The organism is Variovorax sp. 10N420 (assembly GCF_056394705.1).
Genome location: NZ_JBFTIJ010000005.1, coordinates 170394 through 228064, shown reverse-complemented (window position 1 = coordinate 228064; position 57671 = coordinate 170394). Strand labels below are relative to the sequence as shown.

Annotated in this window: 40 protein-coding genes (2 of these 40 cut by a window edge); 27 read left to right on the top strand and 13 right to left on the bottom strand. The window is 65.0% G+C overall.

What is annotated here, in order from left to right; all coding sequences use genetic code 11:
• From AC1DEK_RS14980 to AC1DEK_RS14955, 6 genes are all read left to right on the top strand, one after another.
• Nucleotides 1–530, top strand: partial view of a histidine phosphatase family protein gene (locus AC1DEK_RS14980; RefSeq protein ID WP_478126040.1) — the 3' portion only. 112 nt of this gene lie to the left of the window's left edge; 530 of the gene's 642 nt are visible here — the last part of the coding sequence; its start codon lies off the left edge, out of view; it ends in the stop codon at nt 528–530.
• Nucleotides 531–872: 342 nt separating this feature from the next.
• On the top strand, nt 873–8261 hold the full coding sequence (locus AC1DEK_RS14975; RefSeq protein WP_478126039.1) for an amino acid adenylation domain-containing protein: 7389 nt from the start codon (nt 873–875) through the stop codon (nt 8259–8261).
• Nucleotides 8258–13273, top strand: coding sequence for an amino acid adenylation domain-containing protein (locus AC1DEK_RS14970; RefSeq protein WP_478126038.1), 5016 nt, complete (start codon nt 8258–8260; stop codon nt 13271–13273). Before AC1DEK_RS14975 ends, AC1DEK_RS14970 begins: the two co-directional genes overlap by 4 nt.
• Before the next feature lie 21 nt (nt 13274–13294).
• Nucleotides 13295–14002, top strand: coding sequence for a 4'-phosphopantetheinyl transferase family protein (locus AC1DEK_RS14965; protein ID WP_478126037.1), 708 nt, complete (start codon nt 13295–13297; stop codon nt 14000–14002).
• A complete protein-coding gene (locus AC1DEK_RS14960) occupies nt 14002–14808 on the top strand; it encodes an alpha/beta hydrolase family protein (protein WP_478126036.1) in 807 nt (268 codons plus the stop codon). Before AC1DEK_RS14965 ends, AC1DEK_RS14960 begins: the two co-directional genes overlap by 1 nt.
• Nucleotides 14805–15713, top strand: a complete 909-nt coding sequence (locus tag AC1DEK_RS14955) for an alpha/beta fold hydrolase (RefSeq protein ID WP_478126035.1) — start codon at nt 14805–14807, stop codon at nt 15711–15713. Before AC1DEK_RS14960 ends, AC1DEK_RS14955 begins: the two co-directional genes overlap by 4 nt.
• A gap of 31 nt (nt 15714–15744) precedes the next feature.
• Here the strand turns inward: AC1DEK_RS14955 and AC1DEK_RS14950 are convergent, their stop codons facing one another.
• Entirely contained in the window at nt 15745–18915 is a 3171-nt protein-coding gene (locus AC1DEK_RS14950) for an efflux RND transporter permease subunit (RefSeq protein ID WP_478126034.1), read from the bottom strand.
• On the bottom strand, nt 18912–20171 hold the full coding sequence (locus AC1DEK_RS14945; RefSeq protein ID WP_478126033.1) for an efflux RND transporter periplasmic adaptor subunit: 1260 nt from the start codon (nt 20169–20171) through the stop codon (nt 18912–18914). Before AC1DEK_RS14945 ends, AC1DEK_RS14950 begins: the two co-directional genes overlap by 4 nt.
• A gap of 236 nt (nt 20172–20407) precedes the next feature.
• Here AC1DEK_RS14945 and AC1DEK_RS14940 point away from each other — a divergent pair, with 236 nt between their 5' ends.
• The 6 genes from AC1DEK_RS14940 (at nt 20408) to mdoH (ending at nt 28379) form a co-directional block, all read left to right on the top strand.
• A complete protein-coding gene (locus tag AC1DEK_RS14940) occupies nt 20408–20902 on the top strand; it encodes a hypothetical protein (protein WP_478126032.1) in 495 nt (164 codons plus the stop codon).
• Between the two features lie 147 nt (nt 20903–21049).
• Nucleotides 21050–22420 (top strand): tRNA (N6-isopentenyl adenosine(37)-C2)-methylthiotransferase MiaB, encoded by a 1371-nt coding sequence (miaB, locus tag AC1DEK_RS14935; RefSeq protein ID WP_478126031.1) that lies wholly within the window; start codon nt 21050–21052, stop codon nt 22418–22420.
• Complete coding sequence (locus AC1DEK_RS14930; RefSeq protein ID WP_478126030.1) at nt 22420–23847, top strand: sensor histidine kinase; 1428 nt, start codon at nt 22420–22422, stop codon at nt 23845–23847. The genes miaB and AC1DEK_RS14930 overlap by 1 nt, the downstream gene beginning before the upstream one ends.
• Nucleotides 23848–23914: 67 nt before the next feature.
• Nucleotides 23915–24526: a hypothetical protein gene (locus AC1DEK_RS14925; RefSeq protein ID WP_478126029.1), complete on the top strand. Its 612-nt coding sequence runs from the start codon at nt 23915–23917 to the stop codon at nt 24524–24526.
• A 71-nt stretch (nt 24527–24597) separates the two neighbouring features.
• On the top strand, nt 24598–25962 hold the full coding sequence (locus AC1DEK_RS14920; protein ID WP_478126317.1) for a sigma 54-interacting transcriptional regulator: 1365 nt from the start codon (nt 24598–24600) through the stop codon (nt 25960–25962).
• Nucleotides 25963–26366: 404 nt separating this feature from the next.
• Complete coding sequence (gene mdoH / locus AC1DEK_RS14915) at nt 26367–28379, top strand: glucans biosynthesis glucosyltransferase MdoH (RefSeq protein WP_478126028.1); 2013 nt, start codon at nt 26367–26369, stop codon at nt 28377–28379.
• 166 nt (nt 28380–28545) lie between these two features.
• Here mdoH and ffh read toward each other — a convergent pair whose 3' ends face one another.
• A complete protein-coding gene (gene ffh / locus AC1DEK_RS14910; protein WP_478126027.1) occupies nt 28546–29904 on the bottom strand; it encodes a signal recognition particle protein in 1359 nt (452 codons plus the stop codon).
• Between the two features lie 157 nt (nt 29905–30061).
• Here ffh and AC1DEK_RS14905 point away from each other — a divergent pair, with 157 nt between their 5' ends.
• The 8 genes from AC1DEK_RS14905 to AC1DEK_RS14870 all read left to right on the top strand — a co-directional run bounded on the left by AC1DEK_RS14905 (nt 30062) and on the right by AC1DEK_RS14870 (nt 40276).
• Nucleotides 30062–30874 carry a cytochrome C assembly family protein gene (locus AC1DEK_RS14905; protein WP_478126026.1) on the top strand — a complete coding sequence of 271 codons (813 nt, stop codon included), beginning with the start codon at nt 30062–30064 and terminating at the stop codon, nt 30872–30874.
• Nucleotides 30871–31113, top strand: coding sequence for a PP0621 family protein (locus AC1DEK_RS14900; protein ID WP_478126025.1), 243 nt, complete (start codon nt 30871–30873; stop codon nt 31111–31113). Before AC1DEK_RS14905 ends, AC1DEK_RS14900 begins: the two co-directional genes overlap by 4 nt.
• Entirely contained in the window at nt 31110–32795 is a 1686-nt protein-coding gene (locus tag AC1DEK_RS14895) for a sensor histidine kinase (RefSeq protein WP_478126024.1), read from the top strand. Before AC1DEK_RS14900 ends, AC1DEK_RS14895 begins: the two co-directional genes overlap by 4 nt.
• A gap of 25 nt (nt 32796–32820) precedes the next feature.
• Nucleotides 32821–34335: a sigma-54-dependent transcriptional regulator gene (locus tag AC1DEK_RS14890; RefSeq protein WP_478126316.1), complete on the top strand. Its 1515-nt coding sequence runs from the start codon at nt 32821–32823 to the stop codon at nt 34333–34335.
• Nucleotides 34328–34918, top strand: coding sequence for a 1,6-anhydro-N-acetylmuramyl-L-alanine amidase AmpD (gene ampD, locus AC1DEK_RS14885; RefSeq protein ID WP_478126023.1), 591 nt, complete (start codon nt 34328–34330; stop codon nt 34916–34918). Before AC1DEK_RS14890 ends, ampD begins: the two co-directional genes overlap by 8 nt.
• Nucleotides 34919–35267: 349 nt before the next feature.
• Nucleotides 35268–38183 (top strand): ribonucleoside-diphosphate reductase subunit alpha, encoded by a 2916-nt coding sequence (locus AC1DEK_RS14880; RefSeq protein ID WP_478126022.1) that lies wholly within the window; start codon nt 35268–35270, stop codon nt 38181–38183.
• Between the two features lie 150 nt (nt 38184–38333).
• Nucleotides 38334–39578, top strand: a complete 1245-nt coding sequence (locus tag AC1DEK_RS14875) for a ribonucleotide-diphosphate reductase subunit beta (RefSeq protein ID WP_478126021.1) — start codon at nt 38334–38336, stop codon at nt 39576–39578.
• A 197-nt stretch (nt 39579–39775) separates the two neighbouring features.
• Nucleotides 39776–40276: a histone H1-like DNA-binding protein gene (locus AC1DEK_RS14870; RefSeq protein WP_478126020.1), complete on the top strand. Its 501-nt coding sequence runs from the start codon at nt 39776–39778 to the stop codon at nt 40274–40276.
• A gap of 91 nt (nt 40277–40367) precedes the next feature.
• On the opposite strand, the gene AC1DEK_RS14865 is transcribed toward AC1DEK_RS14870, so the two are convergent.
• From AC1DEK_RS14865 to AC1DEK_RS14835, 7 genes are all read right to left on the bottom strand, one after another.
• Entirely contained in the window at nt 40368–41270 is a 903-nt protein-coding gene (locus AC1DEK_RS14865) for a carbohydrate kinase family protein (protein WP_478126019.1), read from the bottom strand.
• Between the two features lie 54 nt (nt 41271–41324).
• A complete protein-coding gene (locus AC1DEK_RS14860; protein WP_478126018.1) occupies nt 41325–42626 on the bottom strand; it encodes a zinc-ribbon and DUF3426 domain-containing protein in 1302 nt (433 codons plus the stop codon).
• Nucleotides 42627–42694: 68 nt separating this feature from the next.
• A complete protein-coding gene (gene prmA, locus AC1DEK_RS14855) occupies nt 42695–43576 on the bottom strand; it encodes a 50S ribosomal protein L11 methyltransferase (protein ID WP_478126017.1) in 882 nt (293 codons plus the stop codon).
• 130 nt (nt 43577–43706) lie between these two features.
• Entirely contained in the window at nt 43707–45056 is a 1350-nt protein-coding gene (gene accC, locus AC1DEK_RS14850; protein ID WP_478126016.1) for an acetyl-CoA carboxylase biotin carboxylase subunit, read from the bottom strand.
• 2 nt (nt 45057–45058) lie between these two features.
• A complete protein-coding gene (gene accB, locus AC1DEK_RS14845) occupies nt 45059–45523 on the bottom strand; it encodes an acetyl-CoA carboxylase biotin carboxyl carrier protein (protein WP_478126015.1) in 465 nt (154 codons plus the stop codon).
• A 113-nt stretch (nt 45524–45636) separates the two neighbouring features.
• A complete protein-coding gene (locus AC1DEK_RS14840) occupies nt 45637–46170 on the bottom strand; it encodes a TlpA family protein disulfide reductase (RefSeq protein WP_478126014.1) in 534 nt (177 codons plus the stop codon).
• A complete protein-coding gene (locus tag AC1DEK_RS14835) occupies nt 46167–46766 on the bottom strand; it encodes a hypothetical protein (protein WP_478126013.1) in 600 nt (199 codons plus the stop codon). Before AC1DEK_RS14835 ends, AC1DEK_RS14840 begins: the two co-directional genes overlap by 4 nt.
• Before the next feature lie 67 nt (nt 46767–46833).
• On the opposite strand from AC1DEK_RS14835, the gene mpl reads away from it, so the two are divergent.
• Nucleotides 46834–48237, top strand: coding sequence for a UDP-N-acetylmuramate:L-alanyl-gamma-D-glutamyl-meso-diaminopimelate ligase (gene mpl / locus AC1DEK_RS14830; protein WP_478126012.1), 1404 nt, complete (start codon nt 46834–46836; stop codon nt 48235–48237).
• Nucleotides 48238–48255: 18 nt separating this feature from the next.
• Nucleotides 48256–48765: a cupin domain-containing protein gene (locus AC1DEK_RS14825; RefSeq protein WP_478126011.1), complete on the top strand. Its 510-nt coding sequence runs from the start codon at nt 48256–48258 to the stop codon at nt 48763–48765.
• A 30-nt stretch (nt 48766–48795) separates the two neighbouring features.
• Here the strand turns inward: AC1DEK_RS14825 and AC1DEK_RS14820 are convergent, their stop codons facing one another.
• The 3 genes from AC1DEK_RS14820 to rodA all read right to left on the bottom strand — a co-directional run bounded on the left by AC1DEK_RS14820 (nt 48796) and on the right by rodA (nt 52785).
• Entirely contained in the window at nt 48796–49914 is a 1119-nt protein-coding gene (locus AC1DEK_RS14820; protein ID WP_478126010.1) for a 3-deoxy-7-phosphoheptulonate synthase, read from the bottom strand.
• Nucleotides 49915–50116: 202 nt separating this feature from the next.
• The gene (gene tldD, locus AC1DEK_RS14815; RefSeq protein WP_478126009.1) at nt 50117–51577 is read right to left on the bottom strand and encodes a metalloprotease TldD; all 1461 of its coding nucleotides are present in this window, start codon (nt 51575–51577) and stop codon (nt 50117–50119) included.
• A gap of 53 nt (nt 51578–51630) precedes the next feature.
• A complete protein-coding gene (rodA, locus tag AC1DEK_RS14810; protein ID WP_478126008.1) occupies nt 51631–52785 on the bottom strand; it encodes a rod shape-determining protein RodA in 1155 nt (384 codons plus the stop codon).
• 103 nt (nt 52786–52888) lie between these two features.
• Here rodA and AC1DEK_RS14805 point away from each other — a divergent pair, with 103 nt between their 5' ends.
• The 5 genes in view from AC1DEK_RS14805 to mtgA are tightly spaced (at most 48 nt apart) and all read left to right on the top strand, a layout consistent with a single transcriptional unit that may run on beyond the window.
• On the top strand, nt 52889–53479 hold the full coding sequence (locus tag AC1DEK_RS14805; RefSeq protein ID WP_478126007.1) for a YqiA/YcfP family alpha/beta fold hydrolase: 591 nt from the start codon (nt 52889–52891) through the stop codon (nt 53477–53479).
• Nucleotides 53480–53527: 48 nt separating this feature from the next.
• Nucleotides 53528–55588 carry a ribonuclease catalytic domain-containing protein gene (locus tag AC1DEK_RS14800; RefSeq protein ID WP_478126006.1) on the top strand — a complete coding sequence of 687 codons (2061 nt, stop codon included), beginning with the start codon at nt 53528–53530 and terminating at the stop codon, nt 55586–55588.
• Between the two features lie 16 nt (nt 55589–55604).
• Nucleotides 55605–56462 carry an energy transducer TonB gene (locus tag AC1DEK_RS14795; protein ID WP_478126005.1) on the top strand — a complete coding sequence of 286 codons (858 nt, stop codon included), beginning with the start codon at nt 55605–55607 and terminating at the stop codon, nt 56460–56462.
• A gap of 22 nt (nt 56463–56484) precedes the next feature.
• Nucleotides 56485–57327, top strand: coding sequence for a shikimate dehydrogenase (aroE, locus tag AC1DEK_RS14790; protein ID WP_478126004.1), 843 nt, complete (start codon nt 56485–56487; stop codon nt 57325–57327).
• A protein-coding gene (gene mtgA, locus AC1DEK_RS14785; protein ID WP_478126003.1) for a monofunctional biosynthetic peptidoglycan transglycosylase crosses the window boundary here: on the top strand, nt 57324–57671 show its beginning. 402 nt of this gene lie beyond the right edge of the window; 348 of the gene's 750 nt are visible here — the first part of the coding sequence; its start codon is at nt 57324–57326; its stop codon lies beyond the right edge, outside the window. The genes aroE and mtgA overlap by 4 nt, the downstream gene beginning before the upstream one ends.

The window sequence follows — 57671 nt, the reverse complement described above, 5'->3', positions numbered from 1 at the left end:
CGCGGCGTGTGGCGATGGCGCTCGAGGACGAGCCCATTGCCGCGATATATGCCAGCGATCTGGCACGCGCGTGGCAAACGGCAGAGGAAATCGCGCTGGCGCACGGCGTCGAGGTCACACCTGACCGCGGGCTGCGGGAAAGGGCTTTCGGCCTTTTTGAAGGACAAACCTATGCGGACATCGATGCCAAGCTGCCCCTTCAGGCTAGGCTGTGGCGTACGCGTGACCCCGAATTCTCACCCGAAGGCGGAGAGTCACTGCTCACTTTTCGCGAACGGGTCACCAGCACGGCATCGCGCATCGCTGCGAGACACCCGGGCCAACTGATAGCCATCGTGGCCCATGGGGGCGTCATGGACGTCCTCTATCGTGACGCGACCCGGCAGGATCTGCAGGCGCCGCGCACCTGGGAGCTGGGCAATGCCGCGATCAACCGCCTCCTCTGGACGCCGCAGGGCTTCACGCTCGTGGGTTGGGCCGATGCCGCCCATCTTCTTGGCGACGGGACGCTGGACGAAGCGACCGTCTGAGCGCGTTTTTTTGCCACGTAAACTGACGATTAATGTCAGCTATTTGTATTCATTTTGTATAAATGAGTGCAAAATCGTATCTGCGTTGAAGCATTCCTCCGGCAGCAAAACGCAACCAAGTGCTTCGAACGTTGCAGAGCATCCAAACGACATAGGCTGAGCCATACGGCCTTTCGTACGGTGGCGCAGGCGCGTTGCAGAGGGCAATATGGAGTCCCGGCTGAAAATTAGCGCTTTGTGATTACCTTTGGCTTTGATACATCTTCCGCCGAAAAGACGTAACGGTTGAAACAAGCAAGACCCCGAAGGGCAACGGACATTTCATACGCGGAGTCGCAGTCCATGGAACAACAGCCTCTTTCCCCCACATCGCCCGAGGCGGTGTCGCTCTCGCTGATCGACCTGTTCGTCCGCCCCTCCGGCAACGCGCCCCAGACTCGTCAAAGCAGCAACTCCGCGCTGCCTGCGATCCTCACCGCGCAACTGGCCGAGCGGCTCCAGGCATCCCGATTTCTCCCGGACACGCTTTTTGCGGCAGCCTGGTGCCTCCTGCAGTCACGCTGGCTGGGAAACCCGGCAGTGGAGCTTCGCGAAGCCGTGGTCGACGCATCGTCGCCTGCCCGCGTCGTCGCTGCCGTGATCCATTGCGACGGCGATGCGACCGTGGGCCAATGGCTTTCGGATGCCGATCAGGCTCGTCGCAGCGCGGCCACGGTTCCGGCGACCGACGCGCCGCCCTTTGCCCTGTGGCTTCGCGACGGAGCGCCCGATGTCGGCAGTGACGGTCCGATGCTTCAACTGGGGACGGCTTTCCCGCCTGGGCAAAGAGCCATGCTCCATATGACGATCGCTGCCGCGGTCCTCGAGAGCGCAGTCGCCGAAAGCCTGCTGGCCGCGCTCACGGACACTGCATGGGATCTGCTGGAGCGGCCGACGGCCACCCTGCGCGAAATCCGCACGCTGCCGGCATCCGACCGGCAGCGGCAATTGGAAGTGTGGAACACCCCGGCTTCCGACTACGACCCGGCGCTCACCGTCCACGCCGCGTTCGAACGCCAGGTCGCGGCGCAAGGCGACGCCATCGCCTTGGTTGGCGAGGACGGGCCCGTGACCTATCGCGCGCTGTCCGATCGGGCTGGACGCATGGCGCGCAGGCTGCAGGCGCGCGGCGTTCGCGCCGGAGATACCGTAGGCGTGATGCTCGACCGTTCGAGCGCAGCGGTGGTCGTTCTGCTTGGCATCCTGAAGGCCGGCGCGGGCTATGTTCCCGTGCAGCCGGACTTTCCGGCCGAACGCATCGCCTTCATGCTGTCGCATTCCGATGTCGGGTTGGTTGTGACCCAGTCCGCGCACCGTCAACTCGTCCCCACTGGCCGGGCGCTACTGTCGATCGATGAGCCTGCCGACGACGCCTCGCTGCCGCCGCTCGCGCCCGCGCCGGCAAGCGGCGAATCGGTGGCTTATGTGATGTACACATCGGGCTCGACCGGCACGCCCAAGGGCATCGAGATCTGCCACCGATCGATTCTTCGTCTCGTGGTCGGTGCCCGCTATGTCGAACTCCCGCCCGGCGAAGCCATGCTGCACGCGGCGCCGCTTGGTTTCGATGCATCCACGCTCGAGATCTGGGGCCCGCTACTGAACGGCGGCATCTGCGTAGTCCACGACGAACAGGTGCCGACCGGCGCCGGACTGGCGCGCACCATCGCACGGCATTCGGTCAGGACCGCCTGGCTCACGGCTGCGCTCTTCAATGCGGTGGTCGACGACGATCCCGCACAGCTGGCCGGCCTGCGTCAACTGCTCACCGGCGGCGAGGCTCTGTCGGTTCCGCATGTGCGGCGCGCAATGGCCGCCCTGCCCGGCCTCATGCTGATCAACGGCTACGGTCCGACGGAATGCACGACCTTCGCGGCCACGCACCACATTCCGCGCGACCTGCCGGCCGACGCGCGCTCGGTGCCGATCGGACGGCCCATCAACGACACGACCCTCCGCGTCCTGGGCCCGACGATGGCGATGCTGCCCGCCGGCCTCGTCGGCGAGCTCTGCATCGGCGGACGCGGCCTGGCGCGCGGCTACCTGCGGCGCCCCGACCTGACGGCAGAGCGCTTCGTCCCCGATCCGTTCGGCGGGGCTGACGACCGGCTCTATCGCACCGGGGACCAGGCACGCTGGCTGCCCGACGGCACCATCGAGTACATCGGCCGCATCGACGGGCAGGTCAAGATCCGGGGCCATCGGATCGAGACTGGCGAAATCGAGGTGGCGCTGCTCACGCACCCGGGCGTCAAGTCCTGCGCAGTCATCGCGCGCGCAGATGCGGCCGGCCGGCTTCGCTTGGTAGCCTACCTGGTAGCCCGTGGTGCCGAGGTGCCGTGGACGACCCTGCGCCAACACCTCGCCGAGCGCCTGCCCGAAGCGATGCTGCCCGCGGCGCAGGTCTGGCTCGAACAACTGCCGGTCACGACCAACGGCAAGCTCGATCGCCGCGCGCTTCCTGAGCCGCCGAGGCAACGACCCGAACTCGCGCAAACCTTCGAGGAGCCCCGTGACGATGTCGAGCGCAAGGTATGCGCAGCGTTCGCACGCGCCCTCGGCATCGACCAGGTGGGTCGCAACGACAACTTCTTCGATCTCGGTGGCGATTCGCTGCTGGTGCTGAAAGTGCTGAAGGATCTGCAGCGCGGCAGCGATCGTCGCCTGTCGACCAACCTGTTCTTCCGCCAGCCCACGCCCGCGGCCCTGGCCATCGGCATGCAGGACAGCGCGCCCGCCACGCCGCAACGCGAGGCTGACAGGCCCGCGCCGCAAGCGATGCAGGGCATGGAGCCGGTGGCACTCATCGCCATGGCAGGCCGCTTCCCGGGCGCCGCGGACGTCGAGCAGTTCTGGGACAACCTCATGGCGGGTCGCGAATCGATCACCTTCTTCGACGACGCGACGCTGGACGCCGGCGTCAGCGCCGCCTTGCGGGCCGACCCCTCCTACGTGCGCGCACGCGGCGTGATCGACGACATCGAGCAGTTCGACGCAGCCTTCTTCGGCATCAACCCGAAGGAGGCGGAGCTGATGGACCCGCAGCACCGCGTGTTTCTCGAGATCTGCTGGGAATGCCTCGAACGCGGCGGCTATGTGCCCGACCAGGCGCCCGGCCCGGTGGGCGTGTTCGGCGGCATGTCCAACGCGACTTACTTCCAGCGCCACGTGTCCGCGCACCCGGACCTGATCGACATGGTGGGCGAATTCCAGGTGATGCTCGGCAACGAGAAGGACTACATCACCACCCGCGTGGCGAACCGTCTCAGCCTGACCGGCCCGGCCGTCAGCGTGCACACCGCCTGCTCGACTTCGCTGGTGGCCGTGGCGCAGGCCTTCCATGCGCTGCGCACCGGCCAGTGCCGCATGGCGCTCGCGGGCGGCGCGTCGATCACCTGCCCGCCGCGCAGCGGCTATCTCTACAACGAAGGCTCGATGCTGTCGCCCGACGGCCATACGCGCAGCTTCGACGCGAAGGCGAAGGGCACGGTCTTCAGCGACGGCGCAACGGTCGTGCTGCTCAAGCGGCTGTCCGACGCGATCGCCGATGGCGACACCATCTATGCCGTGCTGCGCGGCGCGGCGGTCAACAACGACGGCGGCGCCAAGGCCAGCTTCACCGCGCCAAGTGTCGACGGGCAGGCCGCTGTCATAGAGGCCGCGCTGGCATGCTCGGGCGTCGAGGCCCGCAGCGTTTCCTATGTCGAAACGCATGGCACCGCCACGCCGATGGGCGACCCGATCGAGGTCGAAGGCCTCACCCACGCCTATGCGGCGCACACCGCGGACACCGGCTTCTGCACCATCGGCTCTCTGAAGAGCAACGTCGGCCACATGGTCACGGCCGCCGGGGCGGCCGGCCTGATCAAGGCCGCACTCGCAATGCATGCCGAAGCGATTCCCGCAAGCCTGCACTACGAGTCGCCGAACCCGGCCATTGATTTCGACGCCTCGCCCTTCCGGGTGAACAGCCAGTTGCGCGCCTGGCCGCGCGAGGCCACGCCCCGCCGCGCGGGCGTCAGCAGCTTCGGCGTCGGTGGCACGAACGCGCACGTGATCATCGAGGAGGCGCCGCTGAGAGCGCCCTCCGATCCCGCAACCGGCCCGCAACTGCTGACCCTTTCCGCCCGCTCACCGGCGGCGCTCGCCGCCGCGGCAGCGCGACTGGCCGATCACCTCGACACGCATCGCGATGTCGCGCTGGCCGATGTGGCGCACACCCTGCGTGTCGGCCGCAAGCAGTTTGCGCATCGCGCCTGCGTGGTCGCCGAAACTTTCGATGAGGCGGTCACGGCATTGCGTACCGGCGACTCTGCGGCTCGCGCTGGCGGCTCGGTCAATGCCTGGATGCCGCAACCGGTATTCATGTTCCCGGGCCAAGGCGCGCAGTACGCGGGCATGGGCCGCGCACTCTATGCTGGCGATGCTGTCTTCCGCGCCGCCTTCGACGAGTGCCTGCGAGCCTTCGATGGCGTCCTGGGCTTCGATCTTCGCGAACGCATGTTCTCGGACGATGCGACGGCACTCACCCCGACATCGGTCACCCAACCTGCCACTTTCGCGCTCGAATACGCGTTGGCGCGCCAACTCATGGCACTGGGCGTGACGCCGGGCGCCATGATCGGCCACAGCGTGGGCGAATTCGCCGCCGCCGTGCTGGCCGGCGTGATGCGCCTCGACGACGCCGCGCGGCTCGTGGCACAGCGCGGCGCGCTGATGCAGGCGCTGCCCGCCGGCACGATGCTGTCGGTGCGCCTCTTGGCCGCCGAGCTGCTGCCGCTCTTGCCCGAAGGCATCTCGCTGGCCGCCGACAACGGCCCGGCCGTCTGCGTGGCCGCAGGTCCGAGCGATGCGATCGAGAACCTGCGCATGGTGCTGGAGGGCAAGGGCATCGTCGCGAAGACGCTCCAGACCTCGCACGCCTTCCACTCCGCCATGATGGAAGCGGCCGTCGCGCCCTTCGAAGCGCTGGTGCGCGAGACACCGCTGTCGGCGCCGAAATTGCCGATCTATTCGACGCTCACCGGCCGCCTGTTGACGGACGAGGAAGCCACGGACCCGCACTACTGGGCGCGGCACCTGCGTGAAACCGTGCGCTTTTCGCCCGCGGTTCGCGAAGTGCTCGGCCAGCTCGCACATCCGCTCTTCATCGAGATCGGCCCCCGCAATACCCTGGCCACGCTGGTGCGCCAGCACGCAACCAAGGCCGTACTCGCACCCGCCGCGTCGCTGCTGCCGGACCCGGCGCAGGGCGAGTGCGCCGCATGGCGACTCGCCGCCGGCCGCCTCTGGTCGCAAGGCGTCGAGATCGATCTCGGCGCCCTCGATCCGCGCGCACGCAAGCATCGTGTGCGGCTGCCCACCTATCCCTTCGAGCGCAGGCGTTTCTGGGTCGAGATGGCGACGGCGCCTGCCGACGTTCCGGCCGCTGCCGCTGCCGCTGCCGCTGCGCCCGGGTTCGACGTTTCCGCTTTTTCCGACCATTCCGCCCTTTCCGTCCCACTTTCCACATCGATCCCGGAGTTGACAATGACTGTCGCTGCTGTCGCCTCTTCCGCGCCCCCTGCGCGCCGTGCATCCCTCGTCACGCGCCTGCGCGAATTGTTCGAGAACCTCTCGGGCGTCGATATGACGGACGTCGAGGGCGCAGCACCCTTCGTCGAGATCGGACTCGACTCCCTCACGCTCACGCAGGCCGCGTTGCAGGTCAAGAAGACCTTCAAGGTCAACCTCACCTTCAGGCAGCTGATGGAAAGCTATCGCAGCTTCGATGCGCTGGCGGAGTTCCTGGACGCGACGTTGCCCCCCGAGCCGGCAAAGGTCGCGGTCGCGGCGCCGGTGCCGGCAACCGCTGCGATTGCCGCGCCCCAACCGGTGGCACCGGTGGCCATGCCCGCCACGGCGGCGATCCAGCCGATGGCCGGTCTCGGCGCCGGCAACGGCTCCCTGATGCAGCAAGTCATCGCGCAACAGATGCTATTGATGCAACAGCAACTCGCATTGCTGTCGGCGGCGCCGACGGTTCCGGTCAGCCCCGTGCTGCCGGCACCGGCGACGGAGCAACCCACGCCCATGGCCACCGCCGCGGCCACGGCGTCCACTTCCCCCACGCCGGCTGCTGCCGAGGAGCCCGCCGCGCCTCTGCAGAAGTACGACGTCAAGAAAGCCTTCGGCGCCATCGCGCGCATCCACACGCAGAGCAAGGAACCGACCGAGCGGCAGAAGGCCCGCCTGGCGGCTTTCATGCGGCGTTATGTGGAGCGCACGCGCGGCAGCAAGGCCTTCACCGATCGCAACCGTTCGCACATGGCCGACCCGCGCGTGGTCAACGGCTTTCGCCCCGCGACCAAGGAGATCACCTACCAGATCGTCGTCGAGCGCTCCAAGGGCTCGCGGCTCTGGGACATCGACGGCAACGAGTACGTGGACACGCTGAACGGCTTCGGCATGAACCTGTTCGGATGGACACCGGACTTCATCAACGACGCGGTGCGCAAGCAGCTTGACCTGGGCTACGAGATCGGCCCGCAGCATCCGCTCGCGGCCGACGTGACCAGGCTCCTGTGCGACCTGACCGGCTTCGACCGCGCGGGTCTGTGCAACACGGGCTCGGAGGCCGTGATGGCCGCGCTGCGCATCGCGCGCACGGTCACCGGCCGCAGCACCGTGGTGCTGTTCACCGGTTCCTACCATGGCACGTTCGACGAAGTGCTGGTGCGCGCGGGGCGCAATGCGAAGGGCATGTCGGCGGCGCCCGGCGTGCTGCAGGGCATGTTCGGAGATGTCAGGGTGCTGGACTACGGCACGCCGGAAGCGCTGGAGTTCATCCGCGCCAATGCCGATGACCTGGCCGCCGTGCTGGTCGAACCGGTGCAAAGCCGCCGGCCCGACTTCCAGCCGCGCGAATTCCTGCGCGAGGTGCGGGCCATCACCGAGAAGTCCGAAACCTGCCTGATCTTCGACGAAGTCATCACCGGCTTCCGTTGCGACCTGGGCGGTGCGCAGGCGGTGTTCGGCATCCGCGCCGACCTCGCCTGCTACGGCAAGGTGCTCGGCGGCGGCTTCCCGGTCGGCGTGATCGCCGGCAAGCGCACCTACATGGACGCGCTCGACGGCGGCCCGTGGCAGTACGGGGACGATTCGGTGCCCACCGTGGGCGTGACCTACTTCGCCGGCACCTTCGTGCGGCACCCGCTGGCGCTCGCCGCGTCCAAGGCCGCCCTCGAACACCTGAAGCAGGACAACAACAAGCTGCAGACCCAGTTGAACCTGCACACCGCGGCCATGGCCGACGAGTTGTCGGCTTTCTGCCGCGAGGTCGGCGCGCCGCTCGAGATCCGCTACTTCTCGTCGCTATGGCGCGTGAGCTGGCTCGAAGACCATCCCCTGCAGGATCTGTTGTTCGCGATGATGCGCAGCCGCGGCGTGCACATCCTCGACAACTTCCCCTGCTTCATGACGACCGCGCATTCGCAACAGGACATCGCGACCATCAAGTCCGCCTTCAAGGAATCGGTGGCCGAGATGCAAGAGGCCGAACTGCTGCCGCGACGCGCGGTGGTCCAGGCGGCATTCGACCCGTCGCATCCGCCAGTTCCGAACGCGCGCCTGGGCCGTGACAAGGACGGCCAGCCCGCGTGGTTCGTGCCCGACCCCAACGCACAAGGCAAATTCACGAAGTTCCAAGCATGACCGAAGCTGTCCTGACCCCACCCTCTGCCCCGGCCGCGGAGGACTTCGACCCCTTCGCGTCAGGGATGATCGAGCGCATTGTTCCAACGACCGAAGCACAGCGAGAGGTCTGGCTGGGCGACCAGCTGAGTCCCGACGCATCGTTGGCCTACAACGAGGCGCTCCGGATGCAGCTCAAGGGCGAACTGGACGCTCAGGCGCTGTCCGCAGCGCTCGACCGGCTGGTTGCCCGACACGAGTCTCTGCGCTCCACCATCTCACCCGATGGCACGCAGCTTCTGATTGGCGAAGCCAAGCCGGTCGACCTGTCCGAACACGACCTGTGCGGGCTCGACCCCGCTGCGCAGAAGCGACGGTTGGAGGATGAGGGCCTCGCCGCCGTACTGCAGCCCTTCGAGCTGGAGAAGGGACCGCTCTTCAGGGCCTCGCTCTTCCAACTGTCTGCCGTCGAGCACGTGCTGATCATGACGGCCCACCATGCCGTCTGCGACGGCTGGTCCTGGGGCGTCATCAGTCAGGATCTCGGGCTGCTCTATGCGGAGCAGATCGGCGCCGGTCCGTCGCTCGAAGCACCGGCGCGGTATTCGGATTACGCCGCATGGGAAGCGCAGGAAGCCGCCAGCCCGGAGATGCAGGGCCATGTCGACTATTGGCTGTCGCGCTTCACGGGCGGCAGCCTGCCGGTGCTCGAACTGCCGCTGGACCATCCACGACCCGCGGTACGCACCTTCAATTCCCGCCGTGTCGACCACGTGTTGCACCAGGACCTGATCGACTCGCTGCGCAAGGTCGGCGCCGCGTCGGGCGCCAGCCTGTTTGCGACGATGTTCAGCGCCTTCGCCGCCACCCTGCACCGGCTCACGGCGCAAGACGATCTGGTGATCGGCATCGCCGCAGCCGGCCAGATGCCGAGCGACATGCCGACGCTGGTCGGCCATTGCGTCAACACGCTGCCGATCCGCGTCGCCATCGAGCCGCAGATGTCCTTCGACGCGTTTGCACGCTCTTCGGGCGCAACGCTGCTGGATGCTTTCGAGCATCAGACACTGACCTACGGCGCCCTGCTGCGAAAGCTGCCGGTGCCTCGCGATCCGAGCCGCCTTCCACTGGTGAACGTGCTGTTCAACCTGGACAGCGGAGCGCTGGTCACGGGCAACTTCCCGGAGATCGAATCGGAGCAGACTTCGATCGCTCGCCGATACGAGAACTTCGAGCTTTTCATCAACGTGGCACCGATCCGGCAGGGCATGCAGATCGAGGCGCAGTACAACGCCGATCTGTATGACGACGCCACGATCAGACGTTGGCTCGGCATGTACGAATGCCTTCTTCGCGCGGCTGCGTCAGATCCGTTGCAGCCGATCGGGCGTCTCAACGTGGCGTCCGATGCGGAGACGCAGGCGCTCGTCGCGCTTCAGCCGCAGGAAACGCCTTTGGCGGGCGCGCAGTTGATGCACGCGGCCTTGGTCGAACGCGCCGCAACGAGCCCCGAACGCACCGCCCTGCGCGACGGAGAGCGCCGCTGGAGCTACCGAGAACTCGACGAACAATCGAATCGCCTTGCGCACGCCCTGCGCGAACGCGGCATGGGACGAGGCGAGCGCGTCGGCCTGTGCCTGGATCGCAACGCCGACATGATGGTCGCGCTGCTGGCCGTGCTGAAGACCGGCGCTGCTTATGTACCGCTGGACCCGGCCTTTCCGCAAGCGCGCCTCGACTACTACGCCGAAGACGCCAAGCTGGGTCTGCTGCTCACGGCCTCGACCGTCCCCGCCGCACCAGCGAACTGGCGCCCCGACGCTGCAACGCGCATCTTCTCGATCGACAGGGACACCGCGTGGCGCGACAAGGCGGCGACTGCACTGGTTCCCTCGCCGCAGGACGCGCAGCCGGCGGACGCGGCCTACGTCATCTACACCTCCGGGTCCACAGGCAAGCCCAAGGGCGTTTGCGTGCCCCATGGCGCAGTCGCGAACTTCCTGCAGAGCATGCGCGAAGCACCCGGCATCACAGCCGACGATCGCCTCGCGGCGGTGACCACCTTGTCGTTCGACATTGCCGTGCTCGAACTGATGTTGCCGCTGACCGTCGGCGCCGAAGTGATCCTGGTCTCGCGCGACACGACGATGGACGGAAACGCGCTGCGCACGCTCATCGAGGAAAGCGGCGCGACCATGATGCAGGCGACGCCGGGTGGCTGGCGTCTGCTGCTCGATGCGCAATGGCCCGGCACATCGCGATTCAAGGCGCTGGTCGGCGGCGAAGGCCTGCCCTCGGACCTTGCGCAGTTGCTGCTGCAGCGCTGCGGCGAGGTCTGGAACATGTATGGACCGACGGAAACGACGATCTGGTCGACGCTCTGGCGCGTCGAGCCGGCTCGCGTCGCGCAGCGCGGCGTTTCGATCGGCAAGCCAATTGCCAACACGACCGTGTGGATCCTCGACGCGCAGGGGCAGCGCTGCCCCATCGGCGTACCTGGCGAAATCGTGATCGGCGGCATCGGCGTGACGCTCGGCTATCTCGACAGGCCCGAACTCACGGCCGACCGCTTCATTCCCGATCCGTGGGGCGCGGCAGGCTCGCGTCTCTATCGCACGGGCGACCGCGGCCGCTGGGGCAACGACGGCTTGCTTGAACACATGGGCCGTTTCGACTTCCAGGTCAAGGTGCGCGGCTATCGCATCGAACTCGGGGAAATCGAAGCCGCATGCAACGAAGTTCCAGGCATCGGCAACAGCGTCGTCATCACGCGCGAGGACCAGCCAGGCGATGTGCGTCTGGTGGCTTATGTGAGCCCATCGCCGAACGCGAAGATCGACTTGGCGGAACTCGATCGCCGCCTGCGCGAACGCCTGCCGCAGTACATGCTGCCGCAGCACGTGGTGACGCTGGACGCCATCCCCTTCCTGCCCAACGGCAAGGTCGACCGCAAGGCGCTGCCCAAGCCCAGCGCCACGCGAGATCAGGCGGCCGAGCGGGTCGCACCGCGCAATGAGCGCGAGCGGATCGTGCTCGAGCACATGGAACGCGTGCTCAATCTGCCGGGCCTCGGGATCCGTGACGACTTCTTCGCGCTCGGCGGCCATTCGTTGCTCGCCGCGCGGCTCGCGACGCTGCTGAGCCGCGAGTTCGACGTCACTGTGCCGCTGCGCGTACTTTTCGAAGCGCCCACGGTGGAGCGGCTCGCCGCGTCGATCGACACCCTTGGCCAGAGCGGTGCTCCCCGCGGTGAAGCTATCCGGGTCGTGCCGGGCCGGCGCAGCGCCCCGCTCACGCCAATGCAGGAACGCATCCGCTTCCTCGAAGAGCTGCATCCAGGTCGCTCGACGTACAACGCCCCCTCCGCGCACCGGCTTGGCGGCGTCATGGACGTCGACAAATTCAAGGCTGCGCTCGGCATCATCATTGAGCGGCAACCTGCGCTGCGCACGTCCATGGGCGCTGATCCGGCCACGGGCGAGCCGCAGGCCGTGGTTGCCGACATGGTGGCTTACGAGCTACCGGTCGTCGATCTCGGCGCACTGCCTGACGACCAGCGCGAGACAGCCCTGAAAGAACGCATGCGCGAACTGGCGGATCGGCCGATCGACATCCACAAGGCGCCGCTGTTCAATGCGACGCTGTTCCGGATGGCTGCCGACGATCATGTGTTCGTTTTCGTGCCGCACCACCTGATCTGGGACGGCTGGTCCTTCGACATCCTGCAGCAGGAACTCTCGACTATCTATGGCGCGCTGGTTCGCGGCGAGCCGCACGGCCTGCCGCCTCTCGCGGCGACCCACGGCGACTATGCCGAGTGGTATGCGCGCTGGCTCGAATCTCCCGCCTGCCAGACGCAGTTGCACTACTGGAAGAACCGCTTCGCGAGCGCCCCCGCATCGAAGGCGCCGCGCACGGACATGCCGCGCCGGGCCGGCATGAGCGGCCGAGGCGGCTCGCACTGGATCACCGTCGACAAGGACCTCACCGAGCGCCTGCGCCAGGTGGGCCAGCGCCATGAGATGACGCTCAACATGCTGACCCTGGGCGTCTACATCCTGATGATGAGCAACGTCATCGGAACGCCGTCGATCGTCATTGCGACACCGGTTCGCGGGCGCGAGGCGCCGGAACTGGAGCCGGTTGTGGGCTTCTTCAACAATCTGCTGCCGATGCCCTTCCAGGTGGACGCGTCGCTGCGCTTCGGCGAATTCATGCACTACGTGAAGCAGGAACTGATCTCGGTGATGGATCACCAGCAGATTCCTTTCGAACGGCTGGTCAGCGAACCCGAGTTCGCCGAGCGTGCGCAAGGCGTGGGTCTGTACCAGGCGCTGTTCTCGTTCCAGGATGCGCGCGAGCGGGCGCCGGATCTCGGCGGCCTCTCGGACCGACAGGTTCATCTGGTCCAGCAAGGGGCGACGGACGACCTGGGCCTGTGGCTCATGGACAAGTCGAGCGTGCTGGAAGGCTCTGTCGTGTACAACGCCGACGTCTACAAGGATGAAACGGGCGCGGCCTTCAGGGAGCGCTACATCGAGTTGCTGCGCCGCGTTGTCGACGAGGCCGATCCAACGCTCGAAGCCATCCTCGCGCCCGCGGGATCGGCCAGCGCCGCATACCTCCAGCGCCTGTCCGCTGCAGAGCCGACCGCGCTCACCGCCAGCCCCCCTGCCGTGCCGACCGTCCCGCCGCGCGCCAACCAGCGCGATACGTTGCTGCAGCCCGAGCAGGCTCGCCTGGCGCAGATCTGGGCCAGCGCGCTGAGCATCGACGTCAACGACATCCATGCCGACGAGAATTTCTTCGACCTGGGCGGAGATTCGCTGCTCGCCATGCGGGTGCTCCAGCAAGCGGAGCAGGTCATGGGCTTCCGGGTCGAGCCCCGTCGCTACGTGTACGAGACGCTGGCGCAGCTCTCATCGGCTTCGGCCGGCGTCGCCATCGATGTACAAGCCGCGGAGCAGCCGGCCAGGGACACGGCCAAACGCGGCGGTCTGCTGGGCCGCGTGTTCTCAGGCTGGAAGAAATGAAGGGGTTGAGAGGAAACTGCCGTGTCGATCGCACCGATCCCGTGGCCCGGGCCCTGCCTGCTATGGCAGGTTGACCTCGAGGCCGCATCCACGGCTGCCAACTGCCTGTCGGAGGCGGAGCAAGCACGCGCGGCCCGCTTCGTGTTTGCGCGCGACGGGCAACGCTACGTCGCCGCGCATGCGGCCTTACGGCAGATTCTGTCGACAGAGACGAGCATCGCGCCCGAGCGACTGGAATTCACCGAAGGCGAATTCGGCAAGCCGGCATTGGTCGGCCAGTCGGAGGTTCGCTTCAATCTCAGCCACAGCCATTCGATCGGCCTGATCGCGGTCAGCCGTGGCGCCGAAGTGGGGGTCGACGTGGAGCTGGCCCGCACGGTGTCGGATGCAATGGCGCTGGCCGCGACCTGTTTCACGCCCGGCGAGATCCGCATGCTGCAGGCGACGCCCGCAGCCGCGCGCGATCGCGCCTTCCTCGTCGGCTGGACGCGCAAGGAAGCGGCCATCAAGGCGCTCGGCCTTGGAATGTCGGCGGATTTGCAAGCGCTCGAAGTTGGCCTGGAGTGCACCGAACGCGAGGTAAAGTGTCGCCTGGGTTCACACATGCGTGCCTTGCAAGTCTTTTCCATTTCTCTCGGCGAGGGCCTCGTGGGTGCGCTAGCACTCGACTCTGTCCACGCGGGAGGACATCTGGCAGCGGCATCGACGTCGCTGATCGACATATTGTGATGGTCCCGTTCTATTTCGGTCCGGCGGACCGCCAGTTGTTCGCCGTCTATCACCCCCCGCAGCGCAAAACCGACGGCCATCCGGCGGTACTGATGTGCAGCCCCTTCGGCCACGAGGCCATCCGTGTCCATCGACTCTTTCGCGTCATTGCCGATCGTCTGGCCCGCGGCGGCGTCGCCGTCCTACGCTTCGACTTCTTCGGCACCAGCGAATCAGGGGGTGAAGACGAGGCAGGCGAAATGAAAGGCTGGCAACTGGATCTCTTGCGCGCTCATGAGGAGCTCCTTCGGCGCTCCCAATCGCCAAGGCTGAGTTGGCTGGCAGCGCGGCTGGGGGCCACGCTCGCTCTCCAGGCCGCACGCCATGCGCAGGGGCTTCAGCAGCTTGCGCTTTGGGAGCCCATCCTCGATGGGCCCGCCTACATCGAAGAACTGCTCGAGGCACAGATCAAGATGCTCGAAGTGGGCTACTACGCCAAGGACCGCTCCTGGTACAAGCAACGCCAGGCTGACGGCAGCCCGGCGCTCACAGAGGCACTCGGGCACCGCATCAGCGGCCAGCTCGCGAGCCAGTTGGAGGCGCTGCGGCCGGATACGCTGAGCGCCCCGGCGGCAGTGGCGACCTCCGTCTTCTCCAAGGCAGGGGACGAAACTGTGCGAAATTGGTGTGAGCGCGAAAATTTGAACAATCGCAAGGTCGTGCACGAAACGCTCGAACATCCGATCATCTGGACTTCGGACCCATTGCCCAACCAGGCCATCGTTCCCGCCGAAGTTACCAAGCGCCTTATCGGACTTATTCGATGAACAGCTATCACGAAGAACCCGTTCAGTTCGGCCAGGAGTCGGGCTTGCTGGGCGTGATCACGCGGCCGACCGGCCACATCTCCGATGCCTTGGCGTGCGTGATGTTCAACTTCGGGGTCACTCACCGCGTCGGCCCCCGCCGCATTCAGGTCAAGATGGCCCGGCGACTCGCTCAGGAAGGCTTCGCGACACTGAGATTCGATCTCTCGGGAATCGGCGACAGCCATGGCACGGATGCTTCGCTGCGGTTCGAGGAACAGGCGACCAACGATCTTCGCGCGGCCCTCAATGAAATCGAAAAGCACCTCGGCATCCGCCAGTTCGTCATCTTCGGCCTGTGTTCCGGCGTCGCCCCGGGGCTCCGGATGGCACTGGAGGATCCGAGGGTCATCGGACTGCTCAGCTTCGACGGCTATGCCTTTACCAGCCATGCCGCGAACATCGAGCGCCGCGTGCGCCGCTTCCTGCGCTTCCCCAAGGCTCAGATCAGCCACTGGATCGACCGCCTGCTAGGTCGTGACCTGCCCGAAGGCGACTTGCTCAAGACCGGCGAGAGGACGAAGGTCGTGACGCCCGCCGATTTCGCGCGCGAGATGGACACGCTGGTCAAGCGCGGCGTCTCCATCTACCTGATCTATTCCGGAACGCTGCAGCAGCGCGACCGCAACCACGACCAGCTGTACCCGCTGCGCGGCGCGCCTTTCCTTCAGAAGGTGCGCTACGAATTCATGCCCAAGGTGGACCACTCCTTCACCGACGTGGCAGGGCAGCAGTTCTTCATCGACGCCGCCTGCCGGTGGGTGGAAGACATCGAGGCAAAGCGCGCGAGCGTGCCGGCGACCAGCGTGCCACCTGCGAACGGGCAAGCCTCAGACCGCAAGGCGTCGACGCTCGCCGTCGCCTGACAGGACGCGCAGCGCGCCCGGCGCCCGCACGTCAGGCGCGAGCGGAGCTCTCGCGCGCGCCGGCGCCGTCGCCCGGATGTTGTGCCTCCGAGGGCAGTTCCTGCAGCGGTCCGCTGCCGCTGTAGCGGTCCAGCGCGAGATAGATGGCCGGCGTGATGTAGAGCGTGATCACCTGCGAAAAGATCAGGCCGCCCACCACAGCCACGCCGAGCGGCTGACGCAGTTCGGCGCCGGCACCCAGCCCGAGGGCGAGCGGCAGTGCACCCATCATTGCCGCGAGCGTCGTCATCAAGATCGGCCGGAAGCGCAGCCGGCAGGCTTCGCGAATGGCGTCGACCGGCTTCATGCCTTCGGTCCGCTGGGCCTCCAGCGCAAAGTCGATCATCATGATCGCGTTCTTCTTGACGATCCCGATGAGCAGCAGGATACCGATGGTCGCGATCAGCGTCAGGTCGAAGCCGAAGAGCTTCAGCGAGAGCAGCGCACCCACTGCTGCCGAGGGCAGCCCAGCCAGGATGGTGAGCGGATGGATGTAGCTTTCATAGAGCACGCCGAGCAGCACATAGATCACGAGCACCGCCAGGATCAGCAACACCGCCTGACTCGATTGCGAGCTCTGGAATACCGCCGCATCCCCACCGTAGCTGGTGATGATCGACGGCGGCATCTTCAACTCTTCCTTGAACCGGTCGATCTTGGCCGTGGCGTCACCGAGCGGAACATCGGGTGCGAGGTTGAAGGACACCGTGACGGCCTGCAGCTGGCCCTGGTGATTGATCGAGGTGGGCCCGACCGTGCGCCGGACCGTCGAAAACGCTGACAACGGGACCAGCTGCCCCGCCTTGTTGCGCACCGACAGGCGCGACATGTCTTCCTCAAACTGCCGGTCGCCGTCCGACGCTGAAAGGATGACCTGGTAAGTGTTGCTTGCGCCATAGATGCTGCCGATCTGGCGGTCGCCATAGGCGTTGTAGAGCGCAGTGCGCAGGTCACCCACGGCAACGCCGAGCACCCCGGCCTTGTCGCGATCGATGTCCAGCGTCGCCTGGAGGCCGCGGTTTTGCGAGTCGCTCGTCACGTCGCGGAAAGCCGGATCGGCGCGCATGCGCTCCATCAGCTTGTCGGACCACACACCCATGGTGCCGGCGTTCACGCTTTGCAGCGTGTATTGGAAACGCGCCTTGCTTTGCCGCCCGCCGAGGCGCAGGTTCTGGATCGGCTGCATGTAGACGGCAATGCCCGGGATCTCGCGGAAGCGCTTGCGCAGGGCTTCCAGCACCTGCGGCATGGCCGCGCGATCCTTGCGCGGCTTGAGCACGACGAACAGGCGCCCGGAATTCTGCGTGGCCGTCGGGCCGCCGACACCGATGAAGGAGTTGACGTAGTCGACGTTCGGGTCGGCCATGATCGCGTCGGACACACGGCCCTGCAGAGCCTTCATCGCAGGAAACGAAATGTCCTCGGCGGCTTCGGTGGTGACCTGGATCTGCCCGATGTCTTCCTCCGGGAAGAAGCCTTTCGGAATGGTGATGAACATCCAGGCAGTGAGCGCGAAAGTCGACGCGGCGACGATCAGCATCACCGGGCGGTGGCGCAGCGTCCAATCGAGCGTGCGCATGTAGTTGGCATGCACCCAGCGGTAGCCGCGTTCGAAGGCACGGCCGATGGCAGTGCCGGGTTCGGGATGCTCTTCTTCGTGATCGAGCGCGCCGCCTTCTCGCGGCGTGTGCTTGAGCAGACGGCTCGCGAGCATCGGCACCAGCGTGAGCGACACGATCGCCGAGACCATCACCGCCAGCCCCACCACCACCGCGAATTCATGGAACAGCAGTCCGATCACGCCGGGCATGAAGAAGACGGGAATGAAAACCGCCACCAGCGATATCGAGATCGAGATGATGGTGAACCCCACCTCGCGCGCACCGCGCAATGCGGCGGCGAAGGGCTCCATTCCTTTTTCGACGTACCGCATGATGTTTTCAAGAACGACGATCGCGTCGTCCACCACCAGCCCGACGGCCAGTGTGATGCCGAGCAGCGACACATTGTCCAGGCTGTAGCCGAAGGCATAGAGCAACGCGACCGCGCCGATCAGCGAGATCGGAATCGTGAGCGCCGGAATCAGCGTGGCGACCAAGCGGTGCAGGAACAGAAAGATCACCAGCACCACCAGCAGGATGGTGCCCAGAAGCGTGAGCTGCACATCGTGGACTGCTTCGCGGATCGAAAGCGACCGGTCGTTGAGCACGCTGATTTCGACCGACTGCGGCAGCTCTCCCCTGAAGCGCGGCATAAGCGCCCGAACCGCATCGACGACTTGGACCGTGTTGGCGTTGGGCTGGCGCTGCACGGCGAGCGAAATCGAACTCTGCCCGTTGTAGGCGCTTGCCGTCTTCACCGATTCGAAGCTGTCTTCGATCGTCGCCACCTCGTCAAGCCGCACGGGTGCGCCGTTGCGCTGGCCGACGATCACCTTGGCGAAATCGGCCGCCCTGAGCATCTGTTCGTTCGCCTGGATAGTGAGCGTCTGGCGCGGCCCGTCGAGCACGCCCACCGGTGTGTTGGCATTCGCCAGCCGGACCGCATTGGCAAGCTCGTCCAGCGTGATGTTGCGGGCATTGAGAAGATCGGCGTCGGCCTTGATGCGCACCGCAAAGCGCTTCTGCCCATAGACGGCCACCTGCGCGACGCCGTCGATGGTCGAGAGCGTGGGCGAAACCAGGTTTTCGGCGTAATCGTTCAGCTCGGACGGCGTCATCGAGTCCGACGTCATCGCAATGAAGAGCACCGGCGCATCGGCCGGATTGACCTTGCGATACGACGGCATCTGGGTGAGTTCGGGCGGCAGCAGGCGCTGCGCGCGCAGCAGGGCAGCCTGCACGTCGACCGCGGCCGCGTCGATGTCGCGCGAGCTCACGAACTCCAGCGTGACCGATGTGCTGCCCTGGGTGTTGACGGAGCTGATCGTCTGGAGGCCCGGGATCGTCGAGAACTGCTTTTCAAGCGGCAGCGCCACCGACGACGCCATCGTCTCGGGACTGGCCCCGGGAAGTTGCGCCGAAACGTTGATGACTGGCGTGTTGTAGCTCGGCAGTGCCGCGACCGGGATCTGGAAATAGGCAAAGATGCCGACCACCACCACCGCGGCAGAGAGCAGCACCGTCATCGCAGGACGACGGATGCACAGCTCGGAGATGTTCATGTCCGCTCCCGTTCCGCGACGAGACTGGCGTTGGTCGGCCCGACCGATGCCGCGCTTCCGGGCCCGGGCGTTTCGCCCTCAGGGCGCTGCGGCGGGTTTGCCGCCTCGACCCGCACCTTGCCGCCGGGACGCACGTTCTGCTTGCCCTCGATGACGACTTGCTCGCCGGGTTCGATCCCTCGCACCACGACCTGCGTGCCGAAGGTGTGGAGCGACTCGACCTTGCGGCGCGTCGCTTTCTTTTCGGCGTCCACCACATACACCGAGGTGCCTTCCGCCAGCATCATCAGCGCCGAAGCCGGCAGCACGGTCGCGTCTTCGATCGTGCGGACCGTCACGCGCGTTTCGACGAATTGACCCGGCCAAAGGCTCTGGTCGGCGTTGTCGAACACAGCCTTGGCGCGCACCGTGCCGATCAGCGGATCCACGGTGTTGTCGACGAAGCTGAGCGAGCCCTTCAGCGTTTCCTTGCGACCCGGCACGACGGCTTCAACTGCCGTGTGCGCTCTGGCCGCCGCGAGCAGGTCCTGAAGCTTGCCCTCTGGAACCGGAAAACTCACCGCGATGGGATCGAGCTGCGTGATGGTGACCAGAGACAGCGTTGGCTGGACCAGCGTGCCCGGATAGATATTGACCGCGCCGATGCGCCCAGCGATGGGCGCACGCAGAGTGGCATAGCCCAGTGCGACATCGGCCGCCTGCACCGCTGCGCGATCGGCTGCCACAGCGGCGCGCTGCGCCTGGAGTTGCGACAGCGTGGCGTCCGCGGCGCTCTTCGCAATGAAATTTTGCGCGACGAGATCCTGGCTGCGCTTGTACTGCCGCTCCAGATCCGCCAGCATCGCCTCGTCCCTCTGTTGCTGAGCCTTCGCCTTGGCGAGGTTGGCCTGGTCCGGCCGGTCATCAAGCGTGAAAAGCAACTGCCCGGCCTTCACGAACTGGCCTTCCTTGATATGCACCTGTCGAACCGTGTTGGTCACTTGGGGCCGCAGATCGACGCTGTTGAGAGAAACCACGTTGCCGTTGACCTGGACCGTGACGGGCACGGTTTGCCGCTTGGCTATTGCCAATGACACCAGTGCCGGGGCCGCTGTGGCGGGCGCGCCGGGGCTTCCCTTGCCAGCCTTGACGCTGCTGGACTCCGCGCCGTTGACCTCCGCGCCGACGCGCGATTTGGCGCCGGACCACCACCACGTACCGGTGGCGGCGGCGACGATCAACACACCCGACAGGGTGACGACGAGATTCTTCTTCATGAGTGCGGTATCTTGGATCGAAGGTGGGGCGCAGGATATGGGAGTCGTACTACTACAGACTACTTTTGCGGGCTACTTTTCTGCGGCGCGCCTATTGGAGCAGTGCGCAACCGAAAGCGCCCCGAAGTGCCGTAAAGATAAGTAAAGGGTTCATGCAAGATGGCACACCCGCGACAGACTCGTTGCGCGACAAGCGGCCGCTAAAATCGCCGCTTCCCAGCCTCTGGATGAACCCCATGAATCGCTGCAAGAACTCCCTGAGCGCTCTTGTTTTGGTAGCACTGAGCGCCGTCATTGCTCCTGCCGCCGCCCTGTTCTCGCCTCACGCCGCGGCGCAGGTCGCAGACATCCCCAACTCCCAGAACGAAGCCGCCAACGGGGGGCGCAATTTCCCCGTCGGAACGCTGCGCGGCAAGTTCATGGTGGTGAACCCCCCTGAGATCGTGCTCGACGGCCAGTCCGAGCGCCTTTCGCCAGGCGCGCGCATTCTGGGTGCGAATCGGATGCTCGTCATGCCGGCGGCCATCACGGGGCAGAACCTGCTGGTCAACTACACCCGCGACGCGGCCGGCCTGGTGCGAGAAGTCTGGATCCTGACGCCCGACGAGGCCCAGGCCAAGCGTGCATCGGCCGAAAAGCCGCTGCTGAATTTCTGGCCCTTCGTGGCCAACAGCGGTCCGCGCGACGACGGCAAGACGCCGTTCGACCAGCTTCCCAAATACGGAGAGTGACTGGCTCGCCCCCAGGCTTGCTCACTTCGTGTAGCCGCCTACCCCCTGCCGGGGGCGACACCGGCGGCCTGGCGGAGCCAGTTCCGCGGTGTCCCACGCCACGGCCGCGCTAACCCAATGACATTTGCATCTCTCGGGAGAGGCACCATGAACCCCAAAGTTTTTATCAAGACCTTCGGCTGCCAGATGAACGAGTACGACTCGGACAAGATGGCGGATGTGCTGCGCGCGGCTGAAGGCTATGAGCCGACCACGAATGTGGACGAGGCTGATCTGATTCTTTTCAATACCTGCTCGGTGCGTGAGAAAGCGCAGGAGAAGGTGTTTTCCGATCTTGGACGGGTGAAGCACCTCAAGGCGAAGGGGGTGAAGATCGGTGTCGGCGGATGCGTGGCGAGCCAGGAAGGCGAGGCCATCATCGCGCGCGCGCCCTACGTGGACGTGGTTTTTGGGCCGCAAACCCTGCACCGCTTGCCGGAGATGCTGAGCCAGCGCGACCGCGAGGGGCGGCCGCAGGTCGACATCAGCTTTCCCGAGATCGAAAAATTCGACCACCTGCCGCCTGCGCGGGTGGAAGGCGTCACGGCCTTCGTGTCGATCATGGAAGGGTGCTCCAAATACTGCAGCTACTGCGTCGTGCCGTACACGCGCGGCGAAGAAGTGAATCGGCCGCTCGACGACGTGCTGGTGGAAGTCGCCGGGCTGGTGGACCAGGGCGTGCGTGAGGTCACGCTGCTGGGACAGAACGTCAATGCGTACCGCGGCCGCATGGGCGACACCACGGAAATCGCCGACTTCGCCACGCTGCTCGAATACATCGCGGAGATTCCCGGCATCGAGCGCATCCGCTACACGACCAGCCATCCCAACGAATTCACGCCGCGGCTGATCGAGGCATACGCCAGAGTGCCTCAGTTGGTGAGCCATCTCCACTTGCCGGTGCAGCACGGCAGCGACCGAATCCTGATGGCGATGAAGCGCGGCTACACAGCCATGGAATACAAGAGCACGGTTCGCAAGCTGCGAGCGATTCGTCCCCAGCTCGCGCTCAGCAGCGACTTCATCGTCGGCTTTCCGGGCGAAACGGATGAGGACTTCGCCAAGATGATGAAGCTCATCCACGATCTCGAGTTCGATGCCAGCTTCAGCTTCATCTTCAGTCCGCGTCCGGGTACGCCGGCTGCGGCGCTGCACGATGACACGCCGCACAGTGTCAAGCTCGCGCGGCTGCAGGAATTGCAGGCCGTGATCGATGGAAACGTCAAGCGCTTCGGCGAAAGCAGGGTGGGCACCGTGCAGCGCGTGCTGGTCGAAGGCGCCTCGCGCAAGGACGCGCGCGAAATGATGGGCCGCACCGAGTGCAACCGCGTCGTAAACTTCAAAGGCGACGCTCGACTGGTCGGCCAGATGGTCGACCTCCGCATCACCCGATCGCTGGCCTACACGCTGCGCGGCGAAGTCGTGACGGCTGAATCGACGCACGCTGCCGGCAGGTCCGCGCCGGCGCCCGTCGCCTGATGTCGAAGCTGGCCTCCGCGCGCGGTTCGTTCCAGCAGCTGCTGCTTTTCGCGTTTCTCCTGATCACCGCGCTGCTCGTGGGGGTGGCATTGCGCGCCGTCTTCCAGTACGACGAGCTCATGACCGAAAGCCGCGATGCGGCGGCGCGCGCGCTCACTCTTTCAGGTGCGGCGCAATCGTTGGCCGAGCGCAGTGCGGCGATGGAGCGCGCAGGGCGGCAGTCTCTGGTGCTCAACGATGCCGTGCTGCGTCGCCGCTTCGACGATGCGACGCGCGATGCGCGCCAGGTGCTCGAGCGCCTCACGTCCAACGGCCTCGGCAGCGAGGGGCCTGACCGTTGGCGCGAGCAGATGGAAGTCATTCAAGGGCTGATGAGCGGCGCACCCGAGACGGCGCTTGCCCGCGAAAGCTCGATGGCGATGCAGTTTCGCGAACTCGATGCGCTCAACACCAACATCGCTCAGCAGGCGCAATTCCTGATCGAAACGCAAAACAATGCGTTGGCGCAGCGCATCGAGAACGAGCGCAGGCGGCTGATGCGGTTGGTGGTGGCGGCGAGCATCTTTGCAGTGACGCTGGCGTTGGCTTTCGGGGTCTGGCTCGCGCGGCCGTTCAAGCGGCTGCAACGAGCGATCGTCGGTCTCGGCCAGAACCGGCTCGACGAGCCCATCGATATTCCCGGTCCCGCCGACGTTCGCCGCGTGTCGCAGCAGCTCGAGTGGCTGCGGCTGCGGCTCACCGAGCTGGACGCGGACAAGGCACGCTTCCTGCGACACGTCTCGCATGAACTCAAGACTCCGCTGGCCGCTCTGCGCGAAGGCGTCTCGCTGCTGGAAGACGGCGTGACCGGCGCGCTCAATCCATCGCAGCGCGAAGTCACGCAGATCCTTCAGCAGAACACCGTGGCGCTGCAGGGCCAGATCGAGGCACTCCTGCGCTTCAACGCCGCCGCTTTCGAAGCCCGCGAATTGCGCCGCGAACGCACGCCCCTGCTGCCGCTCATCGAAGAGCAGATCGAAGCGCAGCGCCTGCAATGGCAAGCCAACGGCCTCACGGTGCGAGCCGAGGGCGAACCGATCTCGGTCGTCGTCGACCGCGTGAAGCTCGGCACGGCGCTTGCCAACCTGCTGTCGAATGCGATCCGCTTCTCGGCGCGTGGCGGCACCATCACCATGGCTGTGTCCAGCACCGCCGATTTCGCCCAGATCGACATCTGCGACGCAGGGCCCGGGGTTTCGGAGGCCGATCGCGACCGCATCTTCGAGCCTTTCTTCCGGGGGGAAAGGCAACCTCAACATTCGGTAAAAGGAACGGGGATCGGTTTGTCGATCGTGCAGGAGTACATTGCGGCTCATGGCGGTCGCATCACGCTGCTGCCGAACGGGCCAGGCGCGCGCTTCCGTATCGAACTGCCGCGCACCGCTTGACGCCCATCGCCCGACGTTCCCAATCCGATCCATGCCTTTTTCGGCCTTTCACAGATCCATCATCGCCGTGACGCTCGTCGCGCCGATGCTCTTTGCCGGCTGCGCCACTTCGCACAAGCCGCCGCCGGAAGCGGTCGTCGTGCCGGCCATGCCGCCTTCCCCGCCCCCCGTGACGCCGGTCGAGGCCGAGCCGATCGCGCCCGCCACGCAGCCCGGCGGCATCTTCACCCAGACGACCCCGGGTCCAGTCGGCGCCATGCTCGCGTACGCCGACAAGGTGCGCCCGCTCGGCCCGCCCGAACTCGCCAACGAGCTCTCCCGGCTGGGCGACCTCATGGAGACCCCGACCACCCAGATGCAAACGGCGCTCGTGCTGGCCCAGACTCGCGTGCCTGCCGATCTTGTGAAGGCTCTGGGGCTGATGCAGCGTGTGACGACCAACCCGTCGGCAGAAGCACAGCCGCTTCAGCCGCTTGCCCGGGTGCTGGCGGCGCGCTATGCGGAACAAAGGCGCGTCGAGGACGATCGTGAAAAGCAGGCCCAGCAATTGCGCGACAGCCAGCGCCGGATCGACCAGCTCAACGACCGCATCGAGGCATTGCGCGCCATCGAACGGAGTTTCGCGCGGCCCAACACGCCGGCACCGGCGCCGGCGATCAACCCAAAGCCAGCACAGTGAGCAATCCTGCGGTTCCCCCTTCCGAAAACGCGCCTGCGCCAGGCACCGGCGCACAAGCTCGCGGGGCGCGGCTGCTCGTGGTCGACGACGACCCGGACATGCTCCGGCTTATTTCGATGCGGCTGGTTTCTGCCGGCTATCAGGTCACTGCCGTGACATCGGCCGAATCGGCTCTCACGCAACTGGAGATCGAGCATCCCCAACTCGTGCTGAGCGACGTGCGACTGCCCGGTCGCGACGGCCTCGCCCTCTTCGACGAAATCCGAAAGCGCCACCCAACCCTACCCGTGATCCTCTTGACCGCGCACGGCACCATTCCCGACGCGGTGGAGGCCACGGCGCGGGGGGTCTTCACCTACCTGACCAAGCCTTACGACGGCCGCGAGTTGCTGGAGAAGATCGCGCAGGCCCTCGCGCTCGGCGCGCCGAGCACGGTGCCCGGCAAGAGCGGGGACGAAAGCTGGCGCGCGGAAATCGTCAGCCGCAGCAACCGCATGGCTGAGCTGCTGGCCGAGGCGCGCATGGTGGCAAAGTCCGATGCCAGCGTGCTGCTGCGTGGGGACAGCGGCGCCGGCAAGGAACTGCTCGCTCGCGCCATCCATCGCGCGAGCGCGCGCGCCGACAAGCCGTTCGTGGCCGTGAATTGCGGCGCCATTCCAGAAGCGCTACTGGAGTCGGAGCTGTTCGGGCACATGAAGGGCGCCTTCACGGACGCCGTCGCCAATCACAAAGGGCTGTTCCAGCAAGCGGACGGCGGCACGTTGCTGCTCGACGAAATCGGAGACATGCCGCCAGCGTTGCAGGTCAAGCTGTTGCGCGTGCTGCAGGAACGCGCGGTACGGCCGCTCGGCGCCAGCCAGTCGATTGCCGTGGACGTGCGGATCATCTCGGCCACGCACCGCGACCTCGATGCCGCCATGGAGGCGGGGCAGTTTCGAGAGGACCTCTACTACCGTCTCAATGTGGTGACATTGAGTTTGCCGCCGCTGTCGGCGCGCAGGGAGGACATCCCGTTGCTCGCCAATCACTTCCTGCAGCGGCTGTCGACGAAGTACGGCAAACGCCTCTCCGGCTTCGCGCCGGAAGCACTCAAGGCCTTGACCACTGCTTCATGGCCGGGGAACGTGCGGCAATTGTTCAACGTGGTCGAGCAGGTGTGCGCGCTATCGAGTTCGCCGCTGATTCCGCTCGCCCTCGTACAGCGCGCGCTCCGGGTGCCGAGCGTCGAGGTGCTGACCTATGCCGAAGCCAAGCAGCGATTCGAACGCGACTATCTGGTGGGCCTGCTCAAGTTGACCGACGGCAACGTCGCCGACGCGGCCCGGCTCGCGGACCGCAATCGGACCGAGTTCTACAGGCTCCTGCAAAAGCATGAGCTCACGCCCGGGCACTTCAAGTCCGAGGGCGTGTCGCCTGGAAGCGAAAACGGTCGCTGACCAGCGACACGCTAAGTGGTTGATTCTGTTGAGCTTCTCCGGTCAGTCTCAGTAGCCTGTCGGGATTCGGCGACAAAATCCGGGGTTCAAGAGGCCTTTTGACTTCCTGTCGCGGCCTTGCCCACCCAAAATCAAGCTAAGCCTTTGATTTGAAAGAGGTTTTCCAGGCTGGCACAGGGTTTGCCCCTGTACTGGCATGACAGCTCATTCCAGCCCCTCTTTCGCACTGCGTCCGCAGCGCGACGGCCTGCGTCAAAAGCAGTTTTCCCTCTCGCGCCCCCGCGCGGCGGGACATTCGCTGGCAGCCCTCGAGGCGTCCAGCGGCATCGCACCGGATTGCGTCTTCAAGCGCTTTCCGGCAATCGGCGACACGCCGTCCGTTCAGAAGCAACGGTGAGTCAACGATGAAGCCCAACGAATTTTCCCAACTGAAGGTGCTGCCGGAAATCGAGTTTTCGCGCAGCAATCTCCTTCGCGAAGAGCGCCATCCGAATTCCGTGACGGCGCCACCCATCAATCGCGGTTCGATGACACCCCGCCCTTGGCGCGGCTTCTGGAACAGCATCGGCACCGCGCTGCTGGTGAAGCTCGGCGCTGGCCGCGCGGCCAAGCAGACCAGCCGCGGGCCCGATTCCGGCGCGGTACTTCAGCCGTGGCAGCGTGCAGCAGCCCAGCGGCGCTTCGCGTTTGTTGCACTGGCGGTACTGAGCACCGTCATCGCTTCGACGCTGTTTGCACGCGTGCAACCCGACTACGACAACCTGTGGCTCGAGTACAGCCAGATCGCGCTCTACGGTGTGCTGTCGGGCTGGGTCGTGACCGGCTTCGTGACGGCGCTCATGGGCTTCTATGTCTCCGTGCGCGGTGACAAGCACGCGCTGTCGGCCAAGCAGGTCGCGAACCATCCGATGAATCCGGACGCGCGGACAGCGATCATCATGCCGATCTGCAACGAGGATGTGTCGACCGTGTTCGCCGGCTTGCGCGCGACCTGCGAATCGGTTGCCGCGACGGGCAACGCGGGGCAGTTTGACGTGTTCGTGCTGTCCGACAGCTACACGCCCGAGATCGCCGCTGCCGAGCGCGCTGCCTGGGAAGACCTGCGCGCCGCACTGGCCGTCAATTACGCGAACAACCCCAACCAGCCACAGGTGGAGGTCTACTACCGCCTGCGCACCCGCCGCACGCACCGCAAGGCCGGCAACGTTGCCGACTTCTGCCGCCGCTGGGGCAAGGATTACCGTTACATGGTCGTGCTCGACGCCGACAGCGTCATGAGCGGCGACTGCCTGAGCTCGATGGTCAAGCTGATGGAAGCCAACCCGACCGCCGGCATCATCCAGACTGCGACCCAAGCCATCGGCCACGTCACGCTGCACGCTCGGGCGCAGCAGTTCGCCTCGCGCATGACGGGTCGGCTGTTTACGCTCGGCATGCAGTTCTGGCAGCTCGGCGAATCGCATTACTGGGGCCACAACGCGATCATCCGCGTACAGCCTTTCATGGACCATTGCGCGCTGGCGCCGATCCGTGGCAAGGGCGGCATGTCGGGCGGCATCATGTCGCACGACTTCGTCGAGGCCGCGCTGATGCGCCGCGCCGGCTATCACGTGTGGCTGGTCGCCGATCTGGTCGGCAGCTACGAGCAACAACCGCCGGACCTGCTGTCCGAGTTGCAGCGCGACCGCCGCTGGTGCCAGGGCAACCTGCAGAACGCACGCCTGATGGCGGAGCCGGGTCTGCATTCGGTCCACCGTGCGATGTTCGTCACCGGCACGATGGCTTATGTGTCGGCCCCGCTGTGGCTCGCATTCCTGACGCTGGGCACCGCCCTTTGGCTCACCGGTTCGAGCGTGGTCGAGCACTGGCTCTCCATGCCGATGGAGCTGGCTGGCCTGTGGCTCTGGACCTTGTGCCTGCTGTTCCTGCCTCGCGTGCTGGGCCTTGTTGCCGTGGTGCTGCGCGGCGAGCAACGCCAGTTCGGCGGCATCGGCGGCATGCTCAAGAGCGCTGCGCTCGAAAGCGCACTCGCCATCGTGCAGGCTCCGGTCCGCATGCTCGCGCACTCGCTGTTCGTGGTCGTTGCCCTCACCGGCATCAAGCTCGACTGGAAGTCGCCTCCCCGCGAAGCCGCTGCGGTGCCGTGGCGCATCGCCGTCGCTCAACTCGCGCCGATGACGGCCGTGATCGCCGCGCTCGCCGTGGGCATCGCACTCATCGACGCCAGCGCGCTCGCCTGGCTGATGCCTGTCGGCCTGCCGCTCCTGCTCGCGATCCCGCTGACAGTCCTCACCAGCCAGATCGCCTTGGGCAACTCCTTGCGCGACCGCGGCTTCCTGCTGATCCCCGAGGAATCCAGGTCCCCCGCCGTGCTGCGCCGAGCCTGGATGCACGCCGTGCGCCTGGCCAGATCCTAAGCACCAAGCCCCCAAATAAGAAAAGCCCGCATCGCGGGCTTTTCTATTTCCAGAGATACCGCGGAACCGGCTTAGCCGGGCCGCCGGTATCGCCCCCGGTAGGGGGTGGAGAGCGACACGAAGTGCGCGAGCCTGGGGGCGAGCCACATCCCCGCCTGGGGGCGAGTCACATCCGGGGCATGCCCTTCATGCCGCCCATGCGCTTCATCATTTTCATGAGGCCCCCGCCCTTCATCTTCTTCATCATCGTCTGCATCTGCTCGAATTCGTTGAGCAGCCGATTCACTTCCTGAACCTGTACGCCGGCGCCCGCCGCGATACGGCGCTTGCGGGTTGCCTTGAGCAGTTCGGGCTTGCGGCGCTCCAGGGGGGTCATGCTGTTGATGATGCCTTCCTTGCGCCGGATGTCGCGCTCGGCGCGGGTCATGTCGGCCTCCGTCGCCTTGGCGGCCATCTGCGCGGGCAGCTTGTCCATGATGCTGGAGAGCCCGCCCATCTGCTTCATCTGCTGCAGCTGGCCAAGAAAATCGTTGAGGTCGAATCCCGCGCCGCTCTTGACCTTGGCCGCGAGCTTCTGTGCCGCCGCCACGTCGACGCCCGCCGTGACCTGCTCCACCAGCGCGACGATGTCGCCCATGCCGAGGATGCGGCCGGCATGGCGCTCCGCATCGAACACCTCCAGCCCATCGATCTTTTCGCTGACGCCGGCAAACTTGATCGGCACGCCGGTAACCTGCCGCACCGACAACGCCGCGCCGCCGCGCGAGTCGCCGTCGGTCTTCGTCAGGATGATGCCGGTGAGCGGCAGCGCATCCTTGAAAGCCTTTGCGGTGTTGATCGCGTCCTGCCCCTGCATGGCATCGACCACGAACAGCGTCTCGATGGGATTGAGGGCCGCATGCAAGTCCTTGATTTCCTGCATCAGCACTTCGTCGATCGCCAGACGGCCGGCGGTGTCGACCAGCAGCACGTCGAAGAAGTGCCGCTTGGCGTGATCAAGCGCAGCACGGGCGATGTCGATCGGCTTCTGGTCAGGCGTGCTGGGAAACCATTCGGCGCCTGCCTGCCTGGTCACCGTCTTGAGTTGCTCGATGGCGGCAGGGCGGTAGACGTCGCCCGAAACCGTCAGCACCTTCTTCTTGCGCTTCTCGATCAGGTGCTTCGCCAGCTTGGCCGTGGTGGTGGTCTTGCCGGCGCCCTGCAGTCCCGCCATGAGAATCACGGCCGGCGGTTGCGCCACGAGATTGATGTCGGCCACGCCTTCGCCCATCGTGGCGGCCAGTTCGCGATTGACGATCCCGACAAGTGCCTGCCCGGGCTTGAGCGACCCCAACACCTCTTGCCCCAGCGCCTTTTCCTTCACGCGCCCGACAAAATCCCGGACGACCGGCAACGCAACGTCCGCTTCGAGCAGAGCCATGCGCACCTCGCGCAGCATGTCCTGCACATTGCTTTCCGTAATGCGGGCCTGTCCGCTCATCGTCTTGACGAGGCGGGAAAACTTTTCAGTAAGCGCGGTGGCCATTAAAAGGTACCTTGTTGTCCGGCAGAGACTAGCCGTATTCGTAGAAACACCGCGGAACCGGCTCCGCCGGGCCGCTGGTGTTGCCCCCCGGTCAGGGGGGTAGGCGAAGCGACACGAAGTGCGCGAAGCCTGGGGGGCGAGCCATTAAACTCAGCCGATGATTTTAGCGATCCCCTCCCCGCTCGGCGTGGCTCTGGGCATCGCCACCGCCGCCGCCTATGGCATCACTGCCGCAGCGTCTTCATGGCTCAGCCGATCATCCACGCAAGGGCTGCTCGCATTGGCATGGCTTCTGCACGCGCTTGCGCTGGGCTGGGGGCTCGGGGGCGGCACCCCGCACTTCGGCTTTGCGCCAGCGATTTCTATCACCGTGTGGCTGGTGCTCACGGTCTACGGCATCGAAAGCCGCATGTATCCGCAGCAACTCCACGTCTGGCGCGCGCTCGCAGTGCTGGGGGCTGTGGCGGTCCTGCTGGCGGTTTTGTTTCCCGGGACGCCGCTGCACGTCTCCGCCTCGCCGTGGCTGCCGCTGCATCTGGCGCTGGGCATTGCTTCCTACGGATTGTTCGGCGCCGCCGTGGTTCATGCGTGGCTCATGACGCGGGCCGAAAAGCAGATCCGGCTTGCCGCCGAAACGCCAAGCGGGCTCCCGCTCCTCACGATGGAACGCCTCACCTTCCGCTTCGTCGCGGCGGGCTTCGTGCTGTTGTCGGCCACGCTGCTGGCGGGCATCTTCTTCAGCGAGACGCTCTATGGCGCGACGGTCCGCGGATGGAAATGGGATCACAAGACGGTGTTCTCGATCCTCGCGTGGATCACTTTTGCCGTCCTGCTGATGGGACGCGCCCGCTTCGGCTGGCGTGGGCGCACGGCGCGGCGCGTGCTGTATGCCGGCTCCGCGTTGCTGCTGCTCGCCTATGTGGGATCGCGCTTCGTTCTCGAAGTCGTCCTCTCGCGCACGCCCTCATGAAATACCTGCTCGTTCTGGCCGTCATCGCCATTGCCATATGGTTCTGGCGCCGCGGCCGTCAGGAAGAAATGCGCTCGCGCGCACCCAAGCCGCAAGCCCCACCCGCCGTCGGGCCGCCGAAGGCCATGGTTCGTTGCGCCCACTGCGGCTTGCATCTGCCGGCCACTGACGCCATCACCGGCCCTGCTGGCATCTATTGCAGCGCAGCCCACCGCAAAGCAGCGGAAAGCCGCAGATGACTGCCTACCTGTGGTCGCGAGGCGAACCGGCCACCGATTGGAGTTCGCTCGAGAAATTCAACGCTGACAGTTCGGCGTTGCTGCGTCTTTGGCGCGGCTTCATGGCGGCACGGTGCTTTGTCGCGGCGGTGCTCCTGCTCCTTCCGGGAGTCGCCTTGGCGCTCAAGCAGCCCGTCCAGGCCCAAGGCATCGCTCTGACGATCTGCTATCTGATCGCGGTGCTGCTGGCCGCGCGGTATGCGCCTTTTCAACCGATTCGCAGGTTTGGCGGCGCGTGGCTGTCGACCATCGGCATCGACCTCGTCACGTTCACCGCGCTGCAAACACTGCAGGTGGGCGGCGTCAACTACACGCCCTTGTTCGCGCTTCCGGTGCTGATGGGGGCCGTGCTTGGCACCGGCGCAGTCGGGCTGGGCACCACTGCGGCAGCCACCCTCTTGCTGCTCGGCCACGCGGGCTGGTATTGGTTCGAGCAACCCGCAGACACCTCGCCGCGCTTTGTCCAGGCAGCTCTGACGGGCACCGGGCTCTTCGTGGTGGCCCTGATCGCCCACGAGCTGGCCCGCCGCCTCACCCGCGAGGAAGCCATGGCGCAGCGCAGCCGCAGTGCCGCGGAGATGCACGCGATGGTCAACGATCTCGTGATCGAAACACTGAGCGAAGGCGTGCTCGTGGTCGATGCCGCGGGCCGGGTGCATGCGGTCAATCCTGCAGCGGACGCGATCCTGGGCAACGGTCTCGCGCAGATTCCCCAGCCTTTCGCGCTCAGTGCCTATCCGGCCTGGGTGCCGCTTGCCCATCTCGCCCGCCAGACTTTTTCGCGGCGCGCGCCCCAGGCCACCGAGGTGCCGGTCGCGCAGCCGCAAGGCGCTCCGCGCGAAGTCCGCGTCCGCACACGCCTGACGCAGGCCCGGGACCTGCGCGCCGAAAGCCTCTGCGTGATGTTCCTGCAGGACTTGCGCGAGCTCGAAGCACGCATCCGCACCGAAAAGCTGGCGGCCATGGGCCGGATGTCGGCCGCCGTCGCGCACGAGATCCGCAATCCGCTCGCCGCGATCACGCAGGCCAGCGCCCTGCTCGGCGAGGATCTCGTCGACCCGGGTCATCGCCAGTTGACCACCATGGTTCAGCAGAACGCTCAGCGTCTGTCCCGCATCGTCGACGACGTCCTGGACGTGGCGCGGGCTCGGCAGCAACGCGTGCTGCCGCTGGGCGAGCAGGTATCGCTCGACCCGACGGTTCGCTCGCTAGCGGAGGAATGGGTCCAGCACGCGCAGCAGCAAGGCGTGTTGCTTTCGCTCGAAGCGGGCACCGACGTGCGTTTCGATGCAGAACATCTGCGGCGCATCCTCGTCAATCTGCTGGACAACGCCTCGCGCTACGCCGGGGACCGGGAGGGCTCGATCCAGGTGAGCACCCGGCGCAACGCGACAGGGCGCGCGACCCTTCAGGTCTGGAGCGACGGTGCGCCGCTCGAGCCGGCAGTGCAGCGGCATCTTTTCGAACCGTTCTTTTCCTCCGAGAGCCGCTCGAGCGGACTCGGACTGTTCCTGTGCCGCGAGCTGTGCGAACAGCACGGCGCCACCATCGGCTATGAACGCAGGGCCCTTTCCGCGGCAGGCCCCGAAGGCAACGAGTTCTTCGTGGCATTTGCATCAGTTGAAAGTCGACTGACACAATAGCGGCGTGAGCACCCCCAACCCGCCCGTGTCGCAGCCTGCCCAGATCCTGGTCGTCGACGACGAGCCGGACCTGCGCACGCTGTATGAACTCACCTTGCTGCGCGAGGGCTATCGCGTCGAGGCGGCGGGCAGCGTGTCGGAGGCTTGGCAGCATCTCGACGCCGGCCGCTTCGATGCAGTGATCACCGACATGCGCCTGCCAGACGGCCTTGGCATGGAGATCCTCCAGCGCATCCAGCAAGACCAGCGCAGCGAGCGCTGTGTGGTGATGACCGCTTACGGATCAGCGGAAAACGCCGTCGAGGCCCTCAAGGCAGGCGCCTTCGACTACCTCACCAAGCCAGTCGACCTGAAGCAATTCCGATCGGTGGTGGCTTCTGCCGTACAGGCGCCTTCGCAGCCTGCGCCGATCCGGGCCGCGCGGCCGGCGGACGACAACGGTGTGTCCATCGCAACGACGATCGGAGACAGCGGCGTCGCAGCGCTCCAACGGCTGGTGGGCGACTCCGAACCCATGCGGCTGGTCAAGGCGCGCATTGCCAAGGTGGCGCGAGGCATGGCACCGGTGCTCGTGCGCGGCGAGTCCGGCACAGGCAAGGAACTGGTCGCGCGCGCCGTTCATGCCTGCAGCCAGCGAAGCGACGGACCTTTCGTGGCCGTGAACTGCGGCGCCATTCCCGAAAACCTTCTCGAAGCCGAATTCTTCGGCGCGCGAAAAGGCTCCTATACCGGCTCTTCGCAGGACCGCGACGGCTACTTCCAGGCGGCACGCGGCGGCACCCTGTTTCTCGACGAAATCGGTGACTTGCCGCTCGCCATGCAGTCGAAGCTGCTGCGCGCCATCCAGGAACGCAGCGTTCGCCCCATCGGTTCCACGCAGGAAGATGCCGTCGACGTCCGAATCGTGAGCGCGACCCACAAGGACCTGCATGCCGAAGTGCAAGCCAGCCGGTTCCGGCAGGATCTCTTCTACCGGCTCAACGTGATCGAGATCGCTGTGCCTGCGCTGCGGGACCGTCGAGGCGATCTGCCAGCACTGTGCAACGCCTTGCTCGCGCGCATCGCCCGCGATGCCGGCATGCCGGTGCCTACGCTTTCCGCCCAAGTCCTGCAGAGGCTCGCCGAACATCCGCTGCACGGCAACGTTCGCGAGCTTGAAAATCTCCTGCACCGTGCGGTGGCGCTCAGCGATGGCGATGTGCTTCACCTCGATCTCATGGGGGGCGCAGGCACGGCAGTTCCGTCCGAATCCCAGCAGACGGGACCCGCGCCGCTTGCCGAGCCCGTGCCAGCGGCCGCCGCGGCCCCTGTCAGCATCCATCCCCGGACGCCGTCCGCCGTACCACGCGATCTGCAAAGCTATCTGGACGAGCAAGAGCGCCAGATCCTGGTGCGGGCGCTGCAGGAAACAGGCTTCAACCGAACTGCCGCCGCCGCGCGCCTCGGCCTGAGCCTGCGACAGATTCGCTATCGGATTGCGCGCCTGGGCATCACCACACCGCATGGCGACGATGCCAGCGGTCTAGGCGCCGATGAGTGAAGCCGACACAGCACTTTGGGAATCGGGGTGGTATCGCTTCGCTCGCCGCTTGCCGTCCCCCAATTTCGGGGCGCGACCCAGAGGCGCGAACATCGACCTGATCGTGCTGCATTCAATCAGCCTGCCGCCGGGACATTACGGCGGCGATGAAGTTCAGCAGCTCTTCACGAACAGCCTCGACTGGGATGCGCACCCTTATTTTTCGGGCATCCGCGGCCTCGAAGTCTCTGCGCATTTCTATGTGCGGCGCAATGGCGAACTGTGGCAGTTCGTGAGCTGCGACGATCGCGCATGGCATGCCGGCGCCTCGTGCTGGCGTGGACGCGAGAACTGCAACGACGATTCCATCGGCATCGAACTCGAAGGGCTCGAAGGCGACGCCTTCGAGCAAGCGCAGTACGAAACCCTGGCCAGCCTTTGCCCATCGATCGCGCAGCGCTACGCGATTTCGTACATCGCAGGCCACGAACACATCGCTCCCGGCCGCAAGGAAGATCCGGGGCCGGGCTTCGACTGGCGCTTGCTTCGTGAGCAACTCGGCTGGCAACAGGCGATGTTTCCGCCGGCCGCGCTTGGCTCTTGAAGTTTTTTTCAATGGCAAAGTAACAGCCGATGCGCGGGCCTTGAGGCACGTGCGTCCCTCGGTGGCTCGGCGGCAGCGCAGTATCCATGCGCTTTCCCAGCGTAAATCGGCCTGGAATGCGCATGGGCAGGGGACCTCGCTGCCTTGTCCCAACCGGGATGCGGCTTCGCTGCCGATCAAAAGGCCGGCGAGAATTTTCACATCCGTTGCTAATTGTCGAAAACGCTATATCTAGTGGCTTGTAGCCCTCTTTGCCACTAGATATAGTGTGCCCTGCCCCGGCACTCACTGCCGGAAACAGCGGCCCGACAACGCCGCACCGAACAAGAATCGCCCATACGAGGATCGCATGCAAACTGCACTGAACACCCCTTCCACCTCTCGCGCCGTACCCTCGACGCCGCAAAGCCGGGATGTCGCCGGCTCCCCCGCCGGCAACGCGCTGGCCCACTACCAGATCATCCGCCGCAATGGCGCGGTCGTGCCCTTCGAGCCGAACAAGATCGCCATCGCGATGATGAAAGCGTTCCTGGCCGTGCATGGCACGCAGGGCGCGGCTTCGGCCAGCGTGCGCGAGACCGTCGACACACTGACGCAGGCCGTCGTGCGCGCCATGGTGCGTTCGCGTCCGGGCGGCGGCACGTTCCACATCGAAGACGTGCAGGACCAGGTCGAACTCGGCCTCATGCGCGGCGGCCATCATGAGATCGCCCGCGCCTATGTGCTGTACCGCGAACGCCGCTCGCAGGAGCGCACCAAGCAAGGCGAACAGGACGCGCCCGTGGCCCAGCCCGCGCTGCACGTACTCGACCGCGGCGAAAGAGTCGCGCTCGACCTGAACGAGCTCAAGGCCCTCATCGAATCGGCCTGCACCGGCCTGGGCGACACGATCACGGCCGACCCGATCCTCGCCGAGACGATGCGCAACCTCTACGACGGCGTTCCGCTCGACGAGGTCTACAAGGCGTCGATCCTCGCCGCACGCACGCTGATCGAGAAAGATCCCGACTACACCTTCGCCACCGCGCGCCTGCTGCTGCACACGATCTTCAAGGAAGTGATCGGCCGCGAAGTGCCGCCAGCCGACCGCGCGCAAGCCTACGCCGACTACTTTCCCCAGTTCATCAAGAAGGGGGTCGACAACGAGCTGCTGGACGAGAAGCTGCTGCAGTTCGACTTGGCCCGCCTGGGCGCCGCGCTCAAGCCGGAGCGCGACATGCAGTTCGACTACCTCGGCCTGCAGACGCTCTACGACCGCTATTTCCTGCACGTGCGCAAGACGCGCATCGAGCTGCCGCAAGCCTTCTTCATGCGCGTCTCGATGGGCCTCGCGCTCAACGAGATCGACCGCGAAGCCCGCGCGATCGAGTTCTATGAAGTGCTGTCTTCCTTCGACTTCATGTCGAGCACGCCGACGCTGTTCAACAGCGGCACGCTGCGATCGCAACTGTCGAGTTGCTATCTCACGACTGTGCCCGACGACCTCGACGGCATCTACGAGTCGATCAAGGAAAACGCGCTCCTGTCCAAGTTCGCTGGCGGCCTGGGCAACGACTGGACGCGCGTGCGCGCCCTCGGCAGCCACATCAAGGGCACCAACGGCGAATCGCAAGGCGTCGTGCCCTTCCTCAAGGTGGTGAACGACACCGCCGTCGCGGTGAACCAGGGCGGCAAGCGCAAGGGCGCCGTGTGCACCTACCTGGAAAGCTGGCATCTCGACATCGAGGAATTCCTCGAGCTGCGCAAGAACACCGGCGACGATCGCCGCCGCACGCACGACATGAACACCGCGAACTGGATCCCCGACCTGTTCATGCGCCGCGTGATGGAAAAGGGCAACTGGACGCTGTTCTCGCCATCGAACGTGCCCGACCTGCACGACAAGTTCGGTGCCGACTTCGAAGCGGCCTACGTCGCCTACGAAGAAAAGGCTTCGCGCGGCGATCTCAAGCCAAGCCGCACCATCCCGGCCTCGGACCTGTGGCGCAAGATGCTCACGATGCTGTTCGAAACCGGCCATCCGTGGATCACGTTCAAGGATGCCTGCAACGTGCGCTCGCCCCAGCAGCACGCCGGCGTCGTGCATTCGTCGAATCTCTGCACCGAGATCACGCTGAACACCAGCGACACCGAAACCGCGGTCTGCAATCTCGGCTCGGTCAATCTGCTGCAGCACCTGAAGAACGGCAAGGTCGACCAGGAAAAGCTCAAGCGCACCATCTCGACGGCGATGCGCATGCTCGACAACGTCATCGACATCAATTACTACGCGGTCAAGAAGGCACGCGACTCGAACCTGCGCCACCGTCCGGTCGGCCTCGGACTGATGGGCTTCCAGGACGCGCTGTACGAACTGCGCATTCCCTACGCCTCACAGGAAGCCGTTCAGTTCGCCGACGAATCGATGGAAGCGATCTGCTACTACGCCTACTGGGCCTCGACGGACCTGGCGCGCGAGCGCGGCAAATACTCGAGCTACAAGGGCTCGCTGTGGGACAAGGGCGTGCTGCCCTCCGACACGCTCGACCTGCTCGAGAAGGCGCGCGGCGGCTACGTGGAAGTGGACCGCTCGTCCACCCTCGACTGGGATTCGCTGCGCCAGAAGATCAAGTCCGACGGCATGCGCAATTCGAACTGCGTGGCCATCGCACCGACGGCAACCATCTCCAACATCATCGGCGTGGACGCGTCCATCGAGCCCTGCTTCGGCAACCTCTCGGTCAAGTCCAACCTCTCCGGCGAGTTCACCGTCATCAACCATTACCTGGTGCGCGACCTCAAGCGCCTGGGCCTCTGGGACGATGTGATGGTGATGGACCTCAAGCATTTCGACGGCTCGCTGCGCCCCATCGATCGCGTACCGCAGGACATCAAGTCGCTCTACGCCACGGCGTTCGAGATCGAGACCACGTGGCTCGTCGAAGCCGCTGCACGTCGCCAGAAGTGGATCGACCAGGCGCAATCGCTCAACATCTACATGGCCGGCGCATCGGGCAAGAAGCTCGACGACACCTACAAGCTTGCATGGCTGCGTGGCCTCAAGACCACCTACTACCTTCGCACGCAGAGCGCGACGCACGCGGAGAAATCCACCGTGCAATCGGGTCGGCTCAACGCGGTGTCATCGGGCAGTGGCGATTCGTCATCGGGCATGAGCGCGCTCGAAGCCGCGGCACTCGCAGCACAAGCGCAGTTGAGTGCGATGCCCGCAACCGACATCGCATTCTGCGGCGTCGATGATCCGACGTGCGAAGCATGCCAATGATGTCGGCGTGAAGTGGAGGTCGTTTGCGGCATCGCCTGACAATTTGCGATGCAAGCGAACAACATAACGACAACATAATTGGAGCGCGATGTGAAGGAGCACTTTGCAACTCACATCGTTGCTCACATAATTTGAGCATTGGATTTTTCTATGTTGACCTGGGACGAAGAAGTCAAGCCCTCCTTGCCAAAGGATCTGCAACAAGGATTGCGGCACACATCGAACAGCGGCACGCAAGTCGGCCGCTCGTCGGAGTTTCCGACTTCGCAAATTGCTTCCCACATTTCTCCTGCTTCGCTTTCCCCCGTTTCGATTTCGTCGCCCGCCGTGCGCACGCTCGATGACGGCGCAGCGGTGCGACCCGCACCAGCAGCCACGCGGCGCGTCAACGCAGCAGACAAGCGCATCATCAACGGCCAGACCGACGTCAATCAGTTGGTTCCGTTCAAGTACAAGTGGGCTTGGGAAAAGTATCTCGCCACCTGCGCCAACCATTGGATGCCGCAGGAAGTGAACATGACGCGCGACATCGCGCTATGGAAAGATCCCAACGGCCTGACCGAAGACGAGCGCCGCATCGTCAAGCGCAACCTCGGCTTCTTCGTGACGGCCGACTCGCTGGCCGCCAACAACATCGTGCTGGGCACCTATCGCCACATCACGGCGCCCGAGTGCCGGCAGTTCCTGCTGCGCCAGGCGTTCGAGGAAGCGATCCACACGCACGCCTACCAGTACATCGTCGAATCGCTCGGCCTGGACGAGAGCGAGATCTTCAACGCCTACAACGAAGTGCCGTCGATCCGCGAGAAGGACCAGTTCCTGATCCCGTTCATCGACGCCATCAGCGACCCGAACTTCCACACCGGCACGCACGAAAACGACCAGACCCTGCTCAAGTCGCTGATCGTCTTCGCCTGTCTCATGGAAGGTCTCTTCTTCTACGTCGGTTTCACGCAGATCCTCGCGTTGGGCCGCCAGAACAAGATGACCGGCGCTGCCGAGCAATACCAGTACATCCTTCGCGACGAATCGATGCACTGCAATTTCGGCATCGACCTGATCAACCAGCTCAAGCTCGAGAATCCGCACCTCTGGACCGCCGAGTTCAAGGCGGAGATCAAGGCCCTCTTCATGAAGGCCGTCGAGCTCGAATACCGATACGCCGAAGACACGATGCCACGTGGCGTCCTCGGCATGAACGCCTCCATGTTCAAGGGCTACCTGCGGTACATCGCCAACCGGCGCGCACAGCAGATCGGCCTCGAAACGCTCTTCCCGAACGAAGAAAATCCGTTCCCCTGGATGAGCGAAATGATTGACCTGAAGAAGGAGCGCAATTTCTTCGAAACCCGTGTGATCGAGTATCAGTCGGGTGGCGCCCTGTCCTGGGATTGAATTTTTTCGACAAGAACAAAGTGAATTCAAGAATCGCCCTCACGAACGAATCGCACCGGAGAGTGCGGCATCGATGAGGGCTCAGGTGTTCATGGTGCTGGGGCTTGCTCCAACGCCATGAATCGCTTCACGCTGACCAACATGCGTGGAGTGCTTCAAAAGGTTGATTTTTTCAACTTGATCAAGGAGAAATAGAAATGGCAACTGCAAAGAAAGCTCCGGCCAAGAAGGCCGCTGCGAAGAAGGCTCCGGCAAAGAAGGTCGCGGCCAAGAAGGTTCCGGCTAAAAAGGTCGTAGCCAAGAAGGCCCCGGCGAAGAAGGCTCCGGCAAAGAAGGTCGCGGCCAAGAAGGCTCCTGCGAAGAAGGCGCCCGCCAAGAAGGTCGTAGCCAAGAAGGCCCCGGCGAAGAAGGCCGCAGCGAAGAAGGCTCCTGCCAAGAAGGTAGCAGCCAAGAAGGCTCCTGCGAAGAAGGCGCCTGCCAAGAAGGCCGCTGCAAAGAAGGCTCCCGCCAAGAAGGCCCCTGCGAAAAAGGCTGCAGCCAAGAAGCCTGCCGCCAAGAAAGCAGCGAAGAAGCCTGCTGCCAAGAAGGCCAAGGCGCCCGCCAAGGCTGCTGCAGCGCCTGCCCCTGCTCCCACTGCGGCGCAGACGACGCTGAACCCCCAGGCAGCTTGGCCGTTTCCTACGGCCAGCAAGCCCTGAGTTTCTCAGCAGCGCTTAAGGCAAAGCCCGGTACCGCAAGGTGCCGGGCTTTTTTATTTGTGCGGGGCTGGGCGGCTGGCCGCCGCGCAGGTCAGAGGCCGAGCGCCTTCAGGTCGACCTTGTAGTTTTGCGGGCCGCGCTGTGCGATCTTGAGCGCGCCCAACTGATTGCCCAGCGCCGCGCAGCGCGCGAGCGGCCAACCCTCTTCGAGGCCGAAGAGCAATGCGCCGCGCCATGCGTCGCCGCAGCCCGTCGGCTCGACGACTGCTTCCGGTGTCACTGCCTGCACATGCTCGCGTTCGCCGTTGACCCAGACTTCGCAACCCTCGGCAGCCAGCGTGACCACGAGACCGCGCACCCGTTTGGATATCTCCGCAAGGCTCCATCCGGTGCGCTGGGAAAGCATCTTTCCTTCGTAGTCGTTGACCACGACCCAGCTCGCCAGATCCACGAAGTGCGCCAGCTCCTTGCCGTCGAACATCGGCAGGCCCTGGCCCGGATCGAACACGAAGGGGATATCGGCCGCCTTGAACTGCTCCGCATGCTGCAGCATGGCTTCGCGGCCATCGGGCGCCACGATCCCGAGGCGGATGTCCTCGCGTGCTGCGATGCGCGTGATGTGTGCCTGCTGCATCGCGCCGGGATGGAACGCCGTGATCTGGTTGTTGTCGCGGTCGTTCATGATCATCGCCTGCGCGGTGAAGGTGTCCGCGACCTGGCGGACGAATTCAGTGCTGATGCCGAGCGAACGCAGGCGCTCCAGATAATCGGCACCGTCGCTGCCGACGGTTGCCATTGGCAAAGCAGTGCCGCCGAGTGCGTTGAGGCTATAGGCGATGTTGCCAGCGCAGCCGCCGAAATCGCGCCGCAAGCCGGGCACGAGGAACGACACGTTGAGGATGTGCAATTGATCAGGAAGAATCTGGTCGGCGAACCGGCCCTCGAAAGTCATGATCGTGTCGAACGCTAGGGACCCGCAAATCACTGCTGCCATGGATGATGAACGATGAACGTTGGTTGTTGAATGGAACGGAAGGCGAACAGAGGCTCAGGGATAGAGCGCTTCGAGCCGAAACCCGGCGACCGGCGGCAGAGACTGCACCTCGGGCCCGGTGAGCTTCAACGCGAGCGACGCCGCACGCTCCGTGCGGGCCGGCAGAACGACCGGCGCTCCGAATTCCGCCGGCATGAGCACGCGACGAACGACGGCTCTCTCCTGTGTGTCGAGAAGCGACAGCTCGACTGCCGGCATCGCAAGCGGCACGTCCGCAGCATTGCGAAGCGTGAAGCTCAGCTGATAGCCTTCGTCGTTCTTGCCGCGCGCGAACGACGCGCCGTCGACCTTGATGTCGTTGATCTGGCGCAGCGCGGAGAGCTCGCAGCCCAGCAGCTTGCACATCGATGCGAGCGCGGGCCGAGCCGCCGGCTGGCGAGCGGCGATCAGGTCGCGCTCTTGATAGACCACCTGGGCCGCCAGCAGCGCGGCAGCAAGAATGGCGAGTACGACCATCGAACGCCGCACTGCTGCCCCCTGCCAGAAGCCTCTCTTTTCTTCCGCGCCGAAGAGCGAGGGGATGTCCGTTGCACTGGCGTCGCGCGCTTCGGGTTCGCTGGCGGCAAGGATCACGGGTGCGGCATCCGCAGCCGCGGCCTTCTGCTCGCGGGCCTTCGCTTTGGCAATCTTGGCGGACTTGATGTGCGCACGCCGCAATGCCTTTTGGAACTGGACGTCGGTGGCGGCGTCCAGCAGCGCGCCTTCTGAGTTCGCCTTCACCGCTGAAGGCGAAGGCGCCGGTGAAGGTGCGGGGACGGGCGAAGACAGGCTCAGGTCGATATCGGGAAAAGAAATCGGCGGTGGGAGAGGTGGACGCACCGCGATGCGACCCTCATCCTCCAGCGTCAGAGATTCCGGATCGGGCCAGTGCTTGTCATCGGCAAGCCTGGGCGGCAGAGGCGAGGCGTCTTTTGCGGACTCTTCAGGGGGGTTGAATTCAGGAGCTTCCGAGACCTCCGGAACATCAGAGAGCTCCGGGTGCGACGGTCCGTGGTCGTCGTCGAAAAAGTCTGTATCCGCTTCATTCCGAGCGGCTTCTTCGGGAACGGGCTCGGGAACGGGTTCAGGATCGGGCTGAGCTTGAGTCTCGACATCGCCATCGATCGTTGCTGGCACGGCCGCTTCGTCAACCGTGCTTTCTTCAGGCGCCGGCGCAGTGGTGTCGTGCAATTCAATCGTCGCATCGAACACCTCGCTGCAGCGCCCGCAGCGCACCCATCCATCGGAAATGCGAAGCTGGTCCCTCACCACCTTGAAAGTGGTGGCGCACGCAGGACAGCGGGTGACCAGACTCATGTGGCGAAGATTGTAGGGGTGGCACCCACCCGAAACCGGCTGGTCGCGACGCGGACCCGTTTGGCGAGCTAGATGCTCTTCATCAAGATCCAGCCGTCCTCACTGTCGCTCACCTCCAGCGTCGCATAAGGCGCGTAGGCCAGCTTGAGCTCGTCGGCCTGGCGCTCGAGGATGCCGGCCAGCACCAGGGTGCCGCCCGATGCGACATGGGCGCACAGCAGCGGAGCCAACACCTTCAGCGGCGTCGCGAGAATGTTCGCGAGCACGATCTCGTAGCGGCCCGTCGCGGCCTCGGGCAGCCCTGCGTTCAGATTCACGCCGTTGGCCTCCGCGTTGAGCCGCGTCGATTCGACCGCTGCTTCATCGATGTCGACCGCATCGATCTGGACAGCGCCGAACTTCGCCGCCCCGATCGCGAGGATGCCCGATCCACACCCATAGTCGAGCACGCGACGGCCAGCCAGATCCCCCTGCGATGCGATCCACCGCAAACACATGCGCGTGGTCGGATGCGTGCCGGTGCCAAAGGCCAGCCCCGGATCGAGCCGAATCACCTGCTTCGCCTGAGTTGGGGGCTCATGCCAGGTCGGAACGATCCAGAACTCGGGCGTGATCTCGACCGGCGAAAACTGCGACTGCGTCAGCCGAACCCAGTCCTGCTCGGGCACATCGACCACGCCCAGAACGCTGCACCCGTCGAAGAAATCCTGCGCAGCCAGCACCGAAGCCGCTTCGCGCGCCAACTGTTCGGTGGCAAACAGGGCGATCACCCGTGACCGTTGCCAGCCTTCCTTGGGCGGAGGCATGCCTGGTTCGCCAAACAGCGCCTGCTCCGCATCCGTCTGCGCGTCCGCATCTTCAACCGAGACACTCAGCGCATCCAGCGCATCCAGCGCATCACTCACAGCCTCGACGTGGTCCTCAGGCGCAAGCAATCGAAGTTCAAACACAGCACCCCCCCTTTCTCAACCACCGCACAAATCCGAGAAACACCGCGGAACCGGCTTAGCCGGGCCGCTGGTGTTGCCCCCTGCAAGGGGGTAGGCGAAGCGACACGAAGTGCGCGCAGCCTGGGGGTGTTCACCTCTTATGCGCAGCCAGCCACTCTTCAAGATAGTGGATGTTGGTGCCACCACTCATGAACTTGGCATCGACCATCAGTTCGCGGTGCAGCGGCACGTTGGTCTGGATGCCTTCGATCACCGTTTCGTTCAGCGCGGTACGCATGCGCGCAAGCGCCTGCTCCCGCGTGTCGCCGTGCACGATGATCTTGCCAATCATCGAGTCGTAATTGGGCGGCACGAAGTAGTTCGTGTAGACGTGCGAATCGACGCGCACCCCTGGACCACCCGGCGGATGCCACATGGTGATACGGCCGGGCGAAGGCGTGAACTTGTACGGGTCTTCGGCATTGATGCGGCACTCGATGGCGTGGCCGCGCATCTCGATCTGGCGCTGGGTGAAGGGCAACTTCTCGCCAGCGGCGACCATGATCTGCGTCTTGACGATGTCGATGCCGGTGGTGAATTCCGTCACCGGATGCTCCACCTGCACGCGCGTGTTCATTTCGATGAAATAGAACTCGCCGTTTTCGTAGAGAAACTCGAAGGTGCCGGCGCCGCGATAGCCGATTCGCTTGCAAGCGGCAGCGCAGCGCTCGCCGATCTTTTCGATCAGCTTGCGAGGAATGCCGGGGGCGGGGGATTCTTCGATCACCTTCTGGTGGCGCCGCTGCATCGAGCAGTCACGCTCGCCGAGGTACACCGCGTTCTTGTGCTTGTCGGCCAGTATCTGGATTTCGATGTGGCGCGGGTCCTGGAGAAACTTCTCCATGTAGACCGCCGGATTGTTGAAAGCCGCGCCGGCTTCCGCCTTGGTCATCTGGATCGCATTGACCAGCGCCGCTTCGGTGTGAACGACGCGCATGCCTCGTCCACCGCCGCCGCCTGCCGCCTTGATGATGACGGGGTAGCCGATGGCGCGCGCGATGCGCTTGTTGGCGGTCGGGTCGTCCGACAGTTCACCGTCCGAGCCGGGCACGCAAGGCACGCCGGCCTTGATCATGGCTTGCTTGGCGGACACCTTGTCGCCCATGAGGCGGATCGATTCGGGGCTGGGTCCGATGAACTGAAAGCCGCTCTGCTCCACGCGCTCGGCGAAGTTGGCGTTCTCGCTCAAAAATCCGTAGCCGGGATGGATGGCCTCGGAATCCGTCACCTCGGCGGCCGAGATGATGGCGGGCATATTCAAATAGCTTTGCGCGGACGGCGCGGGGCCGATGCACACGGCCTCCTCGGCCAGCTTGACGTATTTGGCTTCTCGGTCGGCCTCGGAATACACCATCACCGCCTTGATGCCGAGTTCGCTGCATGCCCGCTGGATCCGCAGGGCAATCTCGCCGCGGTTGGCGACCAGGATCTTCTTGAACATGGTCACTCGATGATGAACAGCGGCTGGCCGTACTCGACCGCCTGGCCGTTCTCGACGAGGATTTGTGTGACGGTGCCGCTCTTGTCGGCTTCGATTTCGTTGAGGATCTTCATCGCCTCGATGATGCAGACGGTGTCGCCTTCCTTCACCTGAGTGCCGATCTCGACAAAGGCTGCGGCGCCAGGACTCGAAGAGCGGTAGAAGGTGCCCACCATGGGAGACTTGACTGCGTGACCCGCCGCGGCTGCTTCAGGCGTGGCTGCTGGGTTGGCTTGTGCAGGAGCGGGGCCGGCGCCGATCGCGGGGGCCGCCGCGGCAGGCGAGGCGACAGCTTGCACGTATTGCACTGGTGCGGCCGTGCCGCCCTTGACGATCCGGACCTTCCCCTCGGTCTCGGTGATTTCCAGTTCGGAAATGTTGGATTCAGACACTAGGTCGATCAGTGTCTTGAGCTTGCGTAGATCCATGGGACTCCAGCGTCGGCTTTGCCGATTATTAGAACTTAACTCGCCTGAAAACCGGTCTTTTTCGGCGTTTAGGCGCCATCTACCGAATGTGGGGCTGGATTCTAGCCGTGAAATCAGGCACGCCGCCAAGCCTGGAGGTCGCCTGGTTCGAGCTTGCCCATTTTACGCGCCGCGACTGAGCCGCTGCTGTCGATCACCAGCGTGAAGGGGAGTCCCCCCGACGTGTTGCCAAGCTGCTTGACGAGCTCGGTGCCCTGGAGCCCGGCCAAGCCGACCGGATATGTCACCGGCGTCTTGCCAAGGAATTTGCGGACGGAGCTCGGCTGGTCGATGGCCAATCCGATCACTTGCCAACCGTTGGCTCCGTTTTCCTTGAAGAAAGCATCGATCAGCGGCATTTCCTCGACGCAAGGCGGACACCAGGTCGCCCAGAAGTTGACCAACAGCGGCTTGCCGCGCAAGCTCTCGAGGACCAGCTCGCCGCCCTCGGGCCGATCGAAACGCTGCGCCCAAAAGGTCTCGTCCATGCGATCGGCGGCGCCTTGCGAATCCCTGCTGCGCCAATAGGCACCGCCGATTCCGGCCGCGGCCGCCACTGCGGCAACCGCGCCATAAAGCAGGCCGCGACGAGTAGGGCCGGGGGTCATCCGTTTTCCTGTTCTTTCTCTACCAGCCGCCGCAGCGCGGCCAGATTGCCGCGGGGCACCCGACCCTGGGCGTCCGGCTTGAGCGCCCCGCGCAGGTCGTCGAGGTCGTAGACCAGCAAGTGCACGCCGATCTCTTCACCGAGCGCCCGGCTGGTCGCATGAACGCTGAGCGCTTCGACCTGCTCTCCATGGAAGCCGGTGACCATGCGGGGTTCATAGTCCACGTGGTGATCGATCAGGGCGATTTCGGCCGATTTCGAGTCGTCGCAGAACAGCTGTATATATATGTCGGACAGGCGCGTGGCCGTGCCGTGCCATACCGCGCCGCCCACGTGAGGCCTGAATTCAGCCATGCGCTCCATCCACTCCAGCGCCAGAAGGCGCAGAGCGTGCAGCTCCTGGGGCTGCGTATCTGAACAATAGAGCCGGATGTAGTCGCGCACCTCGGCCTCGATTTCGTCGTTGTTGGGCAGAGCGGTGCGCGCAGGCAAGGCCAGGTCGCGCAGCGCCCGGCGCTTGGCCGGCCCGTATTCAAGCCCCTCCTCGACGACGAGGCGGGCAGCGGTAGCGGCGATTTCCTGCTTGGACGAGTCCATCGGAGCATTTTGCCCCCACTCGCACGGGCGCAGAAGACCGCGGCGCCAGCATCCCTAGAATCGGCCGATGCACATTCACATTCTCGGCATCTGCGGCACCTTCATGGGAGGTCTCGCGGCGCTGGCGCGCGAAGCCGGCCACCGGGTGACCGGCTGCGATGCCGGCGTCTATCCGCCGATGAGCGACCAATTGCGCGCCCTCGGCATCGACCTGATCGAAGGCTTTGGCGCTGACCAACTGGCCTTGAAACCCGACGTGTACGTGGTCGGGAACGTGGTTTCGCGGGCTCGCCTGCCCGACGGCTCGCCCAAGTTCCCGCTGATGGAAGCGATCCTCGACGCCGGTGTCAGCTACACCAGTGGTCCGCAATGGTTGGCGGAACACGTGCTCCAGGGCCGTCACGTCATGGCCGTCGCCGGTACGCACGGCAAGACGACCACCACTTCGATGCTTTCGTGGATCCTCGAGCGCGCCGGCCTGGCCCCTGGATTTCTCGTGGGCGGCGTGCCGCTGGATTTCGGCGTATCGGCCCGGCTCGGGCGCGACAGCGCGGCGCCCTTCGTGATCGAAGCGGACGAATACGACACCGCCTTTTTCGACAAGCGCAGCAAGTTCGTCCACTATCGGCCGCGCACGGCCATCCTCAACAACCTGGAATTCGATCACGCAGACATCTTCGATGACCTCGCGGCGATCGAAAGGCAGTTCCATCATCTGGTCCGCACCGTACCCGGCTCCGGCCGCATCGTGGTCAACGCAACCGAGGAAAGCCTGCAACGGGTGCTGGCACAAGGGTGCTGGAGCGAGCTCGCGCGCTTCGGCGCCGGTGGCGAATGGCAGGCGCGCGGGACGCACGACGCCTTCGACGTGCTCCGCGACGGCGCGGCTGTCGGCCGCGTCGAATGGGCGCTGACCGGTTTGCACAACCAGATGAATGCTCTGGCGGCCATCGCCGCGGCCGAACACGTCGGCCTGGCGCCAGCCGCCGCTGCGGATGCATTGGGCAGCTTCCGCAACGTGCGCCGTCGGATGGAATTGCGCGGCACCGTGGACGTCGGCCAAGGAGAAGTCACGGTGTATGACGACTTCGCCCATCATCCGACGGCGATCCGGACCACGCTGGATGGCCTGCGGCAGAAGCTCGACACCGGCGGCAAGGACCGTGAGCGCATCCTCGCCGTGTTCGAGCCGCGCAGCAACACGATGAAGCTGGGAACCATGGCGGCGCAGTTGCCCTGGAGCCTGGAAGCGGCGGACTTGTCGTTCTGCCACAGTGGCGGCCTCGACTGGGACGCCGCTGCGGCGCTCGCCCCCATGGGTGCACGCGCCAAAGTGGCTGGCACCATCGACGCGCTGATTGCACAGGTGATTGCGGCGGCGCGCCCCGGCGACCACGTCGTCTGCATGAGCAACGGCGGCTTCGGCGGCATTCACGAGAAGCTGCTTTCGGCGCTCGGCGCGACGCATTGAGCCGCACGCGGGACTAACATGCGCACCATGCGTGCGCAGCAGCTCATTGAAACCCTGAACCTTCGCCCTCACCCCGAAGGCGGCTGGTATCGCGAGATCTTCCGCTCGGCGGCGCAAGTCCAACCGCACGATGGCAGGCCCACGCGCGACGCACTGACGACCATCTATTTCTTGCTCGAAGCGCACCAGCACTCGCGTTGGCACCGGGTGCAGTCAGACGAAGTCTGGATCCACCTGGAAGGCGCGCCGCTTTCGCTCTGGGTCAGCGACGCGGCGCTGCGCACACCGCCTGCGCATGTCCGGCTTGGCCCGGTTGACGTGCATGGCACGCGACCGCAACACACCGTTCCGGCCGGCCAGTGGCAAGCTGCCCGCCCTATGGGTGCGGAAGGCGGGGCCGACTACACGCTGGTGAGTTGCACCGTCGGGCCGGGCTTCGATTTCAGCGATTTTTCGTTCATGCAGCCCGACGGCGAAGAAGCCTCGCTCCTGCGGCACCACTGGCCGCAACTCGCTGCGCTGATCTGACGCCAAGCGCGCAAGCAGCGCCCCCTTCCTTCAGCCCCGGCGGTGCTTGACCGCTTGCGACAGCAGGTCGAGCACCTGCGTCGAATCTTCCCAGCCGAGGCAGGCGTCCGTGATGCTCTTGCCATATTCGAGCGCCGAGACGGAGTCCTTGCCGGGGGTGAACTTCTGCGCGCCGGCATGCAGGTGACTCTCGACCATCAGGCCGAAGATGCTGCGACTGCCACCAGCGATCTGATCCGCGATGTCCTTGGCAACCTCGATCTGCTTCTGGTGCTGCTTGCTGCTGTTGGCATGACTGCAATCGACCATCAGCCTCGGCGGCAGCTTGGCGGCTTCGAGGTCCTTGCAAGCCGCGGCGACGCTGGCGGCGTCATAGTTGGGCGCCTTGCCGCCGCGCAGGATGACGTGGCAATCCTGGTTGCCGTTCGTCTGCACGATGGCGACCTGGCCATTCTTGTGTACCGAGAGGAAGTGATGGCCCCGCGCCGCCGCCTGGATCGCATCGGTGGCGATGCGGATATTGCCGTCGGTGCCGTTCTTGAAGCCGATCGGCGCCGACAGGCCGGAAGCCAGTTCGCGATGCACCTGGCTCTCGGTAGTGCGCGCCCCGATGGCGCCCCACGCGATCAGATCACCGATGTACTGCGGAGAGATCACGTCCAGGAATTCGCTGCCAGCCGGAAGGCCCAGGCGGTTGATGTCGATAAGGAGCTGTCGTGCAATCCGCAGGCCCTCGTCGATGCGGTAGCTCTCGTCCAGGTAAGGATCGTTGATGAGGCCCTTCCATCCGACGGTCGTGCGCGGCTTTTCGAAGTAGACGCGCATCACGATCTCCAGAGTGCCGGCGTACTTCTCGCGCTCGGCCTTCAGGTGCCGCGCGTAGTCGAGAGCCGCCGCAGGGTCGTGGATGGAGCATGGCCCCATCACCACCAGCAGGCGATCGTCCTTGCCGGCCATGATGTGGTGGATCGCCCGGCGGGTGCCGGTGATCAGCGATTCGGCCGGCGTCCCCCTGATCGGGAAGAAGCGGATCAGGTGTTCGGGAGGAGGCAACACAGTGATGTCCTTGATGCGTTCGTCGTCGGTCCGGCTGGTCTTTTCGACGTTCGCATACCAGGTGTCGCTGGGCGGGGCGGCTTTCGTGCTCATCTGCGTTCCTTCTGTCGTGGTCTTGGTTTCGTGAGGGCAATAAAAAACCGCCGGGCTTTTGGCACCGGCGGTTTTGGGAGGTTCTGCTTGTCTGCTTGCTTTACGCGCGCGCCTCTCGTCCGCCGGAATCCGGGAACCAAAAGTAGGCAAAGAAATAAGCGCGAGGTGCAGACATGGGCGTGAAATGTAGCACGGCTGGTTCTCAGGCGGTGCCGCCGACTGTCAGTCCGTCAATGCGCAAAGTGGGCTGGCCGACGCCGACCGGTACGCTCTGGCCTTCCTTTCCACAGGTGCCGACGCCGGTGTCGAGCGACATGTCGTTGCCGATCATCGTGACGCGCGTGAGCGCATCGGGTCCGTTGCCCACGAGCGTCGCACCCTTGACCGGGTACTGGATCTTGCCGTTTTCCACCCAATAGGCTTCGCTCGCCGAAAACACGAACTTGCCGCTCGTGATGTCGACCTGGCCACCGCCGAAGTTGGTGGCGTAGAGGCCCTTCTTGATGCTGGCGACGATTTCCTCCGGCGCGCGATCGCCGCCGAGCATGTAGGTGTTGGTCATGCGGGGCATCGGCGCATGCGCATAGCTTTCGCGACGGCCATTGCCCGTGGGCTTGGTCTTCATCAGGCGCGCGTTGAGCGAATCCTGGATGTAGCCCTTGAGGATGCCGTCTTCGATCAGCACGTTGCGCTGGGTGGCATTGCCTTCGTCGTCGACGTTCAGCGAACCGCGGCGGTCGGCGATGGTGCCGTCGTCGAGCACCGTCACGCCCTTGGCCGCCACGCGCTGGCCGATACGGCCCGAGAAGGCGCTCGAGCCCTTGCGGTTGAAATCGCCCTCCAAGCCGTGGCCGATGGCCTCGTGCAGCAGGATGCCCGGCCAACCTGGGCCGAGGACCACGGTCATCTCGCCGGCGGGCGCAGGGCGCGAATCCAGATTGGTGAGCGCCGACTTGACAGCCTGGTCGACGTATTCGGCGATGTGTTCATCGTCGAAGTAAGCGAGGCCGAAGCGGCCACCGCCTCCGCCCGAACCCACTTCCCGGCGGCCGTTCTGCTCGGCGATCACAGTGACCGACAAGCGCACCAACGGCCGCACATCAGCGGCCAACGTGCCGTCGGCGCGAGCCACCAGCACGACGTCGTATTCGCTCGCAAGACCCGCCATGACTTGTGCCACGCGCGGATCGCGAGAGCGCGCGAGCTTCTCGACCTTTTCGAGGAGCTGGACCTTGGCGGTGCTGTCGAGCGTGGCGATGGGGTCGATGCCGCCGTACAGCGAACGGCTGCTCGCGATCTTGCGCGCGGGAGCCTTGACCCGGGCCGTGCGTCCGGCAGCCGAAATGCTGCGGACCGTGCGGGCGGCATCGAGAAGCGAAGCCTCGGAGATGTCGTCCGAATAGGCAAACGCGGTCTTTTCGCCGCTCACCGCACGTACGCCGACGCCCTGGTCAATGCTGAAGCTGCCGGTCTTGACGATGCCTTCTTCGAGGCTCCAGCCTTCGCTGCGCGTGTACTGGAAGTAGAGATCGGCGTCGTCCACCTTGTGCGCCGTGATTTCGGCGAGCGCACGCGAGAGGTGCGATTCGTCGAGTCCAAAGGGCGTGAGCAGGAGCTGCTGCGCCGTGGCGAGGCGCTCGATGGTGGGTTCGCGAGAGATCATCGAAACATTCTAGGCTCAGCCCCCAAGGCTTCGCTGGCGTATGTCACGACTGCTCAGGACTGCATCAGCCGTCTGGCGCGGGAGATCGACATCAGGATTCCGAGCCCCAGGCCCAGCGTCACCATGGCGGTGCCTCCGTAGCTGATGAAAGGCAGCGGCACGCCCACGACCGGAAGAATGCCGCTCACCATCCCCATGTTCACGAAGGCGTAGGTAAAGAAAATCATCGTGACCGCACCAGCCAGCAGCCGCGAGAAGAGCGTGGGCGCATTCATGGCGATCACCAGCCCGCGGAAGATCAGGAAAATGAAGGACGCAATCAGCGCCAGGTTGCCCGCTAGACCGAATTCCTCGGAATAGGCAGCGAAGATGAAGTCGGTCGTGCGCTCGGGGATGAACTCCAGGTGCGTCTGCGTGCCCTGCATGAACCCCTTGCCGCCGACGCCACCGGAGCCGATCGCGATCATCCCCTGGATGATGTGAAAGCCTTTGCCGAGAGGGTCTTTCGTCGGGTCGAGCAAGGTACAGATGCGTTGCTTCTGATAGTCGTGAAGGATCCGCCAGTCGAAGCCGTCGGCACAGAGCTGCGATTCGAAGCCGACGATGAGGGAGACGGCGATCAGCCCGATCACCACCGGCGGCACGATCAGCTTCCACGAAAGACCCGCGAAGAAGATCACCGACAGTCCCGTTGCCAGCACCAGCAGTGCGGTCCCGAGGTCGGGCTGCTTCATGATCAGGCCCACCGGTATGGCGAGCAGAATGGTCGCGACGACGAAATCGAGCGGGCGCAGCTGGCCTTCCCGCCGCTGGAACCACCACGAAAGCATCAGCGGCATCGCGATCTTGAGAATCTCGCTCGGCTGGATCACGACGCCCACGTTGATCCACCGTTGTGCACCCTTCTTGGTGATCCCGAAGACTGCCACCGCCACCAGCAGCCCAATGCCCAACGTATAGAGCGGAACGGCGAACACCATCAGCCGCTGCGGCGGAATCTGCGCCACCACGAACATGATGAAAGCCGCCAGCAGCATGTTGCGGCCGTGATCCGCAAAGCGGGTGCCGTGGTCGTAACCCGACGAATACATGGTCAGCATGCCTGCACAGGCGAGCAGCAGCACGGCGAAGGCAAGAAATCCGTCGAAACCCTGGAACACGGGCAACAGACGTCGCGCGAGCGAGGGTTGTTGGAACACGGCAGACATGGGCCGGGATTATCCGGCCGACAGCACTCCTGAGGGCCGCCAGGGGCTCTGTAATTGCTCGTTCGAACGCAACTCCTTCCGGCAGCCTCCTGATAATGAATGCATGGCCCCTGTGACCCACCTGCTCTATCTGCACGGCTTTCGTTCTTCGCCACGTTCGACCAAGGCGAGCCAGATGGCCCGCTGCATCGCGGAGCGACACCCGAGCGTGAAGTGGTGGTGCCCCCAGCTTCCGCCCTCGCCGCGCGAGGCAATGGATCTGGTGATGGACGGAATTGCCGATTGGCCAGCCGCGACCATGGCCGTGGTGGGCTCGTCGCTCGGCGGCTTCTACGCCACCTTCGTCGCTGAAAAGACGGGCTGCCGCGCCGTGCTGCTCAATCCCGCGGTGAACGCGGCGCGCGATCTCGCTCGATACGTGGGCGACCAGACGCTTTGGCACGATCCAGGCGAGCATTTCTATTTCCGCGCCGAATACATCGGCGAACTGCGCGCGCTGGAGGTCGCTCTCCTGAAGCACCCGGAACGGGTGTTCGCGGTGATCGCCAAGGGAGACGAAGTGCTCGACTGGCGGGAAATGACCGCCCGCTATCCCGGAAGTCGCGTGAAGCTCATCGAGGGCGAAGACCACGCCCTGTCGAACTTCGAGCGCTCCCACCTGCGCGACGTGCTCGGATTTCTCGATCTCCCCTGAGCGCTTTGGCAACGGGAATGCGCTGCGCTGCGTGGGACAATCCGCGCCATGTTTGTTTTGTTCGAAGAAGCCGGAAAGTACCTCGGCGGCCGCGTCCTGTCGGAGAGCGATGCCTCTGCGCAGGTGGAGCTCGAGACCGGTAAGCGCGTCAAGGTCAAGGGCGCCAACATCGTGTTGCGCTTTGAAAAGCCAACGCCCGCGGAGCTGATCGCGGAAGCGCGCACCCTGGCGGCCGGCATCGACCTCGACCTCGCCTGGGAATTCGCTCCCGAAGGCGAATTCGGTTTCGGCGAACTGGCCGCCGAATACTTCCAGGCGCATCCGACGCTCGTTCAACAGGCGGCGGCGCTATTGGCGGTGTTCGATGCCCCGCACTACTTCCGTCGCGCCGGAAAGGGCCGCTTCAAGAAGGCGCCAGCCGAAATCGTCCAGCAGGCGCTGGCCGCCATCGAGAAGAAAAAGGCGGTTCAGGCGCAGATTGCCGAATGGTCGGGTCAACTGGCAGCGGGCGAGTGCCCGGCGCCTGTGCGCGAGCAGCTTTTCAAGATCCTGTTCCGGCCGGACAAGAATGCCCCCGAATACAAGGCAGTCGTCGAAGCCGCGCGCGCCACCCAGCGGCCGCCGCTCGAACTCCTGAAGCAGGCGGGCGCGATCGACTCGTCGTATGAATTCCACTGGCGGCGATTCCTTTTCGAGAACTTCCCCAAGGGCACCGGCTTTCCGACGCTCAACGCGCCGGAAATTGGCGACGAGTTGCCGGTCGCCGACGTCCAGGCTTTTTCGATCGACGACTCGCAGACGACCGAAATCGACGATGCGCTGTCAGTGCAGGGCCTCGGCAGCGGCACGGTGACGGTCGGTGTCCACATCGCCGCGCCGGGCCTCGCGCTCGTGCCGGGCAGCGCCATCGACCAGGTCGCGCGCACGCGGATGTCCACCGTCTACATGCCGGGCCACAAGATCACGATGCTGCCCGACCATGTGATCGAGGCCTACACCTTGCAGGAAGGCCGCAATTGCCCGGCGGTTTCTCTCTACGCCATTTTTGACGAAGCCACCTTGGCGTTGAAGACCACCGAGACGCGCCTCGAACGCGTGCCCGTCATTGCCAACCTGCGCCACGACCAGCTCGATGCGGTGGTCACGCAGGAATGGCTCGAAGACCCCGCGGTGAACGCTGACGGCACACCTGAAATCGCCAGCCGAGTGCGCGAGCCGCTGACTTTCCTGTTCCGCCTCGCCAAGCAATTGAAGGGGCAGCGGGAAGTGATCCGGGGCAAGCCCGAAAGCTTCAACCGGCCGGACTACACATTCCGCCTGGTGGGCAACGAAGGCGAACCCACCGGCAACGAACAGGTGCAGATCGGCACGCGGCGCCGCGGCGCGCCGCTCGACCTGATCGTCTCCGAAGCAATGATCCTCGCCAACAGCAGTTGGGGCGGCTGGCTCGGAGAACTCGGCGTTCCCGGGCTCTACCGGAGCCAGGCGAGCCTCGCGCCCGGCATCAAGGTTCGCATGGGGACGCGAGCGCTGCCGCATGCCGGGCTCGGCGTCAAAAGCTACGCATGGAGCACGTCGCCCCTGCGCCGCTACATCGACCTCGTCAATCAGTGGCAGATCATCGCCGCCGCGCGCCACGGCAAGACGGCAGCACTGGCAGCGCCTTTCAAGCCGAAGGATGCCGACCTGTTCTCCATCCTCTCCGGCTTCGACGCTGCCTACAGCGCTTACAACGCGCACCAGGGCGGCATGGAGCGCTTCTGGACGCTCAAGTACATCCAGCAGCAGGGCATCACCGAGCTCGACGCCACGCTGGTGAAGGATGTTCCGAACGGCGCATTGGTCCGTGCCGACACGCTGCCGCTGGTGTTCCAGGTGACCGGAACGCAGGGCCTCCAGCGTGGGGCGCACGTGCGCGTCAAGCTCGGCGAAATCGACGAGATCGCGCTCGACGTGCACGGCACCGTCATCGCGCGTCTCGACGACACGGCCGCCGAAGCCGCGACCGAAGAAGAGAGCGGCGAGGACGAGGAAGAAGTCGCCGGCCCCATCGCGATCGCCGTGGATCTCGCAGACAGCGAGGCGGCACCCGAAAACACGCCCGCATGAGGGGAGAAGCCCGTCAATGAACCTGCGTGACTTCAGCACGCTGCAGATTGCGCTCGGCCTGTCGGTCATTGCCCATGCGGCCCTGCTGACCGTTCGCTTCGTCGATCCGGAGTCCTTCAATCGCGTCTTCAAGGAAACGCCGCTTGAAGTCATTCTGGTCAACGCCAAGAGCAACGAACGGCCTGATAAGGCCAAGGCGATTGCACAGGCTTCACTCGCGGGCGGCGGCGATCTGGACAAGGGCCACGCCACGAGCCCGCTGCCGCCTTCGGCCTTCAGGACCATCGGCGACTCGATGGAAGACGCGCAGCGCCAGGTCGAATCGATGCAAGAGCAGCAGATGCTTTTGCTGGCGCAGATCAAGCAGCAGTTGGCCACCATGCCGGCACCTGACCCGCGCAGCCAGGGCAACCCCACCGAAGCAGCTGCGCGCGAGGAAAAGCGCCGGCAGCTGATCGATATGCTGGCCGCTATCGAACGCCGCGTGAACGAGGAGAACGCGCGCCCCAAGAAGCGCTATCTCAGCCCAGCCACGCGCGAAGCAGCCTACGCGTCCTATGTCGATGCATTGCGCCGCAAGATCGAAGCGCGAGGGACCGAGAACTTCCCCGAAGCCGCGGGCAAGAAGCTCTACGGAGAACTCACCATGCTGGTGACCGTCAACTTCGATGGCACGATCCTCGGAACCGAGATCGTCGAAAGTTCGGGGGACAAGACACTCGACCGGCGCGCGCAAGCCATCGTGCGCAGCATCGGCGGCTTCGGCAAGTTCAATGACGCGATGCGTCGCCAGACCGACCAGATCGTGCTGCCGTCGCGCTTCAAGTTCACGCACGACGAGACGCTGGAGACGCAACTTTCGTCGAGGCAATGACTGAATGAAGGGGAGAGGCAACATGGACCTGTACTGCGTGATGGGCAACCCGGTCGAGCACAGCCGCTCGCCGTGGATTCATGCGCGCTTTGCCGCACTGACGGGACAGACGCTGGACTATGGCCGCCGCCTTGCGCCCATCGACGGCTTTGCCGATGCCGTGGCCGCCTTTCGCGCCGACGCATCGGGCATCGCGCGCGGCTGCAACGTCACCGTGCCCTTCAAGTTCGATGCGGCTGCGTTGTCTCAGCACCTGACGGCGCGCGCCGCGCTGGCCCGCGCCGTCAACGTGCTGAGCTTTCGCGATGACGGCATCCATGGCGACAACAGCGACGGCATCGGGATCGTCAACGACATCACCTTGCACGCGGGCGTATCCATTGCGGGCAGCGAATTGCTCTTGCTCGGCGCGGGCGGCGCATCCGCCGGCGTCCTTGGTCCGCTGATCGAGGCCCGGCCGCGCCGGATCGTCGTTGCCAACCGCACGCTCGCCAAGGCCATCGCCCTGGTGCAGCGCCACGCGGCGCTCGCGTTGCAGCACCACGTCGACCTTGAAGCGCAAGAACTCCACGCCATACCGGGCACATTCGACGTGCTGATCAATGCGACCGCGTCGAGCCTGGGCGGCGGTGAAGTGCCGGTCGCGGCCGGTGTCTTGAAGCCTGGCGCACTCGCGGTCGACATGATGTATGGCCCCTCCGCCGCGGGCTTCATGAACTGGGCCCGCGAGCACGGCGCCGTGCCGCGCGACGGCCTCGGCATGCTGGTCGAACAAGCCGCCGAAGCCTTCGAGACGTGGCGCGGCGTGCGCCCACCCACTGCTCCGGTGCTCGCCGAACTGCGAGCCATCGTCGACGCGAAGTGAAGCCGCTCCTTCGCTGGCTCGGCTGTCTGCTGATCGCTGCCTTCGCCCTGCAGTTCTTCTTCATCGCCCGCATCGCGGCCATGGCGGTCATCGATCCGCAGTCGACCGCCTTCCAACGCTCCGAAGCGTGGCGGCTCGCAACCCAGGGCCGCACCAACGGCGGCAGCGAATGGCAGCAGCGCTGGGTTCCTTATGCGCAAATCTCCGATTCACTCAAGCGCGCCGTGATCGCCAGCGAAGACAGCGAATTCATCTATCACCAGGGCGTCGAGTGGGAAGCCATCGAGCGCGCCCGCCAACGCAACGCCAAAGCCGAAGAAATTGCAGCCAAACGCGCCGCCCAG

Bases quoted from the DNA above. Each gene is read 5' to 3' on its own strand.
- AC1DEK_RS14805 (WP_478126007.1), top strand. From the start codon at position 52,889: ATGGCCCCTGTGACCCACCTGCTCTATCTGCACGGCTTTCGTTCTTCG.
- accC (WP_478126016.1), bottom strand. From the start codon at position 45,056: ATGTTCAAGAAGATCCTGGTCGCCAACCGCGGCGAGATTGCCCTGCGG.
- AC1DEK_RS14900 (WP_478126025.1), top strand. From the start codon at position 30,871: ATGAAATACCTGCTCGTTCTGGCCGTCATCGCCATTGCCATATGGTTC.
- mdoH (WP_478126028.1), top strand. From the start codon at position 26,367: ATGAAGCCCAACGAATTTTCCCAACTGAAGGTGCTGCCGGAAATCGAG.
- AC1DEK_RS14865 (WP_478126019.1), bottom strand. From the start codon at position 41,270: ATGGCAGCAGTGATTTGCGGGTCCCTAGCGTTCGACACGATCATGACT.
- AC1DEK_RS14880 (WP_478126022.1), top strand. From the start codon at position 35,268: ATGCAAACTGCACTGAACACCCCTTCCACCTCTCGCGCCGTACCCTCG.
- AC1DEK_RS14870 (WP_478126020.1), top strand. From the start codon at position 39,776: ATGGCAACTGCAAAGAAAGCTCCGGCCAAGAAGGCCGCTGCGAAGAAG.
- AC1DEK_RS14930 (WP_478126030.1), top strand. From the start codon at position 22,420: ATGTCGAAGCTGGCCTCCGCGCGCGGTTCGTTCCAGCAGCTGCTGCTT.
- AC1DEK_RS14800 (WP_478126006.1), top strand. From the start codon at position 53,528: ATGTTTGTTTTGTTCGAAGAAGCCGGAAAGTACCTCGGCGGCCGCGTC.
- AC1DEK_RS14945 (WP_478126033.1), bottom strand. From the start codon at position 20,171: ATGAAGAAGAATCTCGTCGTCACCCTGTCGGGTGTGTTGATCGTCGCC.
- rodA (WP_478126008.1), bottom strand. From the start codon at position 52,785: ATGTCTGCCGTGTTCCAACAACCCTCGCTCGCGCGACGTCTGTTGCCC.
- AC1DEK_RS14895 (WP_478126024.1), top strand. From the start codon at position 31,110: ATGACTGCCTACCTGTGGTCGCGAGGCGAACCGGCCACCGATTGGAGT.
- AC1DEK_RS14825 (WP_478126011.1), top strand. From the start codon at position 48,256: ATGCGCACCATGCGTGCGCAGCAGCTCATTGAAACCCTGAACCTTCGC.
- AC1DEK_RS14820 (WP_478126010.1), bottom strand. From the start codon at position 49,914: ATGAGCACGAAAGCCGCCCCGCCCAGCGACACCTGGTATGCGAACGTC.
- AC1DEK_RS14795 (WP_478126005.1), top strand. From the start codon at position 55,605: ATGAACCTGCGTGACTTCAGCACGCTGCAGATTGCGCTCGGCCTGTCG.
- AC1DEK_RS14905 (WP_478126026.1), top strand. From the start codon at position 30,062: ATGATTTTAGCGATCCCCTCCCCGCTCGGCGTGGCTCTGGGCATCGCC.
- AC1DEK_RS14860 (WP_478126018.1), bottom strand. From the start codon at position 42,626: ATGAGTCTGGTCACCCGCTGTCCTGCGTGCGCCACCACTTTCAAGGTG.
- accB (WP_478126015.1), bottom strand. From the start codon at position 45,523: ATGGATCTACGCAAGCTCAAGACACTGATCGACCTAGTGTCTGAATCC.
- ffh (WP_478126027.1), bottom strand. From the start codon at position 29,904: ATGGCCACCGCGCTTACTGAAAAGTTTTCCCGCCTCGTCAAGACGATG.
- aroE (WP_478126004.1), top strand. From the start codon at position 56,485: ATGGACCTGTACTGCGTGATGGGCAACCCGGTCGAGCACAGCCGCTCG.
- AC1DEK_RS14940 (WP_478126032.1), top strand. From the start codon at position 20,408: ATGAATCGCTGCAAGAACTCCCTGAGCGCTCTTGTTTTGGTAGCACTG.
- AC1DEK_RS14840 (WP_478126014.1), bottom strand. From the start codon at position 46,170: ATGACCCCCGGCCCTACTCGTCGCGGCCTGCTTTATGGCGCGGTTGCC.
- miaB (WP_478126031.1), top strand. From the start codon at position 21,050: ATGAACCCCAAAGTTTTTATCAAGACCTTCGGCTGCCAGATGAACGAG.
- AC1DEK_RS14975 (WP_478126039.1), top strand. From the start codon at position 873: ATGGAACAACAGCCTCTTTCCCCCACATCGCCCGAGGCGGTGTCGCTC.
- AC1DEK_RS14950 (WP_478126034.1), bottom strand. From the start codon at position 18,915: ATGAACATCTCCGAGCTGTGCATCCGTCGTCCTGCGATGACGGTGCTG.
- AC1DEK_RS14955 (WP_478126035.1), top strand. From the start codon at position 14,805: ATGAACAGCTATCACGAAGAACCCGTTCAGTTCGGCCAGGAGTCGGGC.
- AC1DEK_RS14835 (WP_478126013.1), bottom strand. From the start codon at position 46,766: ATGGACTCGTCCAAGCAGGAAATCGCCGCTACCGCTGCCCGCCTCGTC.
- tldD (WP_478126009.1), bottom strand. From the start codon at position 51,577: ATGATCTCTCGCGAACCCACCATCGAGCGCCTCGCCACGGCGCAGCAG.
- AC1DEK_RS14960 (WP_478126036.1), top strand. From the start codon at position 14,002: ATGGTCCCGTTCTATTTCGGTCCGGCGGACCGCCAGTTGTTCGCCGTC.
- ampD (WP_478126023.1), top strand. From the start codon at position 34,328: ATGAGTGAAGCCGACACAGCACTTTGGGAATCGGGGTGGTATCGCTTC.
- mpl (WP_478126012.1), top strand. From the start codon at position 46,834: ATGCACATTCACATTCTCGGCATCTGCGGCACCTTCATGGGAGGTCTC.
- AC1DEK_RS14875 (WP_478126021.1), top strand. From the start codon at position 38,334: ATGTTGACCTGGGACGAAGAAGTCAAGCCCTCCTTGCCAAAGGATCTG.
- AC1DEK_RS14970 (WP_478126038.1), top strand. From the start codon at position 8,258: ATGACCGAAGCTGTCCTGACCCCACCCTCTGCCCCGGCCGCGGAGGAC.